Source organism: Pseudomonas sp. Root329 (genome assembly GCF_001424925.1).
GTDB lineage: Bacteria > Pseudomonadota > Gammaproteobacteria > Pseudomonadales > Pseudomonadaceae > Aquipseudomonas > Aquipseudomonas arabinosi.
Window position 1 is genome coordinate 1 of record NZ_LMCV01000024.1, and the last position, 57479, is coordinate 57479.

General features: G+C 59.9%; 54 protein-coding genes and 1 pseudogene (1 of these 55 running past the window's edge). 23 read left to right on the plus strand and 32 right to left on the minus strand.

Annotated elements, in window-relative coordinates; all coding sequences use genetic code 11:
- Positions 1 to 125: 125 nt before the first annotated feature.
- The 5 genes from ASC74_RS19315 to ASC74_RS19335 form a co-directional block, all read right to left on the minus strand.
- Positions 126 to 569 carry a hotdog fold thioesterase gene (locus ASC74_RS19315; protein WP_056743253.1) on the minus strand — a complete coding sequence of 148 codons (444 nt, stop codon included), beginning with the start codon at positions 567 to 569 and terminating at the stop codon, positions 126 to 128.
- A 32-nt stretch (positions 570 to 601) separates the two neighbouring features.
- Positions 602 to 2269: an AMP-binding protein gene (locus ASC74_RS19320; protein ID WP_056743255.1), complete on the minus strand. Its 1668-nt coding sequence runs from the start codon at positions 2267 to 2269 to the stop codon at positions 602 to 604.
- A gap of 68 nt (positions 2270 to 2337) precedes the next feature.
- A complete protein-coding gene (gene sixA / locus ASC74_RS19325) occupies positions 2338 to 2790 on the minus strand; it encodes a phosphohistidine phosphatase SixA (protein WP_056743257.1) in 453 nt (150 codons plus the stop codon).
- Complete coding sequence (locus tag ASC74_RS19330; RefSeq protein ID WP_007957804.1) at positions 2787 to 3134, minus strand: DUF4389 domain-containing protein; 348 nt, start codon at positions 3132 to 3134, stop codon at positions 2787 to 2789. Before ASC74_RS19330 ends, sixA begins: the two co-directional genes overlap by 4 nt.
- Before the next feature lie 31 nt (positions 3135 to 3165).
- Complete coding sequence (locus tag ASC74_RS19335) at positions 3166 to 4191, minus strand: NAD(P)H-dependent glycerol-3-phosphate dehydrogenase (RefSeq protein WP_056743259.1); 1026 nt, start codon at positions 4189 to 4191, stop codon at positions 3166 to 3168.
- Positions 4192 to 4387: 196 nt separating this feature from the next.
- Between ASC74_RS19335 and ASC74_RS19340 the strand changes: the two genes are divergently transcribed.
- The 6 genes from ASC74_RS19340 to ASC74_RS19365 all read left to right on the plus strand — a co-directional run bounded on the left by ASC74_RS19340 (position 4388) and on the right by ASC74_RS19365 (position 11939).
- A complete protein-coding gene (locus ASC74_RS19340) occupies positions 4388 to 6511 on the plus strand; it encodes a TonB-dependent receptor plug domain-containing protein (protein ID WP_056743260.1) in 2124 nt (707 codons plus the stop codon).
- Between the two features lies 1 nt (position 6512).
- Positions 6513 to 7445 carry an ABC transporter substrate-binding protein gene (locus tag ASC74_RS19345; protein ID WP_056743261.1) on the plus strand — a complete coding sequence of 311 codons (933 nt, stop codon included), beginning with the start codon at positions 6513 to 6515 and terminating at the stop codon, positions 7443 to 7445.
- Positions 7442 to 9343, plus strand: a complete 1902-nt coding sequence (locus tag ASC74_RS19350; RefSeq protein WP_056743263.1) for an ATP-binding protein — start codon at positions 7442 to 7444, stop codon at positions 9341 to 9343. Before ASC74_RS19345 ends, ASC74_RS19350 begins: the two co-directional genes overlap by 4 nt.
- A gap of 247 nt (positions 9344 to 9590) precedes the next feature.
- Complete coding sequence (fabA, locus tag ASC74_RS19355) at positions 9591 to 10106, plus strand: 3-hydroxyacyl-[acyl-carrier-protein] dehydratase FabA (RefSeq protein WP_046046480.1); 516 nt, start codon at positions 9591 to 9593, stop codon at positions 10104 to 10106.
- Between the two features lie 11 nt (positions 10107 to 10117).
- Positions 10118 to 11338 (plus strand): beta-ketoacyl-ACP synthase I, encoded by a 1221-nt coding sequence (fabB, locus tag ASC74_RS19360; protein WP_056743264.1) that lies wholly within the window; start codon positions 10118 to 10120, stop codon positions 11336 to 11338.
- Positions 11339 to 11750: 412 nt separating this feature from the next.
- On the plus strand, positions 11751 to 11939 hold the full coding sequence (locus ASC74_RS19365) for a hypothetical protein (RefSeq protein WP_008148017.1): 189 nt from the start codon (positions 11751 to 11753) through the stop codon (positions 11937 to 11939).
- A 70-nt stretch (positions 11940 to 12009) separates the two neighbouring features.
- On the opposite strand, the gene ASC74_RS19370 is transcribed toward ASC74_RS19365, so the two are convergent.
- The 8 genes and pseudogenes from ASC74_RS19370 to ASC74_RS19405 all read right to left on the minus strand — a co-directional run bounded on the left by ASC74_RS19370 (position 12010) and on the right by ASC74_RS19405 (position 20966).
- Positions 12010 to 12552 carry a DUF2058 domain-containing protein gene (locus ASC74_RS19370; protein ID WP_046046482.1) on the minus strand — a complete coding sequence of 181 codons (543 nt, stop codon included), beginning with the start codon at positions 12550 to 12552 and terminating at the stop codon, positions 12010 to 12012.
- 28 nt (positions 12553 to 12580) lie between these two features.
- Positions 12581 to 13414, minus strand: coding sequence for a nucleoside triphosphate pyrophosphohydrolase (gene mazG / locus ASC74_RS19375; protein ID WP_056743266.1), 834 nt, complete (start codon positions 13412 to 13414; stop codon positions 12581 to 12583).
- Between the two features lie 5 nt (positions 13415 to 13419).
- Positions 13420 to 15663 carry a GTP diphosphokinase gene (gene relA / locus ASC74_RS19380; RefSeq protein WP_056743268.1) on the minus strand — a complete coding sequence of 748 codons (2244 nt, stop codon included), beginning with the start codon at positions 15661 to 15663 and terminating at the stop codon, positions 13420 to 13422.
- 123 nt (positions 15664 to 15786) lie between these two features.
- Positions 15787 to 17139, minus strand: coding sequence for a 23S rRNA (uracil(1939)-C(5))-methyltransferase RlmD (rlmD, locus tag ASC74_RS19385; protein WP_056743270.1), 1353 nt, complete (start codon positions 17137 to 17139; stop codon positions 15787 to 15789).
- Positions 17139 to 18041, minus strand: a complete 903-nt coding sequence (gene cysM, locus ASC74_RS19390) for a cysteine synthase CysM (protein ID WP_033056865.1) — start codon at positions 18039 to 18041, stop codon at positions 17139 to 17141. Before cysM ends, rlmD begins: the two co-directional genes overlap by 1 nt.
- A gap of 235 nt (positions 18042 to 18276) precedes the next feature.
- A pseudogene (locus tag ASC74_RS19395) lies at positions 18277 to 18630 on the minus strand (DUF1016 N-terminal domain-containing protein); the annotation flags it as partial.
- A 196-nt stretch (positions 18631 to 18826) separates the two neighbouring features.
- Complete coding sequence (locus ASC74_RS19400) at positions 18827 to 20257, minus strand: sensor histidine kinase (RefSeq protein ID WP_056743272.1); 1431 nt, start codon at positions 20255 to 20257, stop codon at positions 18827 to 18829.
- Positions 20244 to 20966, minus strand: coding sequence for a response regulator transcription factor (locus ASC74_RS19405; RefSeq protein ID WP_008148001.1), 723 nt, complete (start codon positions 20964 to 20966; stop codon positions 20244 to 20246). Before ASC74_RS19405 ends, ASC74_RS19400 begins: the two co-directional genes overlap by 14 nt.
- A gap of 214 nt (positions 20967 to 21180) precedes the next feature.
- Here ASC74_RS19405 and ASC74_RS19410 point away from each other — a divergent pair, with 214 nt between their 5' ends.
- The 4 genes from ASC74_RS19410 (at position 21181) to ASC74_RS19425 (ending at position 25864) form a co-directional block, all read left to right on the plus strand.
- Positions 21181 to 23934 carry a response regulator gene (locus ASC74_RS19410; protein WP_056743274.1) on the plus strand — a complete coding sequence of 918 codons (2754 nt, stop codon included), beginning with the start codon at positions 21181 to 21183 and terminating at the stop codon, positions 23932 to 23934.
- A 21-nt stretch (positions 23935 to 23955) separates the two neighbouring features.
- Positions 23956 to 24948 (plus strand): 2-hydroxyacid dehydrogenase, encoded by a 993-nt coding sequence (locus ASC74_RS19415; RefSeq protein ID WP_056743276.1) that lies wholly within the window; start codon positions 23956 to 23958, stop codon positions 24946 to 24948.
- Between the two features lie 77 nt (positions 24949 to 25025).
- On the plus strand, positions 25026 to 25460 hold the full coding sequence (locus tag ASC74_RS19420; protein WP_056743278.1) for a hypothetical protein: 435 nt from the start codon (positions 25026 to 25028) through the stop codon (positions 25458 to 25460).
- Positions 25460 to 25864 (plus strand): META domain-containing protein, encoded by a 405-nt coding sequence (locus ASC74_RS19425; RefSeq protein ID WP_056743280.1) that lies wholly within the window; start codon positions 25460 to 25462, stop codon positions 25862 to 25864. Before ASC74_RS19420 ends, ASC74_RS19425 begins: the two co-directional genes overlap by 1 nt.
- A gap of 111 nt (positions 25865 to 25975) precedes the next feature.
- On the opposite strand, the gene ASC74_RS19430 is transcribed toward ASC74_RS19425, so the two are convergent.
- A complete protein-coding gene (locus tag ASC74_RS19430) occupies positions 25976 to 26443 on the minus strand; it encodes a TlpA disulfide reductase family protein (protein WP_056743282.1) in 468 nt (155 codons plus the stop codon).
- 114 nt (positions 26444 to 26557) lie between these two features.
- Between ASC74_RS19430 and arsC the strand changes: the two genes are divergently transcribed.
- From arsC to ASC74_RS19445, 3 genes are read left to right on the plus strand one after another with little or no spacing between them, the layout of a single operon-like run.
- Positions 26558 to 26911 (plus strand): arsenate reductase (glutaredoxin), encoded by a 354-nt coding sequence (gene arsC / locus ASC74_RS19435; protein WP_056743283.1) that lies wholly within the window; start codon positions 26558 to 26560, stop codon positions 26909 to 26911.
- Positions 26908 to 27504, plus strand: a complete 597-nt coding sequence (wrbA, locus tag ASC74_RS19440) for an NAD(P)H:quinone oxidoreductase (RefSeq protein WP_046046494.1) — start codon at positions 26908 to 26910, stop codon at positions 27502 to 27504. Before arsC ends, wrbA begins: the two co-directional genes overlap by 4 nt.
- Before the next feature lies 1 nt (position 27505).
- Positions 27506 to 27931 (plus strand): DUF2069 domain-containing protein, encoded by a 426-nt coding sequence (locus ASC74_RS19445; protein ID WP_008147986.1) that lies wholly within the window; start codon positions 27506 to 27508, stop codon positions 27929 to 27931.
- 99 nt (positions 27932 to 28030) lie between these two features.
- Here the strand turns inward: ASC74_RS19445 and ASC74_RS19450 are convergent, their stop codons facing one another.
- Both ASC74_RS19450 and ttcA read right to left on the minus strand, forming a co-directional pair.
- The gene (locus ASC74_RS19450) at positions 28031 to 28705 is read right to left on the minus strand and encodes a DNA-3-methyladenine glycosylase I (protein ID WP_056743285.1); all 675 of its coding nucleotides are present in this window, start codon (positions 28703 to 28705) and stop codon (positions 28031 to 28033) included.
- Positions 28706 to 28834: 129 nt separating this feature from the next.
- Positions 28835 to 29659 carry a tRNA 2-thiocytidine(32) synthetase TtcA gene (gene ttcA, locus ASC74_RS19455; protein ID WP_056743287.1) on the minus strand — a complete coding sequence of 275 codons (825 nt, stop codon included), beginning with the start codon at positions 29657 to 29659 and terminating at the stop codon, positions 28835 to 28837.
- A 279-nt stretch (positions 29660 to 29938) separates the two neighbouring features.
- Here ttcA and ASC74_RS19460 point away from each other — a divergent pair, with 279 nt between their 5' ends.
- Entirely contained in the window at positions 29939 to 30541 is a 603-nt protein-coding gene (locus ASC74_RS19460; protein ID WP_008147981.1) for a Yip1 family protein, read from the plus strand.
- A gap of 158 nt (positions 30542 to 30699) precedes the next feature.
- The gene (locus tag ASC74_RS19465) at positions 30700 to 31194 is read left to right on the plus strand and encodes a SprT family zinc-dependent metalloprotease (RefSeq protein WP_056743290.1); all 495 of its coding nucleotides are present in this window, start codon (positions 30700 to 30702) and stop codon (positions 31192 to 31194) included.
- A 120-nt stretch (positions 31195 to 31314) separates the two neighbouring features.
- On the opposite strand, the gene ASC74_RS19470 is transcribed toward ASC74_RS19465, so the two are convergent.
- Positions 31315 to 32496, minus strand: coding sequence for a CaiB/BaiF CoA transferase family protein (locus ASC74_RS19470; RefSeq protein ID WP_056743292.1), 1182 nt, complete (start codon positions 32494 to 32496; stop codon positions 31315 to 31317).
- A gap of 144 nt (positions 32497 to 32640) precedes the next feature.
- Positions 32641 to 33975, minus strand: coding sequence for a dicarboxylate/amino acid:cation symporter (locus ASC74_RS19475; protein ID WP_056743293.1), 1335 nt, complete (start codon positions 33973 to 33975; stop codon positions 32641 to 32643).
- 339 nt (positions 33976 to 34314) lie between these two features.
- Here ASC74_RS19475 and ASC74_RS19480 point away from each other — a divergent pair, with 339 nt between their 5' ends.
- A complete protein-coding gene (locus ASC74_RS19480) occupies positions 34315 to 35313 on the plus strand; it encodes an AraC family transcriptional regulator (protein WP_056743295.1) in 999 nt (332 codons plus the stop codon).
- 51 nt (positions 35314 to 35364) lie between these two features.
- Here ASC74_RS19480 and ASC74_RS19485 read toward each other — a convergent pair whose 3' ends face one another.
- The 3 genes from ASC74_RS19485 to ASC74_RS19495 form a co-directional block, all read right to left on the minus strand.
- Entirely contained in the window at positions 35365 to 36711 is a 1347-nt protein-coding gene (locus ASC74_RS19485) for an ATP-binding protein (protein ID WP_056743297.1), read from the minus strand.
- Positions 36708 to 37385, minus strand: coding sequence for a response regulator (locus tag ASC74_RS19490; RefSeq protein ID WP_056743299.1), 678 nt, complete (start codon positions 37383 to 37385; stop codon positions 36708 to 36710). The genes ASC74_RS19485 and ASC74_RS19490 overlap by 4 nt, the downstream gene beginning before the upstream one ends.
- 232 nt (positions 37386 to 37617) lie before the next feature.
- A complete protein-coding gene (locus ASC74_RS19495) occupies positions 37618 to 38220 on the minus strand; it encodes a hypothetical protein (protein ID WP_056743301.1) in 603 nt (200 codons plus the stop codon).
- Between the two features lie 145 nt (positions 38221 to 38365).
- Here ASC74_RS19495 and ASC74_RS19500 point away from each other — a divergent pair, with 145 nt between their 5' ends.
- Positions 38366 to 39157 (plus strand): dienelactone hydrolase family protein, encoded by a 792-nt coding sequence (locus tag ASC74_RS19500; protein WP_056743303.1) that lies wholly within the window; start codon positions 38366 to 38368, stop codon positions 39155 to 39157.
- 192 nt (positions 39158 to 39349) lie between these two features.
- The gene (locus tag ASC74_RS19505; RefSeq protein ID WP_201784096.1) at positions 39350 to 40075 is read left to right on the plus strand and encodes a 4'-phosphopantetheinyl transferase family protein; all 726 of its coding nucleotides are present in this window, start codon (positions 39350 to 39352) and stop codon (positions 40073 to 40075) included.
- Positions 40076 to 40200: 125 nt separating this feature from the next.
- Here the strand turns inward: ASC74_RS19505 and ASC74_RS19510 are convergent, their stop codons facing one another.
- Together ASC74_RS19510 and ASC74_RS19515 are read right to left on the minus strand one after the other, a co-directional pair.
- A complete protein-coding gene (locus tag ASC74_RS19510) occupies positions 40201 to 41811 on the minus strand; it encodes an ATP-binding protein (protein ID WP_056743308.1) in 1611 nt (536 codons plus the stop codon).
- A complete protein-coding gene (locus ASC74_RS19515; RefSeq protein ID WP_046046510.1) occupies positions 41808 to 42521 on the minus strand; it encodes a response regulator in 714 nt (237 codons plus the stop codon). Before ASC74_RS19515 ends, ASC74_RS19510 begins: the two co-directional genes overlap by 4 nt.
- A gap of 738 nt (positions 42522 to 43259) precedes the next feature.
- Between ASC74_RS19515 and ASC74_RS19520 the strand changes: the two genes are divergently transcribed.
- The gene (locus tag ASC74_RS19520; RefSeq protein ID WP_056743310.1) at positions 43260 to 46154 is read left to right on the plus strand and encodes a ribonucleoside-diphosphate reductase subunit alpha; all 2895 of its coding nucleotides are present in this window, start codon (positions 43260 to 43262) and stop codon (positions 46152 to 46154) included.
- A gap of 231 nt (positions 46155 to 46385) precedes the next feature.
- Here ASC74_RS19520 and flgE read toward each other — a convergent pair whose 3' ends face one another.
- From flgE to ASC74_RS19550, 6 genes are all read right to left on the minus strand, one after another.
- Positions 46386 to 47711 carry a flagellar hook protein FlgE gene (gene flgE, locus ASC74_RS19525; protein ID WP_056743312.1) on the minus strand — a complete coding sequence of 442 codons (1326 nt, stop codon included), beginning with the start codon at positions 47709 to 47711 and terminating at the stop codon, positions 46386 to 46388.
- A 31-nt stretch (positions 47712 to 47742) separates the two neighbouring features.
- On the minus strand, positions 47743 to 48465 hold the full coding sequence (gene flgD, locus ASC74_RS19530; RefSeq protein ID WP_056743314.1) for a flagellar hook assembly protein FlgD: 723 nt from the start codon (positions 48463 to 48465) through the stop codon (positions 47743 to 47745).
- A gap of 15 nt (positions 48466 to 48480) precedes the next feature.
- The gene (gene flgC, locus ASC74_RS19535) at positions 48481 to 48924 is read right to left on the minus strand and encodes a flagellar basal body rod protein FlgC (protein ID WP_046046514.1); all 444 of its coding nucleotides are present in this window, start codon (positions 48922 to 48924) and stop codon (positions 48481 to 48483) included.
- A gap of 3 nt (positions 48925 to 48927) precedes the next feature.
- On the minus strand, positions 48928 to 49335 hold the full coding sequence (gene flgB, locus ASC74_RS19540; protein WP_056743316.1) for a flagellar basal body rod protein FlgB: 408 nt from the start codon (positions 49333 to 49335) through the stop codon (positions 48928 to 48930).
- Positions 49336 to 49700: 365 nt separating this feature from the next.
- Positions 49701 to 50528 carry a protein-glutamate O-methyltransferase CheR gene (gene cheR / locus ASC74_RS19545; protein ID WP_056743318.1) on the minus strand — a complete coding sequence of 276 codons (828 nt, stop codon included), beginning with the start codon at positions 50526 to 50528 and terminating at the stop codon, positions 49701 to 49703.
- 46 nt (positions 50529 to 50574) lie between these two features.
- Complete coding sequence (locus ASC74_RS19550; RefSeq protein WP_008147956.1) at positions 50575 to 51507, minus strand: chemotaxis protein CheV; 933 nt, start codon at positions 51505 to 51507, stop codon at positions 50575 to 50577.
- A gap of 82 nt (positions 51508 to 51589) precedes the next feature.
- On the opposite strand from ASC74_RS19550, the gene flgA reads away from it, so the two are divergent.
- The 4 genes from flgA (at position 51590) to ASC74_RS19570 (ending at position 54199) form a co-directional block, all read left to right on the plus strand.
- Positions 51590 to 52351 carry a flagellar basal body P-ring formation chaperone FlgA gene (gene flgA / locus ASC74_RS19555; protein WP_056743320.1) on the plus strand — a complete coding sequence of 254 codons (762 nt, stop codon included), beginning with the start codon at positions 51590 to 51592 and terminating at the stop codon, positions 52349 to 52351.
- 166 nt (positions 52352 to 52517) lie between these two features.
- The gene (flgM, locus tag ASC74_RS19560) at positions 52518 to 52844 is read left to right on the plus strand and encodes a flagellar biosynthesis anti-sigma factor FlgM (RefSeq protein WP_056743322.1); all 327 of its coding nucleotides are present in this window, start codon (positions 52518 to 52520) and stop codon (positions 52842 to 52844) included.
- A 48-nt stretch (positions 52845 to 52892) separates the two neighbouring features.
- The gene (locus ASC74_RS19565) at positions 52893 to 53360 is read left to right on the plus strand and encodes a flagella synthesis protein FlgN (protein ID WP_056743324.1); all 468 of its coding nucleotides are present in this window, start codon (positions 52893 to 52895) and stop codon (positions 53358 to 53360) included.
- A 92-nt stretch (positions 53361 to 53452) separates the two neighbouring features.
- Entirely contained in the window at positions 53453 to 54199 is a 747-nt protein-coding gene (locus ASC74_RS19570) for a flagellar brake protein (RefSeq protein WP_056743326.1), read from the plus strand.
- Between the two features lie 72 nt (positions 54200 to 54271).
- On the opposite strand, the gene ASC74_RS19575 is transcribed toward ASC74_RS19570, so the two are convergent.
- The 3 genes from ASC74_RS19575 to ASC74_RS19585 all read right to left on the minus strand — a co-directional run.
- Positions 54272 to 55642, minus strand: coding sequence for an MFS transporter (locus ASC74_RS19575; protein WP_056743328.1), 1371 nt, complete (start codon positions 55640 to 55642; stop codon positions 54272 to 54274).
- A gap of 71 nt (positions 55643 to 55713) precedes the next feature.
- Complete coding sequence (locus ASC74_RS19580; protein WP_177338868.1) at positions 55714 to 56955, minus strand: glutamine synthetase family protein; 1242 nt, start codon at positions 56953 to 56955, stop codon at positions 55714 to 55716.
- Positions 56956 to 57157: 202 nt separating this feature from the next.
- Positions 57158 to 57479: the 3' portion of a sensor histidine kinase gene (locus ASC74_RS19585; RefSeq protein WP_056743331.1), read on the minus strand. The gene runs 371 nt beyond the window's last position; the window shows 322 of its 693 coding nt (coding positions 372-693); its start codon lies off the right edge, out of view; the stop codon is at positions 57158 to 57160.

The window sequence follows — 57479 nt, forward strand, 5'->3', positions numbered from 1 at the left end:
GGATTGATCAATCGAAGTATGCTTTTTCATGGACTCGCCCTCGCTGTCGTTGGCTGTTTAGACTGCCACCGTGGCGCATTGACGCCTCGGCGTGGGCGAGTCCATTCAATTACAGGGGACCGTGATCAGCGGGCGGGCGGATTCTCACCCAATGGCACCACCGCCATGGTCAACCGCGACACACAACTGGCCTTCCCCTCATCGCTGGTCAAACGGATATCCCAGACATGCGTCGTGCGGCCAATGTGAATCGGCTTGGCCACCGCCGTGACCCGCCCGCTGCGCAAGCCGCGCAAATGGTTGGCGTTGATTTCCAGGCCCACGCAGTAAAACTTGCTGGCGTCGATGCACAGGTAACTGGCCATCGAGCCGACCGTTTCGGCCAGCACCACCGAGGCGCCGCCGTGCAGCAAGCCGTAAGGCTGGTGAGTGCGATGGTCGATGACCATGCTCGCGGTCAGGGACTCGTCGTCGAAGGCTTCGAAGCGAATATCCAGCACTTCGCCGATGGTGTTTTTCTGGATTGCGTTCAACTGTTCAATGTTGGGATGGGTACGCCACAAGCTCATTGCTGACATCCTTTGTTGGTTTTATTCGTGACTCAATCCTGCCACAGCACCGCTTCGCTGCGCTCGCTCCATTCTTCGAAACGGGCGCCGTAAGCCGCTTCAATCACGTTGCGCTTGATCTTCAGAGTCGGCGTCAGGAAGCCGTTTTCCACCGCCCAACTGTCCTTGACCACCACCAATCGACGCAAGCGCTCATGTTTGTCGAGGACGCCGTTGACCTCCTCCAGGAGTTTTTCCAGGCTTGAATGCAGGCCCGCCCTCGCCGTTCCGCTGGCGTCCTGCTGACCGACCGCCGAGAGCACGCACAACCCCAGCGGCGCACTCAGGCCATCGCCCACCACGCAAACCTGTTCGATGCGCGAATGCTCCGCCAGACGATTTTCGATCGGTGCCGGGGCGATGTATTTGCCTTTGCTGGTCTTGAATATTTCCTTCAGGCGCCCGGTCAGGCGCAGGTTGCCTTCGGCATCCTCCTCGCCCTTGTCGCCGGTGCGCAGGAAGCCATCCTCGGTGATGGTTTCGGCGGTTTTCTCAGGTTCCTTGAAATACCCGAGCATGGTCGCGCCGCTGCGCACCATGACCTCGCCCGACTCGGCGATCCGCACCTCGACCTCCGGGCAGGGCTTGCCGATCCAGCCGGGTTTGTTCTGGCCCGGCAGGCCAACGTGCGAATAGCCGCAGCTTTCGGTCATGCCGTAGACCTCCAGCACATCCAGCCCCAGTTTGCGGTACCACAGCAGCAAGGTCTGCGGCACTGGCGCGGCGCCGGACAAGGCGATGCGCAAGGCATCCAGCCCAAGCCCGGCCAGGACTTTGTGGCCGACCCGCTTGCCAATGATTGGCAGACCCAGCAGGAAGTCGAGGCGCTTTGCCGGGATCTTGCTGTACACGCCCATCTGGAATTTGGTCCAGATCCTTGGCACGCCGAACAGCGCGGTTGGACGTGCGCGGCGCAAATCGGTCAGGAAGGTGTCGAGGCTCTCGGCAAAAAACACTGTTTGCCCGGTGTAGATCGACGCCAGTTCGACGAACATCCGCTCGGCGACATGGCACAGCGGCAGGTAGGACAGCAGCCGATCCGACTCATTCAAGTCAAACAGCTGCGTGCCGTGAGTGGTGGCAAACCCCAGATTGGCGAAGCTGTGCATCACGCCTTTGGGCATGCCGGTGGTGCCGGAGGTGTAAATGATGGTCGCCAACTGGTCGGCGGACGGCTTGGGATCGTCCTGGATCGGTGAGCTCTTTTGCAGGTCGGCCCAGCTGAAATCGAACGTGCCGGGTGGATGCAACGGCAGGCTGATCGTCGGCAGATCGGCGCTGACCCCGCGAGACATGCCAGGCCAGTCATCAAGTTTGCCGATGAACGCCAGCGCCGCTTCGGAGTGTTCAAGGACCTGGGCCACGGTCTCGGCGGTGAGGTTCGGGTAGAGCGGCACCGACACGTGGCCGGCCATCCAGATCGCCAGGTCGGCGATGATCCAGTGCGCGCAGTTTTTCGAGATCAGGGCGATGTGGCTGCCTTGGGGCAGTTCGCGTGCGCGCAACCAATGCGCGGCGCAACGCGCCTGATGCCCGACGTCTTCCCAGGTCAGCGTTTCGACCTGGCCGCCGCCCGTGGGCTGGACCAAAAAGCGCTGGCGCGGATGACGGGCCTCACGCTCGTAGAAGACGTCCAGCGGCAAACGAAAAGCAGCAGGCATGCGACTCGCTCCTTTATTTCTGGTCTGGAGCAAGCGTAGTCAACCAAGCAGTTGCTCGGTTGACTATTTTACGGGTGCTTGATGCCGTTGAGCTTCATCGCGCCGGCCAGCGGCAAATCACCTTCAAGTTCTGCAAGGCCGGCGGTGCGGACCGCTTCCGGGTCCTGCACATGGCCGTGCTGAAGGTAACCCAGCAAGTTACCCACCAGCGGGTTATGACTGACCAGCAGCGCGTGATCCACAGACACCAACTGCTCCGCCACCGCTTGCGGGCGGTTGTCGGGGGTCAGCCAGTCGACGGTGCGAATCTCCGGCGCGAAATTCAACGCTGTACGCACAATTTCTGCGGTCTCCTGCGCTCGCAGGTAAGGACTGGCGTAGATCGCGGTCAGCGGCTTGCCGGCCAACTCGGCGGCAGTGCGCAGCACTTCTTCACGACCATGGGCAGTCAGTGCCCGTTCCGAATCAGGACGCTTGCCGTGTGGCTCGGCTTCACCATGACGCAATACCCAGAGTTTCATAGTTTCGGTTCCTCATCTCGAGCCGGATGCGGGGCTGGCGCCACAACGTGCGGCGCTTCACCTTCCGGTGTACGCGGCGTCGGCCAGTCGGCGAACGGCCACGGTTTCTGGTCGCTGTGGAAGCTGCCAAAACGACCGATCTGCGCCAGGAACTGGCTCAGGCTGTCGCCGAAGTTCATCAGGCTGGCGCTCGGGGCGCCATATATCAAACGATAGATCAGTTGAACCAACACCACGGCGCCGAGGATGAATTGCGCCACTTGCCAGACCAGCACGTAGACGATCATCCACAACACGCGCAGCAGGATGGATTCGTACTTGGCTTCTGTTTTCGGATCGTTCATGTCTCGCTCCCTGCCCCTGTCAATTGAGTGCTCAGTTGAAACCGCTGGTGGAAATAAAGTCGACGTCGGTTTTCGGCTCGGCACGCATCAATAGACCGATTACCTGCTCCAGCGTGCGCCCTTCGAACAGGATGGCATGCAGCCCGGCGACCAGCGGCATGTACACGCCCACCTCCTGAGCCTTGGTCTTGAGCACCTTGAGGGTGTTCACGCCTTCGGCGACTTCGCCCAGGCGCGTCACTGCATCTTCCAGGCTCAAGCCCTGGCCGAGGGCGAATCCGACCTGGTAGTTACGGCTTTTCGGCGACGAGCAGGTGACGATCAAATCGCCGACGCCCGCCAAACCGAGGAAGGTCATCGGGTTGGCGCCCTGATTCACCGCAAAGCGGGTCATTTCCGCCAGCGCCCGGGTGATCAGCATGCTCTTGGTGTTTTCACCCATGCCCAACGCCACCGCCATGCCGGCGATGATTGCGTAGACGTTTTTCAGCGCGCCGCCCAACTCCACACCGAAGCGGTCGGCGCTGGCGTACACGCGAAAGGTCCGGCCGTGCAACGCCTCCTGGACCCGCTGGCAGAGTTCTTCGTCTTCGCTGGCGACCACTGTGGCGGTCAGCGCGTGTTCGGCGATTTCGCGGGCCAGGTTCGGCCCGGACAGCACGCCGATGCGCGCTTGCGGGGCGATCTCTTCGAGGATTTCGCTCATCAGCTTGAAAGTGTGGGCTTCGATGCCTTTGGTCAGGCTCACCAGCAACTTGCCGCTCAAACGTTCGGCGTGCGGCATCAATACCGAACGCAGCGCGCTGGACGGCAGAGCGACGAAACACAGGTCGCAGGCTTGCAGAGTGGCCAGCAGGTCGGTGACCGCTTCCACGGCCGGCAGAATCTTGATGCCTTTGAGGTAACGCGGATTCTCGCGATTGACCCGAATGGCCTCGGCCTGCTCGGGGTCACGCATCCACAGCCGGACCTGATGCCCGTTCTCGGCCAGCAGATTAGCCACGGCGGTACCAAAACTTCCGCCTCCCAGGACCGCAATTGGGCGCTGTTCAGTCATATGCAATCCGTTAATCCATACCAGTGGCGATGACGGCATTATACGGAGCGGCCCATTGGCGGCCAGCCCCCGCATCAATTACCGACACTTGTAGGAAGAAGACCAAGAAAACCGAGGAAAATGCCCACAACGTGACTGGAAAAGTCATTGCGCTCGGTTAACATGCGCGCCAATTGTTCGCTATCAAGGATGTGTTGTGTCGTTTGGCTCTCCATCACCTCGCTCGCCGCTGGTACTGGCGCTGATTTTCAGTTCGCCATTGCTTGCCGACGACTTGTTCCTCGACAGCGAGCCGCTGCCGCAAGTATTGACCGCGACGCGACTCAAGCAGTCGCCGGCCGCGGTACCGGGGAGCATGACGGTGATCGACAGCGAACTGATCAACGCCAGTGGCGCCCGGGACATCAGTGAGTTGCTGCGACTGGTGCCGGGAATGATGGTCGGCAACATCAACGGCAACCAGGCGGCAGTGAACTATCACGGCACCAATGCGACCGAAGCGCGACGCCTGCAAGTGTTGATCGACGGCCGTTCGGTGTACCGCGCAGGCCTGGCCACGGTGGACTGGAGTGACATTCCGGTGGCCCTGGAGGACATCGAACGCATCGAGGTTTTTCGCGGTCCGAACACCGTCAGCTATGGCGCCAATGCGCTGATGGCGGTGGTCAACATCATCACGCGCAACCCGGCCGACAGCCACGGCACGCGGATGAAAGTCACCCGTGGGCAGCGCGGCATCGACGACTTTTACGCCAGCCAGGGCGTGGGCTGGGACGGCGGCGACTTGCGCCTGTCACTGTCCGGCCAACAAGACGACGGCTTCGACTCGGACCGTAACGGCGCCGACTACCGCGACAGCCGCCGCTTGAACCGCTTCAACCTCGCGGTCAACCAGACGCTCACTGAAAACCAGAGCATCGACTGGCAATTGAATGCCAAGGACGGGAGCAACCAGCGGCCGTATACCTACCGCCCGGTCTTCTCGGGGATTACCGATGCTGGGAACAATTCCGACGTCATCGCCAAGGACTACGCCGGCTCGGTGCGCTGGAACCTCGACATCAATCCCGATCACAGCCTTTACATCCAGGGCTCGGCGCAACACTGGGATCGTCAGCAGACCTGGCGGGCCTGCGATGCCGAGGTCTCGTTCAGCCCGCAATTGACCGAACTCTGGCAGCTCAACCCGAATTACACCGAACGCCTGGCACGCAACATGGAACGCTACACCGGCCCCGGCGCACCCGCAGGTGATCCGACCCAGCGCGCACTGGCCAATCAAGTGCTGGATCAATGGCGAAACGGCGCCCGGCAAACCCTCTGTGGCGATATTGACCAGAGCACCCGGGAATCGCGCTACGACCTTGAGTTGCAGGACACCCTCAGCCTGTCCGACAGTCTGCGACTGGTCAGCGGCATGAACTATCGTTACGACCGGGCAGATTCCGAGACCTACTTCAATGGCACCCTCGACGACACCACCTGGCGGGCGTTCGGCCAACTCGAGTGGCGAGCCACCGAGCATTGGTTGCTGCAAGGCGGCGCAATGTTCGAAGACACGCAATTGATCGGCAGTTCGCTCACCCCGCGGGTGGCGGTCAACTACCTGATCAACCCGCGCCATGGCCTGCGGGCGGTGTATTCGGAAGCCGTCCGCTCACCGGACATGTTCGAGAACAACGTCAACTGGAGCTATCAGGTAAAGAACTTGCGGCCCAGCGCCTACGGCCAGTCCAGTGCCCGTTATTTCGTCAAGACCCGTGGCCCCGGCGACCTCGAACAGGAACACATGCGTTCCCGGGAGCTGGGCTACAACGGCTACTTTGCCGAAGTCGGGCTGGCAGTCGATGTGAAGCTGTTCTACGACGAAATCACCGAGATGATCAGCGAACCGCTGCGCAACAATCAGTACATCGCCAGCAACTCAAACAGCTCGCGTTTCTCCGGGGCAGAAACCCAGTTCGACTGGCGAATCAGCAGCGCCGATCGCCTGCGCCTCACCTATGCCTACGTCGATGCAGAGGCGAGCAACCCGTTGGATGCCCAACAGACCGCTCGAAACAGCGGTTCCGCCGGTTGGCTGCGCAACTGGGGCCATGGCTGGAACAGCGCGCTCTTCTACTATGGTGACGATGCCCTGAACGGCTACCGCTTCGAACGGGTCGACACGCGCATCGCCAAACGCATCGGCCTGGGCAAGGCCAGCCTGGAACTGGCCGGAGTCCTCCAGCAACGCCTCGACAACCAGCCCACGACCTTCGTCGACAACAACTACGACGAGCGCCGGGTGCTTTACTTCAGCGCGGAGCTGGCGTTCTAAGATGCTGTATCGCCCGTCACGCAAGACGCCAATCCTTGGCCGCCTGCTGGCCGGGTTGTGCCTGGTGTTTGCCGGACTGCTGAGCAGCCTGGAGGCCAGCGCCGCGGACATTTTGCTGACCGGCGCCGAGGACAGCCCGGGCATGCAATCCTTCACTCAGGCCCTGAGCGCGTTGCGGCCTGCCGATAACGTGCACTTCCAGCCGCTGGCCAGTCTGCCGGCGCCAGGCAAACTGCCCGCCGGCACCCGTTTGATTCTGCTCGACCTGCCGAGCCTCGACTGGCGCCTGCAAGACGCCCAGGGCCCGGCGACGCTGGTGCTGCGCATCAGCCGCCTGCAAGCCCGTCAGCATCTGGGAGCCACCCTGCCCTCCCACCTCAGCCTGCTCTGGAGCGATCCGCCCCTGGACCGACAATTGCGCCTGACCCGATTGCTGCTGCCTCAGGCCAACCGGGTCGGCGTGCTCTTCGACAGCCACAGCGAATTTCTCTTGAAAGAACTGCATCAGGCCGCCCACGCCCTGGGCCTTGAAGTGGTCACCGAGCGCTGGGATAACACCAACGACAGCCGGCCGTTGCAGGCGTTGCTGAAGAACAGCGACGTGTTGCTGGGCCTCGACGACCCCGATCTGTACAACCCGAAAACCGCGAAAAACCTGTTGCTCAGCAGCTATGCACGGCAATTGGCGCTGATCGGCCCTAACGCCGGGTTCGTCAGGGCCGGGAGCCTGGCCAGCACCTACAGCGATCAGAGCGATTGGCTGGCGATACTCGACGAACTGCTCGACCGGCCACCGGCCACGTGGCCACGCACGCACTACCCGCAACGCTTCAAAGTCTTAAGTAACCCGCAAGTGGCTCGTTCATTAGGGATTGAACAGATGAACGAAGCGTCTGTCGCAACACAGTTGGCCGAAGGAGAAAACCGCCCATGACCTTCCGTCGCCGTTGGGACATCAACACCCGCACACAAATTATCAGCCTCGGCCCTGCCCTGTTGCTGACGTTGCTGTTGATCAGCTTCTTCACCTTCGTGCGGATCCAGGACCTGCGTCAGGAGCTCAACCACACCGGGCAATTGATCGCCAACCAACTGGCACCGGCCACCGAATACGGAGTGATCTCGGGCAACAACGAGGTGCTCGACAGTTTGCTCAAAGCCACCCTGGCCACGCCCAATGTGCGCTTTCTGGAAGTCCAGGACAGTGCCAACCGGATTCTGGTGTACGTCGAGCAACCGTCGGAAACCCACAACCGCTCGCACCAGGTCGAAGTGTTCCAGGCCCCGGTGCGGCTGCAACGCATCCCGCTGCACAATGATTTCCTGCAAGGCAGCCGCGTCGCCAACACGGCGCCCTCCGAGGATTATCTGGGTCGGGTAATCGTCGGCCTGTCCAATGACGCCTTCAGCCAGCGTCAGCAGGAAATCCTGTTCAAGGCCGGGATCCTGGCGCTGTTTGCCCTGCTGTTTACTTTTCTGCTCGCCCGGCGACTGGCCGGCAGCCTGTCGCAACCGATCCGCGACATCGGCAACGCGGTCAAGGCGATTCAGGACGGCGACTACAAAACGCCGCTGCCGATCGTCGACGACACTGAACTGGGCGCGCTGTCGCAACACATCAACAACCTCGCCAACGGGCTCGAACAAGCCAGTCGCGAACAGCATCAAGCAATGGCGCAGTTGATTCAGACTCGCGAGGAAGCGGAAAAGGCCAACAACGCCAAATCCGATTTCCTCGCGATGATGAGCCACGAACTGCGCACGCCGATGAATGGCGTGCTGGGCATGCTGCAACTGCTGGAAACCACTGATATGACCGAGGAGCAGGTCGAATACGCGGCGCTCGCCTCGGAGTCCACCGAACACCTGCTCAAAGTCATCAACGACATTCTCGATTTCTCGCGCATCGAGCGTTCGGAACTGGAGCTGGAGCACATTCCGTTCAACCTCGCGGACCTGATCGGCAGTTGCGCCCAGTCGTTCTCGCACAGCGCCGTGCAACGCGGGCTCGACCTGGCGCTGTCGATTCCGGACGACATGCGCGCGTTGCAGGTGCAGGGCGACCCGACGCGGATCCGGCAGATCCTGGTCAACCTGATCGGCAATGCGCTGAAATTCACCGAACAGGGCCGCGTCAGCATCGAACCGCAATGGCAGTCGCTGGATCACGAACTGCTGTGGTTCACCTGCACCGTGCGCGACAGCGGAATTGGTATCTCGGCTGAAAGCCTGGAATTGATGTTCAACGCCTTCCAGCAGGCCGACAGTTCTATTTCGAGGCGATACGGTGGCACCGGGTTGGGCCTGCCGATTGCTCGCACGCTGGCTGAACGCATGGGCGGCACGTTGCGCGCCCAGAGCGAGGAAGGTCGCGGCTCGGTGTTCACCCTGGAAATCCCGCTGGCGCTCTATAAACAGACGCTGCCCGTGTTGGCGCCGCGCGCGCAGACCCGCACCGGTGATGGCGAAGGGCGCAACGTATTGCTGGTGGAAGACAATCCGGTCAATCAGACGGTCATCGAAGCAATGTTGCGCAGTCTGGGCTTTACTGTCAGCGTCGTCACCGATGGCGCCCAGGCAGTACGCAGTGCCGAGAGTCTGATTTTCGAAGCGATTCTGATGGACTGCCGGCTGCCAATCATCGACGGCTACGAGGCCACCCGACAGATTCGCCAATTACCCGGCTGCACAGACTTGCCGATCATCGCGCTGACCGCCAACGCCTTGCAGGGTGACCGCGAAGCTTGTTTATCGGCGGGAATGAACGATTACCTGGCCAAGCCCTTCAAACGCACAGATTTGCAGCAAATTCTGCAGCGCTGGGTGCAGTAGTGCAGGCCTTTCGGCTATCTGCGACTGGCGTGAAAGGCGAAAGTGCGGCAGTCTTAGGCACCCGAACAGGCCCGAAAAGGGGCTTGAATAATAATTTCAGTGCACAAGTGTACATTCATGTCCTTGGTGCTGTGACTTTCACCACAACGCAATAGTCTATGAGTAGGCTGCTGACTCGAGGCATGAACGCTTCGATCGGCCGGGAAGATTTGCCCCACCTGCCGCATGGGACTATTGAGGAGCTCGCATGACCAAACAAAACGCCTTTACTCGGGAAGACCTGCTGCGCTGCAGTCGCGGTGAGCTGTTCGGCCAAGGTAACGCGCAACTGCCCGCCCCCAACATGCTGATGGTGGATCGCATCACCCATATCAGCGAAGAGGGCGGCAAGTACGGCAAAGGTGAATTGGTCGCCGAGCTGGATATCACTCCGGACCTGTGGTTCTTCGCCTGCCACTTCGAAGGTGATCCGGTGATGCCAGGCTGCCTGGGCCTCGACGCCATGTGGCAACTGGTCGGTTTCTTCCTCGGCTGGCAAGGTCTGCCGGGCCGCGGTCGCGCCCTGGGTTCGGGCGAAGTGAAATTCTTTGGTCAGGTTCTGCCGACCGCCAAGAAAGTAACCTATAACATTCAGATCAAGCGCGTACTGAAAGGCAAGCTGAACCTGGCCATCGCCGATGGTTCGGTCAGCGTCGACGGCCGCGAGATCTACACCGCCGAAGGCCTTCGGGTCGGCGTTTTCACCTCCACTGACAACTTCTAAGGGTTATCCGCATGCGCCGCGTCGTTATCACTGGTCTGGGCATCGTTTCGTGCCTGGGCAATGACAAAGAGACCGTCTCCGCTAACCTGCGTGCAAGCCGCCCTGGCATCCGGTTCAACCCGGAATATGCCGAAATGGGTCTGCGTAGCCAGGTTTCCGGCTCCATTGACCTTCCCCTCGAAGAGATGATCGATCGCAAGATCTTTCGCTTCGTCGGCCACGCGGCGGCTTACGCCTACCTGGCCATGAAAGACGCCATCGCCGACTCCGGTCTGACCGATGAGCAAGTCTCCAACCCGCGTACCGGCCTGATCGCCGGTTCCGGTGGCGCCTCCACGCTGAACCAGATGGAAGCGCTGGACATCCTGCGCGAGAAAGGCGTCAAGCGCGTCGGCCCATACCGCGTCACGCGGACCATGAGCAGCACCGTTTCCGCTTGCCTGGCCACACCGTTCAAGATCAAGGGCCTGAACTACTCCATCGCTTCTGCCTGTGCCACCAGTGCTCACTGCATCGGTACCGCCATGGAACAGATCCAGATGGGCAAGCAGGACATCGTGTTCGCCGGCGGCGGTGAAGAAGAACACTGGAGCCAATCGTTCCTGTTCGACGCCATGGGCGCACTGTCCAGCCAGTACAACGAAACCCCGGAAAAAGCTTCCCGTGCCTACGACGCCAAGCGTGACGGTTTCGTCATCGCCGGCGGTGGCGGCATGGTCGTGGTCGAAGAGCTGGAACACGCTCTGGCCCGCGGCGCGAAGATCTACGCGGAAATCGTTGGCTACGGCGCGACCTCCGACGGCTACGACATGGTCGCCCCAAGCGGCGAAGGCGCCATCCGCTGCATGCAGATGGCCATGTCCACCGTTGACGCTCCGATCGACTACCTGAACACCCACGGCACCTCGACTCCGGTCGGCGACGTCATGGAAATGAAAGGTGTGCGTGAACTCTTCGGTGACAAGGCTCCGGCCATCAGCTCTACCAAGAGCCTGTCGGGTCACTCCCTGGGCGCCGCCGGCGTTCACGAAGCGATCTACTGCATGCTGATGATGGAAGGCAACTTCATGGCGGGTTCCGCCAACATCGACGAACTGGACCCGGAAGTGGCTGACATGCCGATCCTGACCAAGACTCGCGAAAACGCCACCATCAACACGGTGATGAGCAACAGCTTCGGTTTCGGTGGCACCAACGCCACGTTGGTACTGAAGCGCTGGGCAGGTAAGTAATACCCCGCCTACGCCGCACATAAAAACGCCCCGACTGGTTCGGGGCGTTTTTTTTTCGCCAGGAAAACGCAAAAACCTGTGGGAGTGAGCTTGCTCGCGATGGCGGTATATCAGACAACAATGATGTCGACTGACACTCCCTCATCGTCGGAACGCCGCCCGGAGCAAGCTCGCTCCCACAGGGGATTTTGGTCAGGTTCAAGCTGCGGTTTTCGTCGTCGCGAACATGAAGCTTTTGTCATGAAACTCAACGCCCTGCGACCGAATGTCGCGTGTTTAGCGGGCTGCAGGACTTTTACCAAACTCGCAAAAGTTCGTTACCAAACTCAGTCGTTTACTTAGCAGGCTAACCAAACATATAACGGAGCCCTGCACACGCCTTGCTGCAGATAACAGAGATTGGAGCTAGCAGATGACTGTAAAAGTAACTGAACGCGACGATTCACATAAGTCCCACGAAGGCGTAGCCGCCGGTATCCGGATCTGGGACGTGCACCAACAAGACATGCTGGTGGGGATGTTCCACTCCGAAACCGATGCCCACAGCTACAAGGCCGAACTGGAAAAACTGGAGCAGCAACGAGCGCTCCAATCCGCATAAGCAATGACAGCATTGAAAACGACAAACCCCGCCATGAGCGGGGTTTGTCGTTGTTGCAGCCTTTAACGGCTTACCACATCAGATCGTCGGGGATCTGATAGGCGGCGTACGGATCGTCTTCGACAGCGACTTCTTCGGTCTTCACGTTCATCTGCACGATACGCTGTGGATCGCGCTCCTGGATCTTCAGGGCCGCTTCACGCGGAATGACTTCGTAGCCCCCGGCGTGATGCACGATGGCCAGCGAACCGCTGCTGAGCTTGTTGCGCATCAGCGTGTTGACGCAGATGCGCTTGACCTTCTTGTCGTCGACGAAGTTGTAGTAGTCCTCGGTCGTCAGCTTCGGCAGACGCGAGACTTCGATCAACTGTTTGACCTGAGCAGCACGAGCCTTGGCCTCGACCTTCTCCTGTTGCTGACGGTTCAGCTCCTGATCGCGCTTGACCTTCTCGGCCATGGCTTCCTGAGCCGCCCGCTGCTGCGAGTCATCAAGTTCGATCTGACCTTTGTGGGCCAGACGCTGCTGTTTCTGCTTCTCTTTGCCGACCTGTTTGGCCTGCTTCTGGTTGACCAGCCCTGCTTTGAGCAACTGGTCGCGAAGGGAAATGCTCATGGTGCTTATTACTCACTTAGGCAACTGCTCAACCGCAGCTGGGCAAATTCTTTTCCTGACGTTTGGCTTCGCCCCACAAGGCGTCCAACTCTTCGAGGGTGCAATCTTCTATGGGACGGTGGGTGTCGCGCAATGCCTGTTCGATAAAACGGAAGCGTCTTTCGAACTTGCTGTTGGCGCCACGCAGTGCAGTTTCGGGATCGACCTTGAGATGACGCGCCAGATTGACCACGGAAAACAACAGATCACCGACTTCATCGGCAATCGCTACCGAGTCATTGTCGGCCATGGCCTCGAGCACTTCATCGAGCTCTTCGCGCACTTTGTCGAGCACCGGCAAGGCGTCAGGCCAGTCGAAACCGACCTGCCCTGCCCGCTTCTGCAATTTTGCCGAGCGGGACAACGCCGGCAGTGCGGCGGGTACGTCGTCGAGCAAGGACAGCTGTTCGGGCGCCGAAGATTTCTCCGCCCGTTCTTCAGCCTTGATCTCTTCCCAGCGCTGCTTGACCTGCTCTTCACTCAGACGTGGAACATCCAGAGGCGCATACAGATCACCGGTAGGAAACACGTGAGGATGACGGCGGATCAGCTTGCGAGTGATGCTGTCGATGACACCGGCGAATTCGAAGCGCCCCTCTTCCCGGGCCAACTGGCTGTAATAAACCACCTGGAACAGTAAATCCCCCAACTCACCCTGCAAGTGATCGAAGTCACCGCGCTCGATGGCGTCGGCGACTTCATAGGCTTCCTCAAGGGTGTGCGGGACGATGGTTTCGTAGGTTTGCTTGATGTCCCACGGGCAGCCGAACTGCGGGTCGCGCAGACGGCTCATCAGGTGCAGCAAGTCTTCAAGGCTGTACATCGGTTTCACGGCGTCCGGTTACGGCGGGTTTCGATGATGTTAGGCAACTGGGAAATCCGCCCCAGCAACCGCCCCAGTGCATCCAGCCCCGGAATCTCGATGGTCAGGGACATCAACGCGGTGTTGTCCTCTTTGTTCGAGCGGGTGTTGACCGCCAGCACGTTGATCCGCTCGTTGAGCAGCACTTGCGAAACGTCACGCAGCAGACCGGAACGGTCGTAGGCGCGGATGATGATGTCCACCGGATAGGTGAGCACCGGCACCGGGCCCCAGCTGACCTGGATGATCCGCTCGGGCTCGCGCCCGCCCAGTTGCAGCACCGAGGCGCAGTCCTGACGGTGAATACTCACGCCGCGGCCCACGGTGATGTAACCGACGATCGCATCCCCCGGCAGCGGCTGGCAGCACCCGGCCATCTGGGTCATGAGGTTGCCGACGCCCTGGATCTGGATATCGCCGCGCTTGCCCGGTTTGTAACCGGTGGCCTTGCGTGGAATCAGTTCCAGCTGTTCGTTGCCGCGCTCCGGTTCGACCAGTTGCTGCGCCAGATTCACCAGTTGTGCCAGACGCAAATCGCCTGCGCCCAACGCGGCGAACATGTCCTCGGCGGTTTTCATGTTGGCCTTCTCGGCCAGCTTGTCGAAATCTACTGCTGGCAGACCGAGGCGATTGAGTTCGCGCTCCAGCAAGGTTTTACCGGCGGCGACGTTCTGATCGCGCGCCTGCAATTTGAACCAGTGAACGATCTTCGCCCGTGCCCGCGAGGTGGTGATGTAACCCAGGTTCGAGTTCAGCCAGTCGCGGCTCGGGGTGCCGTGCTTGCTGGTGATGATCTCGACCTGTTCACCGGTTTGCAGGCTGTAGTTGAGCGGAACGATGCGCCCGTTGATCTTCGCGCCACGGCAGTTGTGACCGATTTCGGTGTGCACGCGGTAGGCGAAGTCCAGCGGCGTCGAGCCTTTCGGCAAGTCGATGGCGTGACCGTCCGGGGTGAAGATGTAGACCCGGTCCGGCTCGATATCGACCCGCAGCTGATCCGCCAGGCCACCGATGTCACCCAGTTCTTCATGCCACTCGAGGACCTGACGCAGCCAGGAAATTTTCTCTTCGTAGTGGTTGGAACCGGATTTGACGTCGGTGCCCTTGTAGCGCCAGTGCGCGCAAACGCCCAGCTCGGCTTCTTCGTGCATGGCGTGGGTGCGGATCTGCACTTCCAGCACCTTGCCCTCGGGGCCGATCACTGCGGTGTGCAGCGAGCGGTAGCCGTTCTCTTTCGGGTTGGCGATGTAATCGTCGAATTCTTTCGGGATGTGCCGCCACAGGGTGTGGACGATACCGAGCGCGGTGTAGCAGTCGCGCATTTCCGGCACCAGCACGCGAACCGCGCGCACGTCGTAGATCTGGCTGAACTCCAGACCCTTGCGCTGCATTTTGCGCCAGATCGAATAGATGTGTTTGGCCCGGCCGCTGATGTCGGCATCGACGCCGGTCGCGGTCAGCTCATTCTTCAGTTGGCTCATCACGTCAGCGATAAAGCGCTCGCGATCCAGACGTCGCTCATGCAGCAACTTGGCGATCTGCTTGTACTGATCGGGCTCAAGGTAACGGAAGGACAAGTCCTCCAGTTCCCATTTGATGTGACCGATACCGAGACGGTGAGCCAAAGGCGCGTAGATGTCGAAGACTTCACGGGCGACGCGGTTGCGTTTTTCGTCATCGGCGGTTTTCACCGCACGGATCGCGCAGGTGCGTTCGGCCAGTTTGATCAGCGCAACGCGAACGTCGTCGACCATGGCGACCAGCATCTTGCGCAGGTTCTCGACCTGGCCCTGCGTGCCCAGCACCAGGGATTGACGGGGGCTGAGGCTGGCGCTGATCGCCGCCATGCGCAACACGCCGTCGATGAGTTTGGCGACCACCGGACCGAAGCGCTGGCTGATCGCCGGCAATTCAATCTGGCCTTCGCGCACGCCGCGATACAGGATCGCGGCAACCAACGAATCCTGATCGAGTTTGAGGTCGGCGAGAATCTCGGCGATCTCAAGGCCCGTGCGGAAACTCGAGGTCCCTTCGGACCACAGGTTTTTCGCCGCATTGGCTTGTTGTTCAGACGTACGAGCAAACTCGCACGCTTCCTTCAAGGCTTCGCGATCCAGTGCCGGATCGACACTGACCGCGTGATCGAGCCAAGCCTCGAGATTGATACTGCCGTCGGTGTTGATCGGCTGGTGTGCTCTCACCTGTACCATCTTGCTTACCTTCCCTACGACGCAGATTCAATGCGTCAAATCGCTGACCTTCGTTGCCCGTGCGCCCACATCAGGGCCGGTACGCGGCTGCACGGGCGGGCCAGTCGGACCAGACGAGCCGTCCTAGCTCGCTTCAAATAACGCCATGGCCTCGACATGTGCCGTCTGAGGAAACATATCGAGAATCCCGGCACGTTTTAACCGGTAGCCCTGCTTGATCAATTCGACCGTATCGCGCGCCAGCGTTGCCGGATTGCACGACACATACACCAACCGTTTGGCGCCCAGGGACGCAAGCTTGCGCACTGCCTCGAAAGCACCGTCACGCGGTGGGTCCAAGAGTACCGCACAAAAGCCTTCGCGCGCCCATTCGGCATCGGCCAAAGGCTGGGATAAATCGGCCTGAAAAAACTTCGCATTATGAAGATTGTTGCTAGCAGCGTTTGCTGCTGCCCGCTCGACCATCGCCTGCACACCTTCCACCGCCACCACTTCGCGAACGACCTTGGCCAGCGGCAAGGCAAAGTTACCCAAACCACAGAATAGATCGAGAACGCGTTCATCCGCCGTCGGCTTCAGCCACTCCAGCGCTTGGGCGATCATCGCTTCGTTGACCCCGGCGTTGACCTGGATGAAATCTCCCGGTCGGTACGCCAGGTTCAAATCCCACTGCTCAAGCCGATAACCCAGCGACTGATCAGCCTCGACCGGTTGCGGTTCGCCGTCACCGTGCAGCCACAATTGGGCTTCATGGAAGGCGCAGAAATCCTTGAGGATCGTCATGTCGGCGTCGGACAGCGGCGCCATGTGCCGCAACAACACCGCCAATGACGAACCGCTGAACAATTCCACATGCCCCAGCGCCTGAGGTTTGCTCAAGCGCCGCAACATCTCCGGCAAGCGGGTCATGATCGGTTGCAAGGGTTGTACCAGCACCATGCATTCGTTGATCGCAACGATGTCCTGACTGCCGGCGGCGCGGAAACCGACTTCGAGCTTTTTCGCCTTCATGTCCCAGCGCACCGCCACTCGGGCGCGACGCCGGTAACCGAATTCCGGACCGCTCAACGGCGCGGCCCATTCTTCGGGTTCGACACCGGCAACCTTCGACAACTGCTCGGCGAGCATGCGCTGTTTCAGGGCGAGTTGTTCGTTGTGCGGCAGATGTTGCACGCTGCAACCCCCACAGCGACCGGCATGCGGACACGGTGCCGGGCGGCGCAGTTCGCTGGCCTGGAACACCCGTTCGGTGCGCGCCTCGACCACTTTGCCGTGGGCGCCCAACACACGTGCTTCTACTTCTTCACCGGCCAATGCGCCGATGACGAACCAGGTGCGACCTTCAAAAAACGCGATACCGCGACCGTCATTAGCCAGGCGCTCGATACTCAAGCGCTGCTTTTTGCCGGTCGGAATTTGCGGGGCCTTGCTGCCGCCGGTGGGCTGGAAGCGCAGGCCTCTCTCTTGCTTGGCCATCAGTTAGGCGCGTCGAAAATGCCGGTCGACAAGTAACGGTCGCCACGGTCGCAGATGATCGCGACGATTACCGCGTTTTCAACTTCTTTGGACAGACGCAGCATCGCTGCCACCGCACCGCCCGAAGACACGCCGCAGAAGATGCCTTCTTCGCGGGCCAGACGACGGGTCACGTCTTCGGCTTCGCTTTGCGCCATGTCGACGATCCGGTCCACGCGCTCGGCCTGGTAGATCTTCGGCAGGTATTCCTGCGGCCAGCGACGGATGCCCGGAATCGCCGAGCCTTCCATCGGTTGCAGACCGATGATCTGCACGTTCTCGTTCTGCTCTTTCAAGTAGCGCGAGACGCCCATGATGGTACCGGTGGTGCCCATGGAGCTGACGAAATGGGTGATGGTGCCTTCGGTCTGACGCCAGATTTCCGGGCCGGTGGTGGTGTAGTGCGCTTCCGGGTTGTCCCCGTTGGCGAACTGATCCAGCACCTTGCCGCGGCCTTCGGCTTCCATTCGCTGAGCGAGGTCGCGGGCGCCTTCCATGCCCTCTTCCTGGGTGACCAGAATCAGCTCGGCGCCATACGCCGTCATGGCGGCTTTACGTTCGGCGCTGGAGTTGTCCGGCATGATCAGGATCATCTTGTAACCCTTGATCGCGGCGGCCATCGCCAGAGCGATCCCGGTATTACCCGAGGTCGCTTCGATCAGCGTATCGCCGACGTGGATCTGCCCGCGCAATTCAGCGCGGGTGATCATCGACAGCGCCGGACGGTCCTTGACCGAACCCGCCGGGTTATTCCCTTCGAGCTTGAGCAAAAGGGTATTGCTGGTGGCGCCAGGCAGGCGCTGCAAACGGACCAGCGGAGTGTTGCCGACGCAATCGGCGATGGTTGGGTACTGCAAGGTCATGGCGTATTCGCAATCCAGACTGCGGGGGCGCCTATCATACCGGCAAACCTTCGCAGGCCATATCACGCAAAGTACGGTGCTTATGGTTTATCGGAATAAGGGGCTGGATCAGTACTCTTCGCCTTGCGCGACATTCAATGCATAGAACTCATGCAACTTGGCCTGCAACAACTGTTTGTCCGGTAGCTGCACCTGGTATTCAGCGATCAGCGCTGGCGACAGGCTGCGGTTAAGGGCGGCTGAAGATAATCAGGTTGTGCGACCAGGACAATTGTCGCACCAGTGGTGCGACTTTCTCTTCAGCGTGATAAGTCTCATAGAACTGGCGCATGCGAAACAAGTTCGACCGGGTAAACCCACGCAACCCTGGTTGAGTCTGAGCCAGATGTTCAGCCAGTTGGCTGACCACAGAATCGCCCCACTCAGCCTGTTCCAGCTTGCGACTGATGTAAGCACCCACCTGCCAATACAGCTCGATCAACTGGGTATTCACCGCCTGCATGGCCTGGTGCTTGGCACTGTGAATCAGCGCAAGCACTTCATTGAAACGGTCGTCGGCTGCGTTGCCGCGGACGCTGGATGCATTCATGCCGAACTCCTGGAAGACGAGAAAAACGCGAGTCTATTCCGTCAAGTCAGGCTTAAGGTGTCGGCAATACCCTTTAGGAAAGGTCGTACAAAATAACGGGAACGCTCCGGCAAAATCAGAACGGTGGTGACTGGGACGGCCTCTTCGTCGGAACGCCGCCCGGAGCAAGCCTGCTCCCACAAGGGATCAGCGTTGATCACACCATTTGTGGCCGACACACATCCACTGTGGGAGCGAGCCTGCTCGCGAAGGCATCGTCACTCACGCCATCAATATCAGCCACCAACCGCATATTCAGCCGCAACCCGGACTTAGTATTCTCAGCCCAAAGACTCCCGCCCTGCCGCTGCACCGCATTCCTCGCAATGCTCAACCCCAACCCGAACCCGCCATCCCCCGGCCGCGAACCGTCGAGCCGAATGAACGGCGAGAAGATCCGCTCAAGATCCGCCTCAGCCACCCCGCCGCCCTCATCCTCCAGCCACAAATGCCAGAAGTCGCCATCGCGCTGCCCACCAAGGCGTACAACGCCGCCCTGCGGTGAATGACGAATGGCATTGCGCAGGATGTTTTCCAGCGCCTGAGCCAACGTATTGAGATGGCCGCGCACCCAGCAGGACGAATCCACCACACACTGCAACTGGCTCGCCGGCCAGCCACTTTCATAGCAGGCATTTTCCGTGAGCATTTCCCACAACGCCTGAATCTGGATCGATTCGTCGGGCAGCGGCGCGCGCTCGGTGTCGAGCCAGGCCAGTTGCAGGATGTCTTCCACCAGACGCTGCATGCCATCGACCTCTCGGCCAATGCGCTCGCGCAATTGCGTCAATCCCTGCTCGCTTTCGCTGGCCACCCGCAGGCGACTCAGTGGCGTGCGCAATTCGTGGGACAGGTCGCGCAACAGTTGTTGTTGCAGGGCCACCGTGCTTTGCAGGCGCTCGGACATGTGATCGAAGGCCCGGCCCAGTTCACCCAGCTCATCCGGGCGATTGGTGATGCGGCTCGACAACCGCACGTTCAACGGGTCGGCACGCCAGGCATTGGCCTGTTCGCGCAGGCTGTTCAAAGGCACGACCAGCAACCGATACAGACCGACGCACAACAGTAAGGTGAACAGCCCGGGAATCACCCCGTTGGTGATCACCCGCCAGAACACCCGGTAACGGCCGGGCACGAAACGCTGGGGCAGTTCGATCACCAGACTGCCAGCGGACGGATCGTTGGGAAAAGGCACCCTCAACCACGGCAAACCTTTGGTATGGCGACTCGTCGGCCAATCCAGACCGCGTAAAAAGGTCAGGCGCTGGGTTTCTTTTTCCGTCAGTGGGTAACTGCTCAGTGACTGCAAATCGCCGCCAATCACACCGACCCATGTCGACTCGCGATGGCCGACGCTGTGCAACCAGGCATCGACGCCTGCACTCTGGCGCTGACTCCACGCCTGCTCGGCCTCGGCGGCGTAGCGCATCAGCGTGCCCCGTGCCTCGTCGGACAGGAACAGGTTTTTCTGTTCCATGTAGCGCCCCCAGGACCAACTGAGCCAGATCATCAGCAGACAGAACGCCACCAACAAACACGCCAGTTTCCAGAACAGCGAATGCCTGCCCGGCAGGTCAGTCCACTTCATCGACAGCACTCAATACGTAACCCTTGCCCCACACCGTGCGCACTTCGCGCTCGAGGTAACCGACGGCCTTGAGCTTGCGACGGATCTGGCTGATGTGCATGTCGAGACTGCGGTCATGGGGTGCGTAACCGCGCTGCAGCACATGCTGATAAAGGAAGGCTTTGCTCAGGACTTCATCGCCATTGCGATTCAGCGTTTCCAGTAACCGGTACTCACTGCGGGTCAGGCCGGCAGCGTGTTCGCCATAAAAAACATCACAGCACTCATCGTCGAAACGCAGGCTGTCCGCCGAAGGGGCAATCGGTGCCGGCGCGGGCCGGCGGTCGAGCGCGACACGCCGCAGGATCGCTTCGATGCGCACCCGCAACTCGACCATGCTGAAGGGTTTGGGCAGGTAATCGTCAGCGCCCAGGCGAAAACCGCTGATGCGATCCGCCTCGGCACCGAGCGCCGACATCAGCACCACCGGCGTGGAATGGCTCTGGCGCAATTGCGTCAGTACATTCAACCCGTCCAGGCCCGGCAGCAGAATATCCATCAGCACCACATCGAAGGCTTGCTGGCGGGCGATGGTCAAGCCTTCCAGACCGTTCTGGCACCACGTCACCTGAAAACCACAACGTCCCAGGTGCTCATGAACATAAGCACCGAGTACGAGGTCGTCTTCTATAGACAGGATACGAGGATGGCCGGCAGTGATGGGAGTCATGACTATCTGCAAATAATTCTCAGTTGCCGATTATTCAAGATTGCCTCGCTGCGGGCAACACAAGGTTTGCCCGTGAGGTAAAAGTGGCGATCCAGCCGACGAATGCCGACATCAATTTTACGAAGATTGCCCGCCTGCAAATCGCTACACTGCGCAGGTGGCGCGTGCTGGACGTACGTGCAGGTCATTAAATCGCTGGATGCAGGAGAGATGCGTGCTCAAGAAACTGGGAATTAAAGGCCGCGTGTTATTGCTGACCCTGTTGCCGACCAGCCTGATGGCCTTGGTTCTGGGCGGCTATTTCACCTGGATGCAGCAATCCGACCTGCAAACCCAGCTTCTGCAGCGTGGCGAAATGATCGCCGAACAACTGGCGCCGCTGGTGGCCCCGGCCATGGGCCACAAGAACACCGAGCTGCTGGAACGCATTGCCACCCAATCCCTCGAACAACCGGACGTGCGCGCCGTATCGTTCCTCGCGCCCGACCGCTCCCTGTTGGCCCATGCCGGCCCGACCATGCTCAATCAGGCGCCGATCGGCAACAGTTCGCAGATGCTGCGCCGCAGCGGTAATGACGCGACGCGTTACTTGCTGCCGGTGTTCGGCAAGCACCGCAATCTGGCCGGTGACTTGATTCCCGAAGAAGCCGACCGCCTGTTGGGCTGGGTCGAACTTGAACTGTCCCACAACGGCATGTTGCTGCGCGGTTACCGCAGCCTGTTTGCCAGCCTGCTGCTGATCGGCGCAGGCCTGGCCGGTGCAGCGCTGCTGGCGTTACGCATGGGCCGGAGCATCAATCGGCCGCTGAGCCAGATCAAGCAAGCGGTGGCGCAACTCAAGGACGGTCATCTGGAAACCCGTTTGCCGCCCCTCGGTAGCCAGGAGCTGGACACACTGGCGTCCGGCATCAACCGTATGGCCGGCACCCTGCAGAACGCGCAGGAAGAGTTGCAACACAGCATCGACCAGGCCACCGAAGACGTGCGTCAGAACCTGGAAACCATCGAAATCCAGAACATCGAACTGGACCTGGCACGCAAGGAAGCCCTTGAAGCCAGCCGGATCAAATCCGAGTTCCTGGCCAACATGAGCCATGAAATCCGCACGCCGCTCAACGGCATTCTCGGCTTTACCCACCTGCTGCAAAAAAGCGAGCTGACCCCTCGCCAGCTCGACTATCTGGGCACCATCGAAAAATCCGCCGACAGCCTGCTGGGGATCATCAACGAGATTCTCGACTTCTCGAAAATCGAGGCCGGCAAACTGGTGCTCGACCATATTCCGTTCAACCTGCGCGACCTGCTCCAGGACACGCTGACCATCCTCGCCCCGGCCGCCCATGCCAAGCAGCTGGAGCTGGTGAGTCTGGTTTATCGCGATACGCCGCTGTCGCTGGTGGGTGATCCGCTGCGGCTCAAGCAGATCCTCACTAACCTGGTCAGCAATGCGATCAAGTTCACCCGCGAAGGCACCATCGTCGCCCGGGCCATGCTCGAGGAAGAGCACGAAGACAGCGTGCAACTGCGCATCAGCATTCAGGACACCGGCATCGGGCTGTCGAACCAGGACGTGCGCGCCTTGTTCCAGGCCTTCAGCCAGGCCGACAATTCGCTGTCCCGGCAACCGGGCGGCACCGGCCTGGGGTTGGTGATTTCCAAACGTCTGATCGAACAGATGGGTGGCGAAATTGGCGTCGACAGTACGCCCGGCGAAGGCTCGGAATTCTGGATCAGCCTGAGCCTGCCCAAAACCCGCGACGACGCCGAAGACCTGCCCGGTCCGCCGTTGCTCGGGCGTCGGGTGGCGGTGCTGGAAAACCACGAACTGGCCCGTCAGGCGTTGCAGCATCAACTGGAAGACTGCGGCCTCGAAGTGACTCCATTCAACACCCTGGAGAGCCTGACTAATGGCGTGACCGGCGCGCATCAAACCGATCAGGCGATCGACCTGGCGGTGCTCGGCATCACCAGCAACGACATGCCGCCGGAGCGCCTCAACCAGCACATCTGGGACCTCGAACACCTGGGCTGCAAGGTGCTGGTGTTGTGCCCGACTACCGAACAGACGCTGTTCCACCTCTCGGTGCCTAATCCACACAGCCAGCTCCAGGCCAAACCGGCCTGCACCCGCAAGCTGCGACGGGCCTTGTCCGACCTGGTCAACCCGCGTCAGCAACGCAGCGAACCCGGCGAACCGGTGTCCAGCCGTGCGCCAAAAGTGCTTTGCGTTGACGACAATCCGGCCAACCTGCTGCTGGTGCAAACCCTGCTCGAAGACATGGGCGCCAAAGTTCTCGCAGTGGAAAGCGGCTACGCGGCGGTCAAGGCGGTGCAGACCGAAACCTTCGATCTGGTGCTGATGGACGTTCAGATGCCCGGAATGGACGGGCGGCAAAGCACCGAAGCGATTCGCCAGTGGGAAAGTGAACGGCATTGCACGCCGCTGCCGATCGTTGCCCTCACCGCTCACGCCATGGCCAACGAAAAACGCGCGCTGCTGCAAAGCGGCATGGACGACTACCTGACCAAACCGATCAGCGAACGGCAACTGGCCCAAGTGGTGCTGAAGTGGACCGGCCTGGCGCTGCGCAATCATGGGCCCGAGCGCTCCAGCGACAGCCACGGTGGCAGTCATGAATTGCAGGTGCTCGATCACGAAGAAGGTTTGCGCCTGGCTGCCGGCAAGGCTGATCTGGCGGCGGACATGCTGGCAATGCTGCTGGCGTCGCTGGAAGCCGATCGCGAGGCGATTCGTTTCGCCCGGGAAAACAACGACCAGAACGCCCTGATCGAGCGCGTCCATCGCCTGCACGGCGCGACCCGTTATTGCGGCGTCCCGCAACTACGGGCCGCCTGCCAGCGCAGCGAAACCCTGCTCAAGCAACAGGACCCCAAAGCCCCCAACGCACTGGAAGACCTCGATCGGGCCATCAATCGCCTGGCCGCCCATGCCCGTATAAATGCTTGATGCAAATTCCAGGAGGACCGCATGCGTACGATTCTTTTCAGCAGCCAGACCTACGACCGCGACAGTTTTCTCAGTGCCGAGCTGCCGGCCGGTATTGAACTGCACTTTCAATCGGCGCGACTGTGCCTTGATACGGTAGCGCTGGCCGAGCATCACGAAGTGGTCTGTGCCTTCATTAATGATGACCTCAGCGCGCCGGTGCTCGAACGCCTGGCCGCGGGCGGCACACGCCTGATCGCCCTGCGCTCGGCCGGTTACAACCATGTCGATCTGGCAGTGGCAAAGCGTCTGGGGCTGGCGATTGTGCGCGTCCCCGCCTACTCGCCCCACGCGGTGGCGGAACATGCGGTGGCGCTGATCCTGGCGCTCAACCGACGCCTGCACCGCGCCTACAACCGCACGCGCGAAGGGGATTTCAGCCTGCACGGGCTGACCGGCTTCGACTTGGTGGGCAAGACCGTCGGCGTGGTCGGCACCGGGCAGATCGGCGCGACCTTCGCGAAAATCATGAACGGCTTTGGCTGCCAATTGCTGGCCTACGACCCTTACCCCAACCCGCAAGTCGAAGCCCTCGGTGCCCGTTACCTGAGCCTGCCGGAACTGCTGGCCGAGTCGCAGATCATCAGCCTGCACTGCCCGCTCAACGAACAAAGCAAACACTTGATCAATCGCGAGTCACTGGCGCACATGCAAGCGGGCGCGATGCTGATCAACACCGGACGTGGTGGTCTGGTGGACACGCCGGCGCTGATCGACGCGTTGAAGGATGGTCAGCTGGGTTATCTGGGGCTGGATGTCTATGAAGAGGAGGCGCAGCTGTTCTTCGAGGACCGTTCCGACCTGCCGCTGCAGGACGATGTGCTGGCGCGGTTGCTGACCTTTCCGAACGTGATCATCACCGCTCACCAGGCCTTCCTGACCCGCGAAGCCCTGGGCGCGATTGCCGCGACCACCCTGCAGAACATCGCCGCCTGGGCGGCAGGCGCGCCAGCGAATCTGGTAAAGGGTGACTGAACCAGATCGAAGGTCATGCGCCCGCGCCATGCTGCGCTGATGTCCGTGCTAGCATGCCGCGCATATTTGGAGGACCCATGGTCGAACACGATTTCCGCTATAGCCTGATGAACCCGCAACACACCCTCACCGAATGCCGCGCCCTTGTGCCGGGGCGTTATCAAGTCACCGGCAACGGCGGCTCGATTCGTAACAACGACGTGCTGGTAGTGACCCTCAAAGGCGCCAAGGACTTGTCCATGCGCCTGACCGTCGAAACGGTTCGCCACTTGATCAATCCGCCAGGCCAATGGGTCGCGGTGGCCAGTGGTCCGGTGTTCGGCGAACTGGCGATCCACACCTGGAAAGTCAACTGCGACAGCTGCGCCAAAGAGCTGAATTTCGAGTTCGCGGTTGACGCCAAGCTGGGCAACAAGGCTGAAAAGCCTGCTGCCACCGCACGGATCGCCGAACTGGGCTGGACCGCGGTTGGCGAGAAGCACCTGTGCCCGAAATGCCAGGAGCCCGCGTGATGAAACGCCTTGCTCTGACCACGATGGTTGGTGCCAGCCTGCTGGGCTGCGCCGCCGAGCCGGTGCAATTGCAACAGAACCGCAGCTACATTCTGGAATGGATCGGCGAACGTCCGTTGATGGACTACAGCCACCTGACCGTCACCCTCGGTGAAGACGGTCGGGCCTACGGCAATGGCGGCTGCAACCACTGGTTCGCGCCGTACACCCTGGAAGGCGACAAGCTGAGCTTCGGCAAGGTCGGCAGCACGCGCAAACTGTGTGCGCCGGCGTTGATGGAGCAGGAAAAGCGTTTCCTCCAGGCGTTGGAAAACGTTCAGCGCTGGGACATCTCGCCGATCGACCAGATGCGCTTCTGGCCGGCCGAAGGCAAGCCGTTGCGTTGGTGGCTTGAAGAGGGTTGATCACCGGCCCCGAAAAGATCGCAGCCTCGCCAAGGCTCGACAGCTCCTACATAGATTGCCGAACACCCTGTAGGAGCTGTCGAGCCTTGGCGAGGCTGCGATCTTTTGCTTTTAGTTCTTGGCCTGCAACGCCTCAAGCTTCGCCATCACCCCCGCCGCCGTCTGCTCCCCCATCAGCTGTTCCCTTACCTTGCCTTTGTTATCGATGATGTAAGTCACCGGCAACGCCTCACTGCGCGGCAACTCAAAAAGATCGGCCGGATCAGAAGCCAGCACAGTGAATTTGATCCCCAGTTTTTCACTGGCGCTTTTCAGCTCTTCACCCTGCACATTGTCGAAGTTGACCCCGAACACACCAATCTTCTTGGCCTTGAGCTGATCAGCCAAGGTGTTCAATTCCGGGATCTCGGTCCGGCACGGCCCGCACCATTCAGCCCAGTAATTGAGCACCAGCCATTGTTTGTCCAGACGTTCGGCGGCGACTTTCTGGCCGCTCTGGTCGATGCCATAGTCGTTACCGCAGCCCCCCAGCAATAACGTACCGATGATCGTCAATGCCGCTGCCAGTCGCCTAGTCATGTCGTATTCCTTGTTCAAAATTGAATGCGCCTGCGACCCATCGCCTCCCAAGGTTCTGGATTACGCGCTGCACAGTTAGAATAGCCGTCACCTTACGCAAGATGCGAACCGCACATGACCGATCTGACGCTTTATCACAACCCGCGCTGCTCGAAATCCCGCGGTGCGCTCGAACTGCTCGAAGCCCGTGGCCTGACCCCGACAGTGGTCCGCTACCTGGACACCCCACTGGACGCCGCGCAAATCCAGAGCCTGCTGACCAAGCTCGGCATCAGCGCCCGGCAACTGCTGCGCACCGGTGAGGACGAGTACAAGACTCTCAACCTGGCCGACAACAGCCTGAGCGAGGCGCAATTGATCGCCGCCATCGCCGCCAACCCGAAACTGATGGAGCGCCCGATTCTCGAAGTCGGCGACAAAGCCATCATCGGCCGTCCGCCGGAGAATGTGCTGGAGTTGCTGCCGTGAGTGCGCCGTACATTCTGGTTCTGTATTACAGCCGCAGCGGCTCGACCAATGAAATGGCCCGGCAGATCGCCCGGGGTGTCGAGCAGTCCGGGATGGAAGCGCGCCTGCGTACGGTGCCGCCGATTTCCACCGAGTGCGAAGCCGTGTCGCCGGACATCCCGGACGAAGGCGCGCTGTACGCCAGCCTCGACGATTTGAAGAATTGCGCGGGCCTGGCCATGGGCAGCCCGACCCGGTTCGGCAACATGGCGGCGCCGCTCAAGTACTTCCTCGACGGCACCAGCAACCTGTGGCTGACCGGCGCTCTGGTGGGCAAACCGGCTGGCGTTTTCACCTCCACCGCGAGCCTGCACGGCGGCCAGGAAACCACGCTGCTGTCGATGATGTTGCCCTTGCTGCACCACGGCATGCTGATCACCGGCCTGCCGTACAGCGAATCGGCCCTGCTGGAAACCCGTGGCGGCGGCACGCCTTACGGCGCGAGCCATCACGCCGGGGCCGATGGCAAAAGCGGCTTGAATGAACATGAAGTCGCGCTGTGCCGGGCCTTGGGTCTGCGCTTGGCGAAGACTGCACAGAAACTGGGGAACTGACGTGGCCAAGAAGCCGAAGATTTTGCCCTCCATCGAATGGCTCGAACCGCGGGTTCGGGCGATGCGCGTCATCAGCCTGCTGTGCTACTTCGGTTTGGTGGGTTTGCTGTGCGCCTACTACCTGGTGGTCGCCGACCTGCACGGCGCCCGGCCGTGGGTGATTCTGCTGATCGAACTGGTGCCGCTGCTGTTGCTGGCGCCGGGGATGATTATCGGCAGCGCGCGCGGGCATTCATGGATGTGTTTTGTGGTGAACCTGTATTTCATCAAGGGCGCACTGGCGGCGTATGACCCGAACCGGCAGCTGTTTGGTTTGCTGGAAATGGGCGCGAGCCTGGCGGTGTTCTGCTCGGCGCTGTTGTATGTGCGGTGGCGGTTTCAGTTGAACCGCAAGTTGGCTGGCGAGGGCGAAACCTCCGTCGCCTGATCGGACGCCTTCGCGAGCAAGCCCGCTCCCACATTGGATCTGCGTCATTCACAAATCCCCTGTGGGAGCGGGCTTGCTCGCGAAGGGATCGACTCGGTTTTAATGATTCACTGTGTAGGCCAGCATCATCGATATCTGACTCATCGCCCGCCCGCCACTCTGTTCATGCCACTGGTTAAACACATCCTGTACCAACGCCAGATCCCGCAGGCTGGTCGGCACCTTGTCGACGATCTTCTGCGCATTCAACGCCGCGACCACGTCGTAGCTCGGCACAAACGTGTCCTTGCCGACCATGCGCAAGAACCGCGGTGCCGACAACCCGCCCAATTGATGACCGCGCTTTTTCAGGTAGGTCCACAACCCAACGATATCCGTGACCGGCCAATCGGCGATCAACGCGCCGAAGCTGCCCTTCTCATGCGCCACATCCAGAATGAACTGTGCGTTGCGCGGCACGCTCTTGAGTTTGCCCAGGTGACGAATGATCCGCGCGTCCTGCATCAAACGCTCAAGGTGTTCGGCACTCATCAGCACGACTTTCTCAGGGTCGAACTTGAAGAACACCTCTTCGAACGCCGGCCATTTGGCGTCCACCAGGCTGTGCTTGAGCCCGGCGCGGAAGACGCGCAGCGCCATGGTCGAGAGGTAGCGGTCGTCGCTGATCTTGCGCAATTGCGCCGGGGTTTTCGGAACGGGCAGATGGGCTTCCAGTTCAGCCGCTGAACCGAAGCGGTTCAGACAGTATTCGTGCAGCCACTTGTAATCGCGCATGCCCTTTCCTAAAAAATGAAATGAAAAACCTGTGGGAGCGGGCTTGCTCGCGAATGCGTAGTGTCAGTCGACATCAATGTTGAATGACACTACGCATTCGCGAGCAAGCCCGCTCCCACACAATTTGTGTCAGAGGTTTACTACGTTGACAAAGCGCGAGACCGCGGTTTCGTCGATCTTCAAACTGGTGAAGTCGAACAGATTACGGTCCGCCAGCTGCGACGGGATCACGTTCTGCAAGCTGCGGAAAATGCTTTCGGTGCGGCCCGGCGTCTTGCGTTCCCACTCCTGAAGCATGTCCTTGACCACCTGACGTTGCAGGTTTTCCTGGGAACCGCAGAGGTTGCACGGGATGATCGGGAATTGCTTGAAGTCTGCGTAGGCCTGAATGTCTTTTTCGTTGCAGTAGGCCAGCGGGCGGATCACCACGTTGCGGCCATCGTCGGCGCGCAGCTTCGGCGGCATGGCTTTGAGCGAACCGTTGAAAAACATGTTCAGGAAAAAGGTCTCGACGATGTCGTCGCGGTGATGACCGAGGGCCATCTTGGTCGCGCCGATTTCGTCGGCAAAGGTATAGAGCGTGCCGCGACGCAGGCGCGAGCACAGCGAACAGGTGGTTTTACCTTCCGGGATCAGCTCCTTGACCACCGAATAGGTGTCTTTCTCGACGATGTGATACTCGATGCCCAGCTCTTTGAGGTAAGCCGGCAGCACGTGCTCAGGAAAACCTGGCTGCTTCTGGTCCATGTTCACGGCCACGATCTCGAACTTGATCGGAGCGACCTTCTGAAAGTGCATCAGCACGTCGAGCATGGTGTAGCTGTCCTTGCCACCGGACAGGCAGACCATGACCTTGTCGCCGTCTTCAATCATGTTGAAATCGGCAACAGCCTCACCGGCCTGGCGGCGAAGGCGCTTTTGCAGTTTGTTCTGGTTGACCGTAAGAGTGCCCATGACGCGAAATCCGTGAGGTGTGACGAAAGGCCGGCATTTTACGCAAATCGCCGGTAGATCAAAAGATCGCAGCCTGCGGCAGCTCCTACAAGTCATAACCGCGATTAAGCCAGGGGTTTACAGCGCAATTTGCTCTAAAGCCCTGCAACCTGCGCCGTTAAGACCTTTCTATACTGCGACATAAGGTCGCACACATATCCAGACCTTTCCTTACTCGGCCACTTTGGCCCGTAGGCGCTCCACTGGGGGGCGACGGTAAAAACAAGAGGAGTGACTGGCATGATCCATCACGTAGTGGGGCTCTTCACCCACCCTGACCAAGAATGGAAAGAGATTCGTGGCGATCAGGAGGAAAGCATCAGCCACATGTATCTCACTCACACGCTGATTCTGGCGGCGATCCCTGCGGTGTCGGCGTTTATCGGCACCACACAGGTCGGCTGGGTCATTGGCAGTCGCGCACCGGTGATGCTGACGGTGGAAAGCGCGATATGGATGACGGTCATGTCGTACCTGGCGATGCTCGGCGGTGTGGCGGTAATGGGCGCGTTCATCCACTGGATGGCCCGCACCTATGACGCAAACCCGAGCCTGGCACGCTGCGTTGCATTTGCGACCTATACCGCGACGCCGCTGTTCATCGGCGGTCTGGCGGCGCTGTACCCACACATGTGGCTTGGGATGATCGTCGGCACCGCGGCCATCTGCTACACGGTGTACCTGCTGTATGTGGGGCTACCCACTTTCATGAACATTCCATCAGACGAGGGATTTCTGTTTTCGAGTTCGGTGCTTGCTGTAGGCCTGGTGGTGTTGGTCGCCATCATGGCGTTCACGGTAATTGTCTGGGGACTCGGCGTGGGGCCGGTCTACACCAATTAGCAACACATCACCCAAAAACAAGATCTGCCAACACAGGCCGCCGCAAGGCGGCCTTCTAATGCTCAAGGATAGGAAACGGTGACGACCATTCGGCGCCTCGGCGATTCGCAACTCTCGAGGGTTGCGGCATACTCGACGTCTCTGGAGATCCATCAAGCATGCCCGAGCAACTCAATACCCGCGTCGAAGACTGTTACCAACTAGCTGAATCCTTTTTCAAACGACCTTTCAAACGCCCCGTGGTGAGCCTCAAGCTGCGCGGGCAAAAAGCCGGTGTCGCGCATTTGCACGAGAACCTGCTGCGCTTCAATCCGCAGCTGTACCGGGAAAACACCGAAGACTTCCTCAAGCAGACCGTGGCCCACGAGGTAGCGCACCTGATCGCCCATCAACTGTTCGGCAACCGCATTCAGCCGCATGGCGAAGAGTGGCAACTGATCATGCGCGGCGTGTACGAACTGCCGCCCAATCGCTGCCACACCTATGACGTCAAACGCCGTAGCGTGACCCGCTACATCTACAAATGCCCGTGTGTGGACAGTGACTTTCCGTTTTCAGCCCAGCGCCATGGTTTGGTGAGACAGGGGCGGCGGTATTTGTGTCGACGGTGCCGGAGCACGTTGGTGTTCAGTGGGGAAATGCGGGTCGAGTAGTTAAATTTTCTGTGTTTGTGCCGGCCTCTTCGCGAGCAAGCCCGCTCCCACAGGGGATCTTCGGTTTGACATATATCCAGTGTGGGAGCGGGCTTGCTCGCGAAGGGGCCCTGACATCCCCTACACAACCACCCTGGCACGCCGCAGTTCTTCGATACGCTCAGCGCTGTACCCCAACTCCCCCAACACCTGATCCGTATGCTGTCCTATGGCCGCGCCGATATGCCGCGGCTCGGGCAAGCCTTGCGAAAACTTCAACGGACACGCCATCTGCGCCTGAGTCGTCCCGTCGCCACGCGGCACTTCGGTCACCAGCGCCCGCGCCTTCAACTGCGGATGGCGCACCGCTTCGCCCAAACTCAATACCGGCTCGACACACGCATCCAACGTGGCAAACAACGCGCACAACTCGGCGAAATCGCGGGTTTCGAACTCAATCCTCAGCGCGTTCTTCAGCGCCTTTTGCAAGGCCGGTTCCGGCGATAACCCCAAGGTTTCCAGCTCCTCCAGCCCCAGCGCCGCACACAGTTGTTTCATGAACGCGGGCTCCAGACTGCCCACCGAGAACCAGCGCCCATCGCGGGAACGGTAATAGTCATAGAAACTGCCACCGTTGAGCATCTGATCCTCCCTTCCCGGCTCCACGCCACAGGCCAGATACCCGGCGCCGGCCATGGCGTTCAGGCTGAACACGCAGTCGGTCATGCTCACATCCAGATGCTGCCCCTGCCCGGTTTGCTGCCGGGCGATGACCGCCGCCAGCAGCCCGATCACCCCGTGCAACGAGCCACCGGCGATATCCGCTACTTGCATGCCCAACGGCAACGGCCCGCTGTCGGCGTGGCCGGTGTAGCTCGCCAGCCCCGCCAGGGCCAGGTAGTTGATGTCGTGGCCGGCGCGGTCCTTGTAGGGACCGGTCTGGCCGTAACCGGTAATCGACACGTAGATCAGTTTCGGATTGATCGCCTTCAAGGCTTCATAACCCAGGCCCAATCGTTCCATCACGCCGGGGCGGAACTGCTCCAGCACGATGTCGTAGTCCTGCAGCAACTGCTTGACCACCTCCAGCGCCTCAGGCTGCTTGAGGTCCAGCGCAAGGCTGCGCTTGTTGCGATTGAGGTAGGCGTGACTGGCGGAGACGCCCTGATCGTGAGGCGGCAAGACCCGCAGCAGGTCCATGCGCGTTGGCGATTCGATGCGCAGCACCTCGGCGCCCATGTCTGCCAGCAACAACGAGGCAAACGGCCCCGGCAGCAGTGTCGAGAAATCCAGAACCTTGAGTGATGCCAGTGGACCGAGCATGGGCGTTCTCCGTAAACGATGTTCCCAGACTAGGCAGCCGACGGCATTGCAGCAATCACCTTATGCGTCAGATGCGCTGACCGTTGCGCTCAAATCCCAGGCATGAAAAAACCCGCCGAAGCGGGTTTTTTCAGTGCAGCCGTCTTACTTGACGTTGCTTGGGGTTGCCCCTTCGACGTGGCCCAGAACATCGTCTTTAGGCTCGTCGGAGATGCCGCGACCACCAGAAGCCAGTTCAGCGTGCATCACGTCAACGTCCAGTTCCTTGACCCACTTGGCCACGACCAGGGTGGCAACAGCGTTACCGACCAGGTTGGTCAGGGCACGGGCTTCGGACATGAAGCGGTCGATACCGAGGATCAACGCCAGGCCGGCAACCGGCAGGTGGCCAACGGCGGACAGGGTAGCCGCCAACACGATGAAGCCACTACCGGTCACACCGGCGGCGCCTTTGGAGGACAGCAGCAACACCACCAGCAGGGTGATCTGGTGAGTGATGTCCATGTGGGTGTCGGTTGCCTGAGCAATGAACACCGCCGCCATGGTCAGGTAGATCGCCGTACCGTCGAGGTTGAACGAGTAACCGGTCGGGATCACCAGACCCACAACGGATTTCTGCGCGCCCAGACGTTCCATCTTGATCAGCATGCGTGGCAGTACCGATTCCGAAGAAGAAGTACCCAGCACGATCAGCAGCTCTTCACGGATGTAGCGGATCACTTTCAGCACGCTGAAGCCGTGAGCGCGAGCGATAGCGCCCAGCACCACCAGCACGAACACCAGGCAGGTGATGTAGAAGCACGCCATCAATTGACCCAGTTGCACCAGCGAGCCAACACCGTAGGCACCGATAGTAAAGGCCATGGCACCGAAGGCACCCAGTGGCGCGAGCTTCATGATCATGTTGATGATGTTGAACATCACGTGGGCGAAGCGATCGATGAAGTCCAGGATCGGCTTGCCGTAGGCACCCAGGCGATGCAGGGCGAAACCGAAGATCACCGAGAACATCAGCACTTGCAGGATATCGCCTGTGGCGAACGCGCCGACGATGGTGGACGGGATCACGTTCAACAGGAAGCCAACAACGCTTTGATCAGCACCGGCCGCCACATAAGCAGCGACTTTGGAGGCATCCAGCGTAGCGACGTCGATGTGCATGCCGGCACCCGGCTGCACAATGTTGACCACCACCAGACCCACCAGCAAAGCGATGGTCGAAACGATTTCGAAGTAGAGCAGCGCGTAACCGCCGGTCTTGCCGACCGACTTCATGTCCTGCATGCCCGCGATACCGCTGACGACGGTGCAGAAAATGATGGGGGCGATGATCATTTTGATCAGTTTGATGAACCCGTCACCCAGCGGCTTGAGGGCCACACCGGTCTGCGGGTAGAAGTGACCGAGCAGGATGCCGATGGCAATAGCAACGATCACCTGGAAATACAGGGATTTGTACAGTGGCTGACGAGTCGTCATTGCAAAGTTCCTCAAGAGTGCCCGGTGACAACATCCATCTGTTGCCAAAGACACTTCAATTGCGAACCCTCCTGCACTGGAGGGATTTGTTTTGTCGAGCTGCACAACGGCAGGCATCTGCGGGTTGTATCGCAAGGCCCGTGCCACCTTCGTCAAATCGCCAGCAAGCCTTTTGACATCAAGGGTTGCAGGTTTTTCTTTGTCACCAAACGGTTACGGCAAAGTGGCGGATTTCCGCCCATCGACCAGACCTCGTCCTACAAATTGGCGGATATCCGCCTTGTTCATCATCAGGTTCCACGGCTACCATCCGCCGTTCAATGGACGGACCTGCCTTCTATGCGCGAACGCACCATCGCCAGTCATTTCGCCCGTGCCGCCCTCGGTGGCGCACGCCGGCTGGGTTACGACTATTCAATCCTGCTGCAACAACTGGGCATCAGCCCCGAGTTGCTGGAAGAGCCGCGAGCGAGAATCGCGCCTGAACAGTTCACCCGATTGATCCAGGGACTGTGGCTGGCACTGGACGACGAATACCTGGGCTTCGGGCCGGTCCCGAGCAAAACCGGCAGCTTCGCGATGATGTGCCATGCGGTGATCCACTGCCGCAATCTGGAGAAAGCACTGCATCGCGGCTTATTATTTTATAGCTTATTCCCTGACGGTCCGCGTCTGACCTTGACCCGCGAAGACCACATGATTCGCCTGAGCCTCGACGATTCGCAGTTCCGCGACCCGGACCACTTCCTCACCGAGAGCCAGCTGATGGTGTGGCATCGACTCGGCAGCTGGCTGATCGGCCAGCGCATTCGGCTGGAACAGGCGACGTTCAGCTACCCGAAACCCGAGCACGGCGCTGAATACGAACTGCTGTTCCCCTGCACCATGGTCTTTTCCACGGCGCAGAGCAGTCTGCTGTTTCACAGTCGCTACTTGAACATGCCGTTGTTGCAGGACGAACGGACACTTAAACATTTCCTCGAACACTCCCCCGCCGACCTGTTGTCGCGTCCCGATGACGGCGACAGTTTGAGCAGCCAGCTGCGCCGATTGCTCAGCCGCGACAGTTCACGCTGGCCGGATCTGGAAGAGGTGGCTGCGCACTTGCACATCAGCCCACAGACCTTGCGGCGGCATTTGCGGGAGGAAGGGTCGAGTTTTCAGGAGTTGAAGGATCAACTGCGGCGGGACATCGCGATTTATCACCTGGGGCGGGCGGATCTGTCGTTGCAGCAGATTGCCGAGCAGTTGGGGTTTTCCGAGCCTTCGGCGTTTCATCGGGCGTTCAAGAAGTGGACCGGGTTGACGCCTGGGGCTTACCGCGCCCAGGAAAATTAAGTTTCGCCACGATCGTTCCCACGCTCTGCGTGGGAATGATCGGTGACAGGGTCAAACCACCGGAAAATGAATCCGGAACGCCGCCCCGCCCATCGGCGAATCCCCCAGCGTCAGCTTCGCGCTGTAACTTTCGATAATGTCCTTCACCACCGCCAGCCCAATCCCCTGCCCCGGATGCTGGCGATCCAGCCGCTCTCCCCTTTGCAGAATCCGCGCTCGCTGATCCGGTGGCACGCCCGGTCCGTCATCCTCGACACACAACTCAACCCCGGCAAGGCTTTCACGCACGCTGATGCGTACTTCGCCGAGGCACAGGCGATAGGCGTTTTCCAGCAGGTTGCCCATCATTTCCAGCAAGGCGCCCTGCTCGATCGGCACGTAACACTGCTCCGGCAGATCGAAGGCAACCCGCACGCGTTTGTCGCGGTAGACCTTGTCCAGCGTATCGCACAGGCTTTGCAGCACCGGGCGCAGGCGGACCTGATGGCGCACCAGACCGCTTTTGCGCAGGCTCGCGCGTTGCAGTTGATAGCTGATCTGCTGGCTCATGCGTTCGATCTGGGTTTGCAGCACCCAGGCCTGATCGCGATCGGCCGGGCGCCGGGCCATGTCTTCGCTGACGCCTTGCAGCACGGTCAGCGGGGTTTTCAGGCTGTGGGCCAGGTCGTCGAGGGAATCGCGATAGCGGCTGCGTTGTTCGCGCTCGCTGTGCAGCAAGCGGTTGAGGGAGCCGGTCAGGCGCAGCAGTTCGCGCGGGTGTTGTTCGCTGAGGCTTTCGCGGGTGCCGCTTTCGATCTCGTCCAGTTCCTGACTGAGCCGGCGCAACGCCTGCAAGCCCCAAGTCAAACCGATCCACAACAACGCGAGCAACACCAGCAAGGCGGCACCGAATCCGAGGTAGAGATTTTCCCGCAGGCCTTCGAGAGTGGCTTCGTACTCACGCACCGGTTGCAGCGCGACGATGCTGAACGCCGCGCTCTTGCCGCCGAGCAGTTTGACTTCGACGTCGTAGACGAAGAATTCCTGACCGTCGGCCTCGCGAATTCGGGCGAACTCGTTGCCGCGTCCGTCGTAACGCGGTTTGTAGTTGATCTTCTCTTCGCGGGTGGCTTTCGAGCGCCACACCAAGTGAGCTTCGCGGTCGTAGATGTAGCCGAGCAAACGGCTGTCGGTCAGGTTGAAGCGCTCGTCGGGCAACTGCGCCGGCATTTGCAGGGTGTTATTTTCCACCCGGGCGGCGGAAATCAGCGTGGTGACGTCCGACGCCAGGCGTTGTTCGATCGAGTCCTGCAACGCCAGGCTGAACGCGCCCTGCATCGCTGGCAGCAACGCCAGCATGAACAACACCGCCAGGATCGTGGCGGCGAGCATCAAACGGACGCGAAGGGAACGAATCAAGTGCAGCGCTCGTTGAACAGGTAGCCGAGGCCACGCACGGTATCGATCGGTTTGAAACCGGCCGGGCCTTCAAGCTTGCGGCGCAGACGGCCGACCAACACTTCGATCACGTTCGGATCGCGCTCGTCGTCGTCCGGGTAGAGCTGCTCCATCAAGCGGTCCTTGGCCACCACTTGCTGGTGATGCCGCATCAGGTACTCGAGGATCCGATACTCGTAAGCGGTCAGCGCCAGCGGTTGTTCATCGAGGGACGCCTGTTTGCGATTGAGGTCCAGCAGCAACGGCCCGGCGACGATGGTCGATTGGGTGAAACCGCTGGAGCGGCGCAGCAAGGCATTCAGGCGCGCGTCGAGTTCTTCGAACTGAAACGGCTTGACCACGTAATCGTCGGCGCCAGCGGCGAGGCCTTCGACCTTGTCCTGCCAGTTGCCGCGTGCGGTGAGGATCAGGATCGGGAAGGTCTTGCCGCGCGAGCGCAGTTGACGGATCAGGTCGAGCCCGCCCATGCCCGGCAGGCCGAGGTCGATCACCGCCAGGTCATGGTTGTACTGCCCGGTCTGGTACAGCGCCTCTTCGGCATTGGCCACGGACTCGACCACGTGGCCGCTGTCCGTCAGGCGGGTTTGCAGGTGATGGCGCAACAGCGCTTCATCTTCGACGACCAGCAGTTTCATAACGCTCTCCTACGCAAATCATTATCTCCAGCAGCACAGTTATGCCTGACAGGGCGACGCCAGTCAGTCAAGCGCAGAACCTGTGGGAGCGGCGGTGCGGCGATCCGACTTGCTCGCGAAAGCGGTGTGTCAGGCGACATCAATGTCGACTGTGCTGCCGTCTTCGCGAGCAAGTCGGATCGCCGCACCGCCGCTCCCACAGGGATTGCGCTTAACTGACTGGCAATGCCTGTCAGAAAGCGTAGTTCGCCGACAGGTAGGTCTGGGCGCTGCTGGTCAGGTCCAGCGAACCCTGTTTGCTGCCACCGCGCTCGCTCATCTCGGTGCTGGCGTTGCTGCGCAGATAACGGTAACCCAGTTCCACCGAGGTGTTTTGCGAAACCTGTTGCAGGACACCCAATTGGCCGCCGAGGGCGTAACCGATGTCGCTGTCGCGGCTGAAGCCTGGGGAATCCTGAGTCATTTTGGTCAAACCGGCCGTGGCGCCGCCGAACAGCTTGGTGCTGCCGCCCACCGGGTAGAACAGATCGTAGCTGCCCAAGAGGTTTTCCTGACGCAGTTTAATGCCATTGTGCGAGCCCGACACGTTGTCGTAAGTCGCGTAGTAGCGGCCCTGGCTGTTTTGCTGGCCCAGGCGCACACCCCAGGTGTTGTCTTTGCCGATCACGCCGTCGGCGTTCGGGTGGTTGAGATTGTCATTCAGGGCATGGGACTTTTTGACTTTGTCGCTGGTCTGTCCAAAAGTAAGGCTGGCGAAATTGTCGTCGGAAGCGAAAGCCGCGGTACTCGCGCTCAGGACAGTGAAAGCCAGAAGCAGTTTTTTGAAGCCAGTCATAGGGGAGTTCCTTATGCGCTATGTGCTATTTGGGTACGGGGCAAGGTTACTCACCCGGCCCTGAACTCCCCCTGAACGCACTCTGAACCTGAGCTGAATCAAATCGACTCGGCTGTTTTGATGACTCTTTGCAGGAGATCCGACGATGCGCATTTCCCTCGCCCTCGTATTACTGGCCTTGAGCGGGCTCAGCCAAGCCGCGATCAAGACTCAGGAAATCCCCTATCAAAGTGCTGACGGCACCAAGATGATCGGCTACTTCGCCTATGACGACGCCATCAAAGGCGCACGCCCTGGCGTGGTGGTGGTGCACGAATGGTGGGGGCTCAACGAATACACCAAGCGCCGCGCCCGTGATCTCGCCGGTCTGGGTTACAGCGCGCTGGCCATCGACATGTATGGCGATGGCAAGAACACTGAGCATCCCAAGGACGCCATGGCCTTCATGCAGGCAGCGTTGAAAGACAGTGACGCGGCGAGCGCGCGCTTTCAGGCCGGGCTCGATCTGCTGAAGAAACAGCCGCAAACCGACCCGAACAAAATCGCCGCTATCGGTTATTGCTTCGGCGGTGGCGTGGTGCTGAATGCGGCACGTCAGGGTTTGCCGCTGGCGGGCGTGGTGAGTTTTCACGGTGCGCTGGCGACCAAGACGCCTGCGGCGCCGGGTAGTGTGAAAGCGAAAATCCTTGTTGAACATGGGGCGATGGACAGCATGGTCACGCCGGATAACGTGGCAGCGTTCAAGGCTGAGATGGACAAGGCTGGGGCTGACTATAAGTTCGTCAGCCTGGAGGGCGCCAAGCATGGGTTCAGCAATCCTGATGCGGATCGGTTGAGCCATGGCGATCATGGCGGGCCGGACATTGGCTACAACAAAGCGGCGGATGAAAAATCCTGGGCGGACATGCAGGCGTTCTTCAAGAAGATTTTTGGTTGATCAGGTAGACCGCGGCGCGGCCTTCGCGAGCAAGTCGGATCGCCGCACCGCCGCTCCCACATTGGATTTGTGTCACGACGAAGATCCAATGTGGGAGCGGCGGTGCGGCGATCCGACTTGCTCGCGAATGGCAACACCTCAGTCTAACGTCAAGACTACCCAGCCTGAGAGCAACCCGGCAAAATGCCCCACATGAATCGCGCCCCCGCCCTCCCCGTCTGCTGCACTCCACTCGATGCCCATTGGCCGCTGCCGTTTGCGCTGCCCGATACGGTGCTGTTGAGCACTCACTTCGATACCTCGCAACTGGCCAGCGATGATTTCCAGCGCAGCGCCATCGAGCCGCCGCCCACCATCCAGCGTTCGGTCGCCAAGCGTCAGGCGGAGTTTCTCGCCGGGCGGGTTTGCGCTCGGGCGGCGTTGCAACAGTTGGAAGGGCTGAACTTCATCCCGGCCATCGGCGAGGACCGGGCACCGGTGTGGCCGACACACATCACGGGCTCGATCACCCACAGCACCGGCCGGGCCTCGGCGATTGTCGCGAAGAAAACCCACTGGCGCGGCCTGGGGATGGACCTGGAAAACCTGCTCAACCCTGAACGGGCCGAGCGACTGGCCGGGGAAATCCTCACCCCGCCCGAGTTGCAACGCATGGCCGCTGGCCGTCGCGATCAACTGGCGATGCTGGTGACCCTGACGTTTTCGGTGAAGGAAAGCCTGTTCAAAGCGCTGTATCCGATCGTTCAGCAGCGCTTTTATTTTGAACATGCCGAGGTTCTGGAGTGGAGCGAGAGCGGTGAAGTGCGGCTGCGGCTGCTGACTGATCTGTCCAGCGAATGGCGTAACGGCACTGAGCTGGATGCGCAGTTTGGGGTCATTGATGGGCAGTTGTTGAGTCTGGTCAGCATCAAGGCCTGACATTTGTGGGGCCTGGGACGGCCTCTTCGCGAGCAAGCCCGCTCCCACAGGGGATTTGCGTGAGACATAGATCCAATGTGGGAGCGGGCTTGCTCGCGAAGGCGGTCCATCATTCACCACAAGCCTCACCGCTTCTCCTGATTCCTCGGCCAGCTCAGGCTGAAACACGCCCCGCCCAGGCTTTTGCTCTTGCTGATCAACGCCCGGCCATCATGCCAATGGATGATTCGCCGCACGATGGACAACCCCAACCCATGCCCACCGGAGGCGCGGGTACGGCTGTCATCGAGGCGCAGGAATGGTGTGAAAATCTTCTCCCAGGCCGTTTCCGGCACACCCGGCCCGTCATCCTCGACATCCACTCGACAGCGCTGCTGCCCGACCTGATAGCTGACGGTCACCCGTGATTGGGCGTGGCGCATGGCGTTGCTCACCAGGTTCTGCAATGCCCGGTGCAGGTAGCGCGGCTCGGCCTCGACCCAGGCGTCGTCGTTGTCCGAGGCAGACAGGCACAAACCGCGCTGTACCGTGACCTCGGCGCGTAACGGCGCCAGTTCTTCGATCACCTGATTGACCAACGCATCCAGATCGATCCGCTGAAAATTCAGCGCCGGCGAACCCTGCTCCAATCGTGCGTAGGTGAGCATCTCGTCCACCAGTCGATCGAGATCCTCGATGTCGTGGTCCATGCCTTCACAGTATTTTTCCAACGCTTGCGGCGTGGTGGCCGAGCCGATCATTTCCAGGCCAAAACGCAACCGCGCCACGGGTGTGCGCAGCTCATGAGACACGGCGCGCACCAGCTCACGCTGAATCGCCAACAGTTGCTGCAAGTGCTCGGCCATGCCGTTGAACGCCGAAGCCAGCCGTCCCACCGAGTCCGCGCCGCGTGCCGGCACGCGGGTTTCCAGGCTGCCCTTGGCGATGCGCGTGGCGGCCGCTTCCAGGCCACGCAAACGACGCTCAAGTTGGCGCACCAACAAATAGACGATCAAACCGATCAGGCTCAAACCGAGGGCGGCGATCAGCACCAGCCATTCCGGCGGATAAGGATTCATCTGATACAACGGGCCGATTTCCAGCACCCACGGCGTACCGACCATGCCGGCAAACACCCGGATCGAATCGCCGCCCTTGCCCAGCGCCATCACCGTGTCACCCTCGGACACCCGGCGACTCTGGTCCTCATCCATGTCCGCCTGTTCGATCGTCACCAGCCGCAAGTCGAAACCAAACCCTTTATCGCGCTTCAACTGCGCCAGACGCTCGGGTTGCTCGGCCACCGGGTAGCGCACCAGTTCGTCGGCCAACAGGTAAATAGTCGCCCGGGCCAGTTGTTCGCTGATCTGTTGGACTTCGCCGGTCAGCACCAGCTGTTCCTTGTCGCTGACCAGTCGATACACCTTCGCCGCGTGCGGACCGGTCTGTTCCACCAGCGCCTGACCGCGCAGCACACGAGTGCGCTGGGTGAGGTCAAGGTCGGTCTGGGCAAAGGTCTTCAGCGCCAGCGGAATCCCCAGCAACCGCTCCCACACCAGCAAGGCACGGTGGCGCTCGGTTTCGTTCATCGGGTTCAGATTGTCGGCCATCAACGAGAACGTGCCGTGGGCCAGGCGTTCGCGGTATTGCTCGCCGCGCACTTGGTTGAGCAGGTGCAAGGCCAGCACGCCGAGTACCGCGACCAGAATCAGCGCCGCGCACATGCCGCCATAAATGCGCAGGAAGATCGAGTTCACAGCGTGCAGGCTTCCGGAACGAACAGATAACCTTTGCTGCGGATGGTCTTGATCAGCCGCGGATGCTCCGGGTCATCGCCGATTTTCGGGCGAATGCGCGAGATGCGCACGTCGATGGAACGGTCCTGGCCGTCATAGCCAATGCCACGCAGCGCGGTGAAAATCTCTTCCCGGGACAGGATGCGTCCGGCGTTGGCGACCAGCAGCCAGAGCAAGTCAAACTCTGCGCTGGTCAACTCGATGCCGTTGTCGTTAAGCCAGGCTTCGCGCAATGCGTTGTCGACCACCAACGGACCGAACTGCAGACGCCGTTGTTTTTCCGGCGCCACTTCAGGAGTTTCACTGCGTCGCAACAAGGCCTGGATGCGCGCCAGCAGCAGACGTGGGCGAACCGGTTTGCACACGTAATCGTCGGCGCCCAGGTCCAGGCCGAGAATCTGATCGGTGTCGTCGGTGCGGGCGGTGAGCATCAGGATCGGGCCGTCATACTTGTCGCGAACCTTGCGGCAGATGCTCAGGCCATCTTCGCCCGGCAACATCAGGTCGAGGATCACCAGGTCCGGTTTCTCCTTGATGATCCGTGCCGCGGCCAAGGCGCCGTTGCCCTCGATGGATACGCGCAGACCATTGGCTTCCAGGTAGTCGCGGGTCAGTTCGGCCAGACGCTGGTCGTCCTCGACAATCAATACCTGCCAGGCTTCTTGCTCCACGGTGACCTCTGCTTGCCAACAACACTAATAAGGAAGGATCCGCCCGTCTTTTTGTAATGATTGGGGAGGATAAGAATGCGTACGCACTGGCCGATTGTATAAACGCCGCCCGCCGAGAACACAAGCCGGTAAATGCGTTCGGACAACGCGGATTTTTGTGATAGGGTTCGCGCCCTTAAAAATCCAAATGACCGTTTTCAATCATTGAAAATCAGTGAAAAACGGTCCGCTCCAGCTAGGTCGCGGCCTACACGCTCGTTCTACGTTTCACACACAATTTACGCACAGGTTTATCCACAGGTAGTACGTTGCAACACCCTCCAAAACGCATTATCTTGTACCTCGGCGCAAAAAAAACCCTACATGTAGGGTTTTACGCCAAAAACCAAACACAAACCGGACACCGATTTCAAGCGCTTTTATTGCCTCTTTCCGGTTGAACCAAACGTATTTTTGAAAGACCAAACCGCGCGTGCGGATGGCTACTGTTTTTGAGCCGAAAACGGCGTTAACGGTACGGGTGTTGCAGTCAATTACTGTCACCCAAAAGGATCCCGGTTTCAGGTTCAAGGCCTGGGACCAAAGACTTCGGCATGGAAGCGGCGCCCCAATTGCCCCTTCCTGATCTGTCCCGAAGTTGGTATGCCCGGCCCCTCGCCGGTTGTAGTGCTTCAGGACGGAACGGTGGGCACCGTGATGGTGCCCAAACAAACATAGAGAATGTGGAGACAACCCCCCATGCAAACCGACACAACTCGCGAGAACCCGCAGGGCACCTTGCCGCAGGCCGCAGATTCGACTTCGGATCTGTCCGCCACCGCGCCAGGCCAACTGCGCGTGATCAAGCGTAACGGCACTGTCGTTCCTTACACCGATGACAAAATCACCGTCGCTATCACCAAAGCGTTTCTCGCAGTTGAGGGCGGCACCGCTGCCGCTTCGTCGCGAATCCACGACACCGTTGCCCGTCTGACCGAACAAGTCACCGCGACCTTCAAGCGTCGCATGCCATCGGGCGGCACCATCCACATCGAAGAAATCCAGGACCAGGTCGAACTGGCCCTGATGCGTGCCGGCGAGCAGAAAGTGGCGCGCGACTACGTGATCTACCGTGACGGTCGTTCGAAAGAACGCGCCGCCCACGCTCCGGCCGAAGAAGCGGTCAACGCTCACCCGTCGATCCGCATCACCCGCGCCGATGGCACCTTTGCTCCTCTGGACATGGGTCGCCTGAACACCATCGTCACCGAAGCGTGCGAAGGCCTGGAAGAAGTCGACGGCGACCTGATCCAGCGCGAAACCCTGAAAAACCTGTACGACGGTGTGGCCCTGACCGACGTCAACACCGCCCTGGTGATGACCGCCCGCACCTTGGTCGAGCGTGAGCCGAACTACTCGTTCGTGACCGCTCGCCTGCTGATGGACACCCTGCGTGCCGAAGGCCTGAGCTTCCTGGAAGTCGCCGAAAGCGCGACCCACCACGAAATGGTCGACCTGTACGCCAAGGCCTTGCCTGCGTACATCGCCAAAGGTATCGAATTCGAATTGCTGAACCCGGTCCTGGCCACCTTCGACCTGGAAAAACTCGGCAAGGCGATCAACCACGAGCGCGATCAGCAGTTCACGTACCTGGGCCTGCAAACCCTGTACGACCGTTACTTCATCCACAAGGACGGTATCCGCTTCGAACTGCCGCAGATCTTCTTCATGCGCGTGGCCATGGGCCTGGCGATCGAAGAGAAGAACAAAGAAGACCGTGCGATCGAGTTCTACAACCTGTTGTCGTCTTTCGACTACATGTCGTCGACCCCAACCCTGTTCAACGCCGGTACCCTGCGTCCACAGCTGTCGAGCTGCTACCTGACCACCGTGCCGGATGACCTGTCGGGCATCTATCACGCGATCCACGACAACGCCATGTTGTCGAAATTCGCGGGCGGCCTGGGCAACGACTGGACCCCGGTTCGTGCACTCGGTTCGTACATCAAGGGCACCAACGGCAAATCCCAGGGCGTTGTTCCGTTCCTGAAAGTAGTGAACGACACCGCCGTTGCCGTTAACCAGGGTGGCAAGCGCAAAGGCGCTGTCTGTGCCTACCTGGAAACCTGGCACATGGACATCGAAGAGTTCATCGAGCTGCGCAAGAACACCGGTGATGATCGTCGTCGTACCCACGACATGAACACTGCCAACTGGATCCCTGACCTGTTCATGAAGCGCGTCTTCGATGACGGCAAGTGGACCCTGTTCTCGCCGTCCGAAGTACCGGACCTGCACGACCTGACCGGCAAGGCCTTCGAAGAGCGTTACGAGTACTACGAAGCCCTGTCCGAGTACCCGGGCAAGATCAAGCTGTTCAAGACCATCCAGGCCAAAGACCTGTGGCGCAAAATGCTGTCCATGCTGTTTGAAACCGGCCACCCATGGCTGACCTTCAAAGACCCGTGCAACCTGCGCAGCCCGCAGCAGCACGTCGGCGTGGTTCACAGCTCGAACCTGTGCACCGAGATCACCTTGAACACCAACAAGGACGAGATCGCCGTTTGCAACCTGGGCTCGATCAACCTGCCGAACCACATCACCAACGGCAAGCTGGATACCGCCAAGCTGGAACGCACCGTGAACACCGCCGTTCGCATGCTCGATAACGTTATCGACATCAACTACTACTCGGTGCCACAAGCGAAGAACTCCAACTTCAAGCACCGTCCGGTCGGTCTGGGCATCATGGGCTTCCAGGACGCTCTGTACCTGCAGCACATCCCTTACGGTTCCGACGCTGCCGTCGAGTTCGCCGACAAGTCGATGGAAGCGGTCAGCTACTACGCGATCCAGGCTTCCTGCGACCTGGCCGACGAGCGCGGCGCCTACGAGACGTTCCAGGGTTCGCTGTGGTCCAAAGGCATCCTGCCGCTGGATTCGCAACAGATCCTGATCGAGCAACGTGGCCAGAAGTACATCGACGTTGACCTGAACGAATCCCTGGACTGGGCACCGGTTCGTGCCCGAGTTCAGAAAGGCATTCGTAACTCCAACATCATGGCCATCGCACCGACCGCGACCATCGCCAACATCACTGGCGTATCGCAGTCGATCGAACCGACCTACCAGAACCTCTACGTGAAATCGAACCTGTCGGGCGAATTCACCGTGATCAACCCGTACCTGGTTCGCGACCTGAAGGCTCGCGGTCTGTGGGACTCGGTCATGATCAACGACCTGAAGTACTACGACGGTTCGGTGCAACAGATCGAGCGCATCCCGCAAGAACTCAAAGAGCTCTACGCGACTGCCTTCGAAGTGGACACCAAGTGGATCGTTGACGCGGCAAGCCGTCGCCAGAAGTGGATCGACCAGGCTCAGTCGCTGAACCTGTACATCGCTGGCGCATCGGGCAAGAAGCTGGACGTGACCTACCGCATGGCCTGGTACCGTGGTCTGAAAACCACTTACTACCTCCGTGCCCTGGCCGCGACCAGCACCGAGAAGTCGACCATCAACACCGGCAAGCTGAACGCTGTTTCCAGCGGCGGCAACCACGGTGAAGATTCGGTCCTGGCAGCGCCTGCCGGCCCTGCTCCAGTGCCGAAGGCTTGCGCCATCGACGAGCCGGATTGCGAAGCTTGCCAATAAGCTGAGCCGGTAACCCGAAACCCCCGACAGTCCTCTGGATTGTCGGGGGTTTTCTTTTGCCTGCCTTTCAAGATCAAAAGATCGCAGCCTCGTTTCACTCGACAGCTCCTACAGGGGACCGCTATTTCCTGTAGGAGCTGTCGAGTGAAACGAGGCTGCGATCTTTTTGCCAGCCATAAAAAAGCCCCTCGATTGAGGGGCTCTTTGTGCAGCGCTATCCGCCAACCCGCATTAGGTCATCTGAATGATGGTCTGCATGATGGTGCTCTGGGTGGAGATGGTCTTGGCGTTCGCCTGGTAGTTGCTCTGCGCCTTGATCAGGTCGACCAGTTCATTGGTCAGGTTGACGTTGGACTCTTCCAGAGAGTTGGAGTGGATCTCGCCCAAGGTACCGGTGTTCGGCGCATCGTAGCCCGGGATACCCGACGAATAGGTTTCTTTCCAACTGGTGCCGCCTACAGGCTGCAAACCTTGTTCGTTGGTGAAACTGGCGAGCGAGATCTGACCGATGGCCTTGGTCTGGCTGTTGCTGAAGTTGGCGAGCATCACACCGCTGGTATCGATGGTCAGGTTGGTGATCTGGCCGGTGGCGTAGCCGTTTTGCGAAGGAATCGAACGCGCGGTGTCAGCGTTGTACTGCGTGGTTTTGTCCATGGAGACCGTAACGACGCCGGAGGCAGCGCCGTTGGCTTTCCACACGCCATTGGTCACGGTACCCGGAACCCAGCCAGTGACCTGCAGGTCAGGGCTGGTTACCACGGATGGCGGAACGGTCGCTGGAACAACCGGTGTGGTGACCGAAGTCAGCTTGCCGGAGCTGTCGAAGTTCATGGTCGAAGCGACCGGAAGGGAAGCGGCAAGAGTAGGATCGCTGCCATCCGGGTTGCGACCCTCGATCAGGGTGTAGGTCTTCCAGGTGTTGTCAGCAGTCTTGACCATGTATTGATCCATGATGTGCTGGTTACCCTGGGTATCATAAATCGGGGTACTGAACTGCTTGGTGAAAGACGCTTCCTTGGACGGGTCAAACGGATTGGTAGTCTGGTTGATGATGGGAGCTGTGGAGTTCAGGTTGATCGTCGACGAAACCGTGGAGGTGTTTTTTGGCGCCAGGTTCGACGTATCGATGCGCAGGTCAGTCAAAACACCATTGAGGATCTTGCCATTGGCATCCACGCCATAACCCTGCAGACGCGCAGAGCCATCGCTATTGGTGACGTAACCGTCCTTGTCGACCTTGAACGTACCGGCACGGGTGTAGGACATCGAACCGTTCTCGCTCAGCACGAAGAAACCGGAACCATTGATACCCATGTCCAGCACGTTGCCGGTGTTGCTGACGTCGCCCTGGGTGAACTGCTGGGAAACGTTGGACAGGCGCACGCCGTTACCGATGGTTTTGCTGCCGGTACCCAGCTTGGTGGCCGAGTAAACGTCTTCGAATTCCGCACGGGACGATTTGAAACCGGTGGTCGCGACGTTGGCGATGTTGTTGCCGGTCACGTCCAGTTGTTTGTTGGCTGCATAGAGACCGCTAAGGCCGATATTGAAAGACATATTCCACTCCTTTGTGCCGTGTTAGTCGGCTCTACATACCAATAGTTTGTACTTTGGACAGGGCGATGCTGCCCGCCCCGGCCAGGTTGAGCATCAACTCACCGCCGGTCTGGCTGATGGTCACGCTGTTGACGGTGGCCGGCAGGTACGTCACCAGCGAGGTCGCCTTGCCGTCGTAGGTCGCCGTAGCGCCGAAGGTATAGGTACCCGCCGTGGCCACTTCGCCGGCGTCGTTTTTGCCGTCCCAGATGAAACTGGAAGTACCGGTTTTCTGGCTGGCCAGGTCGATCGTGCGGACAACCTTGCCATCGGTATCGGTGATCTTGACCTTGACCGGGTCCACCGACGCCGGTACGGCAATGGTGCCGCTGAAACTCTTGGAGGTATCGACCACCGCCTTGTCGGTCGGTGCAATAACCGAACGTCCGACCAGCGACGACGCCTGCAATGCCTGGGACGAGTTGTAATTGCTCGCCAGGCCACTGACGGTGTCGTTAAGCGTGGTGATGCCTTCCAGGCTACTGAACTGGGCCAACTGGGCGACGAACGCGCCGTTGTCCTGCGGTTCCAGCGGGTTCTGGTTTTTCAGTTGCGTTACCAGCAACTGCAGGAACGCGTCCTTGCCCAGGGCCTTTTTGCCGGTGGCGCTGTTCGTCGCCGACGTCAGGCCATCCGTCGTGGTGCTGGTCTTGATCGAGGAGTTGGCCAGGATGTCCTTGAGGCTAATGCCACTGGTGGTATCGGTAACACTCATCTGAGTCGCCCCTTATCACTGACCGAGGGTCAGGACCTTCTGCATCATGGTTTTGGCGGTGTTCATCATTTCGGCGTTGGTCTGGAACGAACGGCTCGCGGAAATCATGTCAGCCATTTCTTCCACCACGTTGACGTTCGGGTAGTAGACGTAGCCCTTAGCGTCGGCCGCCGGATGGTTCGGCTCGTAGCGCGCCTCAAGGTTGCTCTGGTCCTCGACCACGCCCAGCACTTGCACGCCTTGACCGGCCGCGTCCTGGTTCTGGAACAGCGAGTCGCTGCCACCGCTCTGGCCACCCTGGAACATGGTGGCGAATACCGGGTGCCGTGCACGGTAGGTCTGGTCGATGCTCGACGAGACGGTTTCGGCGTTGGCGATGTTCGAGGCGACGGTGTTCAAGCGAGTGGTCTGGGCACTCATGCCGCTACCGGCAATGTTGAAAACACTGGCTAGAGACATGACTTACTCTCCACGAAGGGCTGACATCAGCCCTTTGAATTTGCTGTTGAGCAGGGTGAAGCTGGCTTGGAAGTTGACCGCGTTTTCCGCGTAGTTCGACTGTTCCAGCTGGGCATCCACGGTGTTCTGGTCGATCGACGGTTGCATCGGCGTGCGATACAGCAGCGACTCGTCGCCATTACCCAGGCCTTCGGCTTCGATATGACGGCTGTTGGTCATGTTCAAGGCGAAAGTGCCGCTCTTGGTCTTCTCGTTCTGCTCGGCGAGCACTTTCGAGAAGTCCAGATCCCGAGCCTTGTAGTTCGGGGTGTCGGCGTTGGCGATGTTGTTGGCCAGGACTTCGGCACGCTGAGCGCGGAAGCCCAGGGCTTGTTCGTGGATACCGAGCGCTTTATCGAAGCTGATGCTCATGTCGGAAACCTTCGGGTGACCTGATTTTTCGTAACAGGGACATAGCAAGCGTCGTGCCAATTGAAAAAAGCCCGTAAATAGGGGCTTTGCGGGCAGTGGCAATGTGGCAATGCCAGAAAAGCGGCAACCGATTTCCGCCGCCTGCCGCTTTTCTGCCGCTTATCACCCCCGCAGAACACCACATGACCCTGTGGGAGCGGGCTTGCTCGCGAAAGCGGTGTGCCAGTCAAAGCTGATGTCGACTGACACGACGCCTTCGCGAGCAAGCCCGCTCCCACAGGGGATTGAGGTGAAGTCGAAGGAGCTTGGCAGGCAAAAAAAACGGGAGCCCCTGAGGACTCCCGTTTTTTGATGACGCCAACGAATCACTTCGCCTGGTAAATGATCCCCGGGCTGCACTGGACCATCTGGTAATGATCCGGCAAACCGTTCAGCGCCTCGGAAGCACCGAGGAACAGATAACCGCCTGGCTTCAACGTGCTGTGAATGCGCAACAGGATGTCCTTCTTCACCTCGGCGGAGAAGTAGATCAGCACGTTGCGGCAGAACACGATGTCGAACTTGCCCAGGGCTGCGTAGCTGTCCAGCAGGTTGAACGAGCGAAACTCCACCCGACTCTTGATCGGTGCCTTGATTGCCCAGCGCCCCGGCCCCTTCGGGTCGAAGTAACGTTGAAGGCGCTCGGGTGACAGGCCACGGCCGATGGCCAGGCTGTCGTACTCGCCGGTCTTGCAGTTGGTCAGCATGGTACCGGACAGGTCGGTGGCAACGATCTGCACGCCCATCTTCAACTGGCCCATGTTCACGCGTTCGAACTCATCGATCGACATCGACAGCGAGTACGGTTCCTGACCCGACGAACAGGCCGCCGACCAGATCCGCAGACGCTGGCCAGGGGCGGCCTTGATCGCTGCCGGCAGCACCCTGTTCTTCAAGACTTCAAACGGATAGGTGTCACGAAACCACAGGGTTTCGTTGGTGGTCATGGCATCCACCACCATCTCGCGCAAACCGCTGCGCGGCTGGGTCTGGATGCGCTGGACCAGCTCACCCAGGGACTTGATGCCTTGCTGTTCCATCAGTTTGTTGAGACGGCTCGAGACCAGGTACTGCTTGTTTTCACCGAGCAAAATGCCACAGGCTTTTTCCAGGAAGACCCGGAACTGTTCGAAATCCAAATTACCCGTAGACAAAGATGCCGCCTCTTAAATCGTATTAACCGTTAGGGGCAAAAGGCCCCTAGCTGATGTCTGCTGCTTTGATCCGGTTGACTACCCGGGATGCCAGGTCATCAGGACGGAATTTGGCAAGAAAGTCATCGGCACCGACCTTCTTGACCATCGCCTGATTGAATACACCCGACAACGAAGTATGCAGGATGATGTGAAGCTTTTGCATGCGAGGGTCGTTGCGGATCTCGGCCGTGAGGGTGTACCCGTCCATCTCCGGCATCTCGATGTCGGAAATCATCATCAGGAACTCTTCTTCCGGCTTCTTGCCCTCGTCGACCAGCTTGCGCAGGTAATCCAGCGCTTGCCGACCGTCGTTCAACGCCACCACTTCGACACCGACCGTCTGCAGACAACGAGTCACCTGCTTGCGCGCCACCGACGAGTCATCGACCGTCAGCACTCGCAAAGAGAGCGCCTTGTGCTGGGTTTCGACATCCACCACGCCGACGGAAATCGCTTCCGGTGTCGGCGCCACTTCTGCCAGCACTTTCTCGACGTCGATGATTTCGACTAACTGATTGTCGACCCGAGTCACAGCCGTCAGGTAATGATCGCGTCCCGTGCCCTTGGGTGGCGGATGAATCTCCTCCCAGTTCATGTTGACGATGCGTTCCACTGACCGCACCAGGAAACCCTGGGTCTTGGTGTTGTACTCCGTGATGATCACGAAGGGATTGCTTTGATCTTTCAGCGCACCGGAACCGGTCGCCATGGCCAGATCAAGAATCGGAATGGTCGCCCCCCGAATATTCGCCACACCGCACACGACAGGACTGGATTTTGGCATCAGCGTCAGTTTGGGGCATTGCAGCACCTCCCGAACCTTGAACACGTTGATCCCATACAGCTGTTGACCGTCGAGACGGAACAACAACAGCTCAAGGCGATTCTGCCCTACCAGTTGCGTGCGCTGGTTTACCGCATCCATTACACCAGCCATGCACAGACTCCTACACCAACGCTTAAGTGTGTTGCGACGCGCATTCATCACTAAACGGCACGGCGCTTGCTTTTTAACTCTTATGAACACAGAACCGACATTTTTCCGACGCCTGACATCAAACGCCCGCAGATTGCTTTGCGCGGTGTCGGCCGTCTGCCTGTTCAACGCTGGCTGCCCTGCCCTTGCTGACGCGGTTACCTTGCCTGACATGCTTATCGGCGTCACTCAGGGCTTTCTTGAATTCACCGTAGAAGACTATCTGGCCACCAGTCAAACGGAAGGCCGCTACGAGATCGAGGTCAAGCAACTCGATCCGCGGCTGCGCATGCCCATGTGCGACAAGGAATTGACAGCCACGCTTGAGAGTCCGGCAAGGCCGCTGGGGCGGGTTACCGTCAAGGTTGCTTGCGAGGGCACGTCCCCCTGGACCGTCTTCGTACCCGCTCAAGTGCGCCTGTTTCGCGACATTGTGACCACCACCCGTGCGCTGCGGCGCGCCGGTATCGTCGAGCCCCAGGATGTGACCCTGCGCGAGCGTGACATCAGTCTGATCAACCAGGGTTACCTGACTTCCGTCGACCAGGCGATCGGGCAGAAACTTACCCGACCAATGGTCGCCGACCAGGTCATGACCCTGGTGCACATGGAACAGGCAGAAGTCATCAGCAAGGGCGACCAGGTGGTGATTACCGCCCGCAGTGGAACGCTCAGCGTGCGCATGCCGGGTGAAGCGCTGTCCAACGGCGGCTTGCGCGAACAGATTCGGGTGAAAAACCTCAACTCCCAGCGGGTCATCAAGGCGCAAGTCACCGCGCCCGGCCAGGTGGAAGTGGCCATGTAGAACTCTCTGTTTGTGAAGATGTGGCGCGCCACTCGACTGTTCCCTAGACTGTGCCCTATGCAGGGCAAGCGCTGACGCGCGCAAGCTCATTGATAATTGGGCCTAAAGTTTTTCCGGGTATGGCCGAAAACATGGCAAGCGTCCAAATACCCAGAGGTTTTTTGTCATGGTCATCGATTTCAGCCGTTTAAACAGTTCCCCGTCACTTACCGGTAGTACACGTACCAGCACCGCGAAGGAGACCGCCGAAGCCGGCAAACCCGCACCGCTGAATACCCCGGCCGAACAGGCCAGTACCGTCAAAAGCGGGGAATCGGTACATCTCAGCAATGAGGCTCAACAGTTGCAGAAGGTCACTGACAAGCTGCGCGATCAGCCTGCCGTCGACAATGCCCGCGTGGCCGAGTTGAAAGCAGCGATTGCCGATGGCAGCTACAAAGTCGACAGCAACCGTGTAGCCAGCAAACTGCTCAACTTCGAAGCCCAGCGCTAGGCCAAGGCCTGCGCCAGGCTTTTGGACGCTTAAAACCCAAGGCCAGCCATGCACGACACTAATTTACTGCAACTGATCACCGACGATTTCGCCCCGGCACAGCACTTGCTGGAGTTACTGCAAACCGAGTCCCTCGCCTTGCACGGTCGCGACATGCCACTGCTCGAAGAAATTCTGGCGCAGAAACAGGCATTGATCATTTTGCTCGATCAGCATGGCCGCAAGCGCAGTGAAATCCTCGCCAGCCTCAACCTGCCGACCAACCGCAACGGCCTGGAGCAACTTGCCAGCCATTCGAGTATTGGCAATCAGCTGTTGGAACAGAGCGATGTATTGACCGATCTTCTGGCTCAGTGCCAGGCGGCCAACGTCAAGAATGGCCAGTCGATCCTGGTGCAACAGGCCTCGACGGCCAATCAGCTGAAAATCCTCAACGGCGGCGAGCCGCCAGCGCTCTATGATGCACGCGGATCAACCTCCATGCTTGCGAAGCCACGCCCGCTCAGTCAGGCTTGAGCCTGCTGAAAAGCGCGCACTATCAAGACGCGAAACTTGCTGGCAATATGCTGGCCAGCCGTAGTCATATTTTGTCTGGAGATTGATGAACCGTGTTCAATGCCTTAAGCGCGGAAGATGCTCCGCAGCCACCCAAGGTGCTCACCACGCCGTTGGAGATCTCCGGCAACCTGCGCCAGCTGCAAGACAGCCATGATCCGCTGATCATCACGTTCCATGAGCGCAGCCAGCGCTTCCAGAGTTATCTGGTGGACATTGACCGTGACAGCAACATGATTGCCCTGGACGAAATGATTCCCCGCGATGGTGAACGCTTCCTGCTCGCCGGCGAACCGTTCAAGGTCGAAGGTTTTCACGACGGCGTGCGCATTGCCTGGGAAAGCAACGGCCCGTTGACCATCGACGAATCCGGTGGTGGTCGCTGCTACCGTGGCGCCCTGCCCGCCGAGGTGGTTTACCACCAGCGTCGTAATGCATTCCGCGCAGCATTGAAGCTGGCACAACTGGTCAACGTCGATCTGGGCGGTGAAAAACTCAAGTCGCCGATCAGCGGCAAGCTATTGGACATCTCCGCCACCGGTTGCAAGTTGCGCTTCGAAGGCGACATCACGGACAGCCTGCAACTGGGCCAGGTCTATGACCGCTTCATCGCCGCCCTGCCTTTTGGCAACATGACGGCACCGGTCGAGCTGCGTTACCTGCACTTCGAAGAAAGGATCTCCACCACCTTCGCCGGCGTACGCTTTCACAACATGAGCGGGCTGGTGCAACGGCAGGTCGAGCGGTTCGTCTATCAGCTTCAGCGCGAAGCGCGGCGCTTCGACAAAGACGACATGTAATAAGACGCTTCAATAGAAAACGGGCAGTCCCTTGCGGTGACTGCCCGTTTTTTTATGCGTTGTTTTTATGCGTTATGGCCTGGCCTCGGTAAAACTTTGCTCGCGAGGTGCATCAGGGTCTTCGGGTGGCGGATCGGTTTCAGGCGCTGATTCAGGTTCCGGGTCCGGCTCAGGGCTGATCGGGTTCTGCATCTGATCCTGAACCACCTGCTCATCGACCCGCGGGTCAAGGCAAGCCACCAACGGCGAACTCGACATACTGTCCGGCATGGCGACGTGATGCAGCGGTGCATCGTCCACCACATGCAGGTTGGTCACCGCTTTCGGGCGAATCCGCCACACCAGCACCAACGCGAAGAAACTGAAGAAGGCATAGAGCATGTGGCTGCCGAACAGCTTCATCAGCACCCCGGCCACCAGCGGTCCGATACTGGCGCCAACACCGTAGGTCACCAACAGCATCGCTGTCAGGGACACCCGGCGATCACCCTCGACGTGGTCGTTGGAGAATGCCACCGCCAGCGGATACAGGCAGAACATCACCAGCGAACAGCAGAACCCGGTGATAAACAAAATCTCCAGCGGTACCTGTTGCATGATTGCCAGCGGCAACGCGGTAAGCGCCAGAACCAGGGCAAAACAGCGAATCAACAGTGCCCGGTCATAACGGTCGGACAGCCAGCCCAACGGCCATTGCACCAGCAACCCCGCAAAAATGCAGCTACCCATGAACAGACCGACCTGCTCCGTGGACAACCCCTGCTGTGAGGCATATAGCGGTGCCAGACCGTAGAACGAACCGATGATCAGCCCCGCCCCCAGCACCGTGCTCAACGACTGCGGCACGCGTTTGATGAAGAACCGCGGCTCCATCGGGGCCGGGTGCAATGGCGCCGGGTGAATCCGCCGGGTCAGGGCCACCGGCACCAGGCACAGCGCGAAGCACAAGGCGACCAGCATCAGCAGTTCGAGCCCCAGGCCGGGGTGCATGACCAGAATCAACTGACCCAGCACCAGCCCCAGGTACGAGGCGATCATGTAGCCGCTGAACACCGTTCCGCGCTGCGAGGCTTCGGCCTGCTCATTGAGCCAGCTTTCGATAACCATGTATTGGCACATCATGCCGAGGCCGACGATCACCCGAAGGAAGATCCAGGCAGGCAACCAGTCCACCAGGCCATGGCCCAGCACCGCCGCGCCGACAATCCCGGCGCAGGCCGAATAGGCGCGAATGTGCCCGACCCGGGCAATCAGCCGGTGGCCGATCTTGCCACCCAGTACCAGGCCGCAATAGTTGGCCGCCATCAACGCACCGACCCACAGGCTGTCGACGTGGTCGGCGGCCAGGCGCAAGGCCAGGTAAGTACTCAACAGGCCAGAGCCGATCAACATCATCAGCGAGGCAAAATAAAGCGCTCGAAAGGGTTTCCAGATTTGGCGCATCGGCGTTCCGAGCGGCTCCTTGCAGTGAGTTTCAGGCTACCGACAAACGATAGCCTGATGTCGACGGGGCGTCAGGCCTGGGCCGCTAAAACACGCCGCTCCCAGGGAGTAATTTCATCAAAGAAGCTGGTCAACTCCATGGTCTTCGAGGCGATGTAGCCTTCGATGAACTCCTTGCCAAACAGTTCCTTCGCCAATTGGCTACGTTTCAGACGCTCAAGAGCCGCATGCAAGGTACACGGCAACGAAAGATTGTCCGGTACTTCGAATTCACCCTGGATCGGCTCGCTCGGCTCCAGTTTGTGTTCAATGCCATACAACCCTGCGGCAAGGCTGGCGGCGATCGCCAGGTAAGGATTTGCATCAGCCCCCGGCAAACGGTTCTCGACCCGACGAGCGGCGGGCGAACTGGCTGGAATACGCAATCCGGCCGCGCGATTGTCGTGGGACCAGCAGGCATTATTCGGCGACGCATACGGATGGCACAAGCGCTGATACGAGTTCACGTTCGGCGCGAATAACGCGGTGAAGTCCGCCATGCAGGCCTGCTGACCCGCGATGAAATGACGGAAGGTCGCGGTCGGCTCACCAGCCTTGTCGCTGAACACGTTACGCCCGCTGCCGATCTCGATGATGCTCTGGTGAATATGCATCGAACTGCCCGGCGTGTGCGCCAGCGGCTTGGCCATGCAAACCACGGTCAGGCCATGCTTGAGCGCGACTTCTTTGAGCAGATGTTTGAACAGGAGTGTCTGGTCGGCCAGCAGCAGTGGGTCGCCGTGCAGCAAGTTGATCTCGAACTGGCTGACGCCCATCTCGTGCATGAAGGTATCGCGCGGCAAGCCCAGGGCCGCCATACAGGCGTAGACTTCACTGAAGAACGGCCGCAAACCATTATTGGAACTGATACTGAACGCCGATTGACCGTCCTCGCGACGACCGTCCAGGCCCAGCGGCGGCTGGAACGGTTGAGTCGGGTCGGTATTGGGTGCGAAGACAAAAAATTCCAGCTCGGTCGCCACCACCGGCGCCAGGCCGAGGGCCGCGTAACGCGCGATCACGGCTTTGAGTTGGCCGCGGGTCGACAGAGACGAGCTTTCGCCGGTCAGCTCATCCGCATCGCAAATGGCCAAGGCTCGCGGCTGCTGGCTCCACGGCAAGCGATGGATCTGCGCCGGGTCGGGCACCAGCGCCAGGTCACCATCATCACTGCCGTAAAAGCGCGCTGGCGGATATCCGCCCATGATGCATTGCAGCAGCACGCCCCGCGCCATCTGCAAACGCCGCCCCTCGAGAAAGCCTTCGGCGGTCATTACTTTGCCACGGGGTACGCCATTCAAATCCGGCGTGACACATTCAATCTCATCAATGCCCGTCAATCGCTGTGCGAGTGAGCGATGGCCATCGGTTGTCATGACGCAATCCTTTGTTGTTGTGCGAGCCGCGAACGGCGACCCGTACAAAATAGGCTCCGCCTGTTCGGAATATCAAGCAGCGGCCAACAAAAAGAACCGGTCAGGGCAGATAGAGGCTGAACACCCCGCCACCCAGCGGGCCGCCATTGCTGATTTCAGTGCGCCCGCCCACGCCGTTGCGCTGATGAAGAGCGGCAATCCGCCCGGCAAAGTACAGGCCCAGACCAGTGCTTCCGCTGCTGTGATTAATGCCCTGCACGTAATCGGCCTGACGCTCGATCATCTCGGGTGGATAACCCTCGCCATCGTCGTTGACGGTCAGCACCAGTTGCCCCGCTTCATCGCTGACACTGATCAACACCGCGTGGCGGGCGTAACGAATGGCGTTGTTGATGCTGTTGCCCAGCACCGAAGCAATCAGC

Coding starts and splice junctions, on each gene's coding strand:
- ASC74_RS19315 (WP_056743253.1), bottom strand. CDS start 569: ATGAGCTTGTGGCGTACCCATCCCAACATTGAACAGTTGAACGCAATC.
- ASC74_RS19320 (WP_056743255.1), bottom strand. CDS start 2,269: ATGCCTGCTGCTTTTCGTTTGCCGCTGGACGTCTTCTACGAGCGTGAG.
- sixA (WP_056743257.1), bottom strand. CDS start 2,790: ATGAAACTCTGGGTATTGCGTCATGGTGAAGCCGAGCCACACGGCAAG.
- ASC74_RS19330 (WP_007957804.1), bottom strand. CDS start 3,134: ATGAACGATCCGAAAACAGAAGCCAAGTACGAATCCATCCTGCTGCGC.
- ASC74_RS19335 (WP_056743259.1), bottom strand. CDS start 4,191: ATGACTGAACAGCGCCCAATTGCGGTCCTGGGAGGCGGAAGTTTTGGT.
- ASC74_RS19345 (WP_056743261.1), top strand. CDS start 6,513: ATGCTGTATCGCCCGTCACGCAAGACGCCAATCCTTGGCCGCCTGCTG.
- ASC74_RS19350 (WP_056743263.1), top strand. CDS start 7,442: ATGACCTTCCGTCGCCGTTGGGACATCAACACCCGCACACAAATTATC.
- fabA (WP_046046480.1), top strand. CDS start 9,591: ATGACCAAACAAAACGCCTTTACTCGGGAAGACCTGCTGCGCTGCAGT.
- fabB (WP_056743264.1), top strand. CDS start 10,118: ATGCGCCGCGTCGTTATCACTGGTCTGGGCATCGTTTCGTGCCTGGGC.
- ASC74_RS19365 (WP_008148017.1), top strand. CDS start 11,751: ATGACTGTAAAAGTAACTGAACGCGACGATTCACATAAGTCCCACGAA.
- ASC74_RS19370 (WP_046046482.1), bottom strand. CDS start 12,552: ATGAGCATTTCCCTTCGCGACCAGTTGCTCAAAGCAGGGCTGGTCAAC.
- mazG (WP_056743266.1), bottom strand. CDS start 13,414: ATGTACAGCCTTGAAGACTTGCTGCACCTGATGAGCCGTCTGCGCGAC.
- relA (WP_056743268.1), bottom strand. CDS start 15,663: ATGGTACAGGTGAGAGCACACCAGCCGATCAACACCGACGGCAGTATC.
- rlmD (WP_056743270.1), bottom strand. CDS start 17,139: ATGGCCAAGCAAGAGAGAGGCCTGCGCTTCCAGCCCACCGGCGGCAGC.
- cysM (WP_033056865.1), bottom strand. CDS start 18,041: ATGACCTTGCAGTACCCAACCATCGCCGATTGCGTCGGCAACACTCCG.
- ASC74_RS19400 (WP_056743272.1), bottom strand. CDS start 20,257: ATGAAGTGGACTGACCTGCCGGGCAGGCATTCGCTGTTCTGGAAACTG.
- ASC74_RS19405 (WP_008148001.1), bottom strand. CDS start 20,966: ATGACTCCCATCACTGCCGGCCATCCTCGTATCCTGTCTATAGAAGAC.
- ASC74_RS19415 (WP_056743276.1), top strand. CDS start 23,956: ATGCGTACGATTCTTTTCAGCAGCCAGACCTACGACCGCGACAGTTTT.
- ASC74_RS19420 (WP_056743278.1), top strand. CDS start 25,026: ATGGTCGAACACGATTTCCGCTATAGCCTGATGAACCCGCAACACACC.
- ASC74_RS19425 (WP_056743280.1), top strand. CDS start 25,460: ATGAAACGCCTTGCTCTGACCACGATGGTTGGTGCCAGCCTGCTGGGC.
- ASC74_RS19430 (WP_056743282.1), bottom strand. CDS start 26,443: ATGACTAGGCGACTGGCAGCGGCATTGACGATCATCGGTACGTTATTG.
- arsC (WP_056743283.1), top strand. CDS start 26,558: ATGACCGATCTGACGCTTTATCACAACCCGCGCTGCTCGAAATCCCGC.
- ASC74_RS19450 (WP_056743285.1), bottom strand. CDS start 28,705: ATGCGCGATTACAAGTGGCTGCACGAATACTGTCTGAACCGCTTCGGT.
- ttcA (WP_056743287.1), bottom strand. CDS start 29,659: ATGGGCACTCTTACGGTCAACCAGAACAAACTGCAAAAGCGCCTTCGC.
- ASC74_RS19460 (WP_008147981.1), top strand. CDS start 29,939: ATGATCCATCACGTAGTGGGGCTCTTCACCCACCCTGACCAAGAATGG.
- ASC74_RS19465 (WP_056743290.1), top strand. CDS start 30,700: ATGCCCGAGCAACTCAATACCCGCGTCGAAGACTGTTACCAACTAGCT.
- ASC74_RS19470 (WP_056743292.1), bottom strand. CDS start 32,496: ATGCTCGGTCCACTGGCATCACTCAAGGTTCTGGATTTCTCGACACTG.
- ASC74_RS19475 (WP_056743293.1), bottom strand. CDS start 33,975: ATGACGACTCGTCAGCCACTGTACAAATCCCTGTATTTCCAGGTGATC.
- ASC74_RS19480 (WP_056743295.1), top strand. CDS start 34,315: ATGCGCGAACGCACCATCGCCAGTCATTTCGCCCGTGCCGCCCTCGGT.
- ASC74_RS19490 (WP_056743299.1), bottom strand. CDS start 37,385: ATGAAACTGCTGGTCGTCGAAGATGAAGCGCTGTTGCGCCATCACCTG.
- ASC74_RS19495 (WP_056743301.1), bottom strand. CDS start 38,220: ATGACTGGCTTCAAAAAACTGCTTCTGGCTTTCACTGTCCTGAGCGCG.
- ASC74_RS19500 (WP_056743303.1), top strand. CDS start 38,366: ATGCGCATTTCCCTCGCCCTCGTATTACTGGCCTTGAGCGGGCTCAGC.
- ASC74_RS19505 (WP_201784096.1), top strand. CDS start 39,350: ATGAATCGCGCCCCCGCCCTCCCCGTCTGCTGCACTCCACTCGATGCC.
- ASC74_RS19520 (WP_056743310.1), top strand. CDS start 43,260: ATGCAAACCGACACAACTCGCGAGAACCCGCAGGGCACCTTGCCGCAG.
- flgE (WP_056743312.1), bottom strand. CDS start 47,711: ATGTCTTTCAATATCGGCCTTAGCGGTCTCTATGCAGCCAACAAACAA.
- flgD (WP_056743314.1), bottom strand. CDS start 48,465: ATGAGTGTTACCGATACCACCAGTGGCATTAGCCTCAAGGACATCCTG.
- flgC (WP_046046514.1), bottom strand. CDS start 48,924: ATGTCTCTAGCCAGTGTTTTCAACATTGCCGGTAGCGGCATGAGTGCC.
- flgB (WP_056743316.1), bottom strand. CDS start 49,335: ATGAGCATCAGCTTCGATAAAGCGCTCGGTATCCACGAACAAGCCCTG.
- ASC74_RS19550 (WP_008147956.1), bottom strand. CDS start 51,507: ATGGCTGGTGTAATGGATGCGGTAAACCAGCGCACGCAACTGGTAGGG.
- flgA (WP_056743320.1), top strand. CDS start 51,590: ATGAACACAGAACCGACATTTTTCCGACGCCTGACATCAAACGCCCGC.
- flgM (WP_056743322.1), top strand. CDS start 52,518: ATGGTCATCGATTTCAGCCGTTTAAACAGTTCCCCGTCACTTACCGGT.
- ASC74_RS19565 (WP_056743324.1), top strand. CDS start 52,893: ATGCACGACACTAATTTACTGCAACTGATCACCGACGATTTCGCCCCG.
- ASC74_RS19575 (WP_056743328.1), bottom strand. CDS start 55,642: ATGCGCCAAATCTGGAAACCCTTTCGAGCGCTTTATTTTGCCTCGCTG.
- ASC74_RS19580 (WP_177338868.1), bottom strand. CDS start 56,955: ATGACCGCCGAAGGCTTTCTCGAGGGGCGGCGTTTGCAGATGGCGCGG.